Origin of the sequence: Nonomuraea jiangxiensis, from assembly GCF_900099965.1 — a bacterium.
GTDB lineage: Bacteria > Actinomycetota > Actinomycetes > Streptosporangiales > Streptosporangiaceae > Nonomuraea > Nonomuraea jiangxiensis.
This window is the reverse complement of record NZ_FNDJ01000049.1, coordinates 1-49,572: the sequence shown is the minus strand read 5'-3', so window position 1 is coordinate 49,572 and position 49,572 is coordinate 1. Positions and strand designations below refer to the sequence as shown.

58 protein-coding genes and 4 pseudogenes are annotated in these 49,572 nt (G+C 68.6%); 32 read left to right on the top strand and 30 right to left on the bottom strand.

Going from position 1 to position 49,572, the window contains the following annotated elements; all coding sequences use genetic code 11:
* Nucleotides 1-185 precede the first annotated feature (185 nt).
* The 5 genes and pseudogenes from BLS95_RS51960 to deoC all read right to left on the bottom strand — a co-directional run bounded on the left by BLS95_RS51960 (nt 186) and on the right by deoC (nt 3,150).
* Nucleotides 186-416 carry a hypothetical protein gene (locus tag BLS95_RS51960; protein WP_218136429.1) on the bottom strand — a complete coding sequence of 77 codons (231 nt, stop codon included), beginning with the start codon at nt 414-416 and terminating at the stop codon, nt 186-188.
* A gap of 475 nt (nt 417-891) precedes the next feature.
* Nucleotides 892-1,293, bottom strand: coding sequence for a zinc-binding dehydrogenase (locus BLS95_RS51955; RefSeq protein ID WP_281250145.1), 402 nt, complete (start codon nt 1,291-1,293; stop codon nt 892-894).
* 17 nt (nt 1,294-1,310) lie between these two features.
* Nucleotides 1,311-1,631, bottom strand: a pseudogene (locus tag BLS95_RS51950) (Tn3 family transposase); the annotation flags it as partial.
* Between the two features lie 88 nt (nt 1,632-1,719).
* Nucleotides 1,720-1,938, bottom strand: a complete 219-nt coding sequence (locus tag BLS95_RS51945; RefSeq protein WP_090947041.1) for a hypothetical protein — start codon at nt 1,936-1,938, stop codon at nt 1,720-1,722.
* Between the two features lie 453 nt (nt 1,939-2,391).
* A complete protein-coding gene (gene deoC, locus BLS95_RS51935; RefSeq protein ID WP_090947040.1) occupies nt 2,392-3,150 on the bottom strand; it encodes a deoxyribose-phosphate aldolase in 759 nt (252 codons plus the stop codon).
* Between the two features lie 122 nt (nt 3,151-3,272).
* On the opposite strand from deoC, the gene BLS95_RS51930 reads away from it, so the two are divergent.
* The 3 genes and pseudogenes from BLS95_RS51930 (at nt 3,273) to BLS95_RS51925 (ending at nt 5,176) form a co-directional block, all read left to right on the top strand.
* Nucleotides 3,273-4,046: a GntR family transcriptional regulator gene (locus BLS95_RS51930; RefSeq protein ID WP_090947039.1), complete on the top strand. Its 774-nt coding sequence runs from the start codon at nt 3,273-3,275 to the stop codon at nt 4,044-4,046.
* 549 nt (nt 4,047-4,595) lie between these two features.
* Nucleotides 4,596-4,745: pseudogene (locus BLS95_RS60145) on the top strand (hypothetical protein); the annotation flags it as partial.
* Nucleotides 4,720-5,176 (top strand): annotated as a pseudogene (locus BLS95_RS51925) (Tn3 family transposase). The pseudogenes BLS95_RS60145 and BLS95_RS51925, both read left to right, overlap by 26 nt.
* Nucleotides 5,177-5,255: 79 nt before the next feature.
* Here the strand turns inward: BLS95_RS51925 and BLS95_RS51920 are convergent.
* Nucleotides 5,256-5,849 (bottom strand): TetR/AcrR family transcriptional regulator, encoded by a 594-nt coding sequence (locus tag BLS95_RS51920; RefSeq protein ID WP_090947038.1) that lies wholly within the window; start codon nt 5,847-5,849, stop codon nt 5,256-5,258.
* A 99-nt stretch (nt 5,850-5,948) separates the two neighbouring features.
* On the opposite strand from BLS95_RS51920, the gene BLS95_RS56565 reads away from it, so the two are divergent.
* A complete protein-coding gene (locus tag BLS95_RS56565; protein WP_245765801.1) occupies nt 5,949-6,284 on the top strand; it encodes a nuclear transport factor 2 family protein in 336 nt (111 codons plus the stop codon).
* A gap of 360 nt (nt 6,285-6,644) precedes the next feature.
* Nucleotides 6,645-6,998 carry a recombinase family protein gene (locus BLS95_RS58780; RefSeq protein ID WP_245765799.1) on the top strand — a complete coding sequence of 118 codons (354 nt, stop codon included), beginning with the start codon at nt 6,645-6,647 and terminating at the stop codon, nt 6,996-6,998.
* Nucleotides 6,999-7,346: 348 nt separating this feature from the next.
* On the opposite strand, the gene BLS95_RS51905 is transcribed toward BLS95_RS58780, so the two are convergent.
* From BLS95_RS51905 to BLS95_RS56560, 3 genes are read right to left on the bottom strand one after another with little or no spacing between them, the layout of a single operon-like run.
* Nucleotides 7,347-8,627 (bottom strand): TolB-like translocation protein, encoded by a 1,281-nt coding sequence (locus BLS95_RS51905; protein ID WP_090947037.1) that lies wholly within the window; start codon nt 8,625-8,627, stop codon nt 7,347-7,349.
* Entirely contained in the window at nt 8,624-9,148 is a 525-nt protein-coding gene (locus BLS95_RS51900; RefSeq protein ID WP_245765798.1) for a SigE family RNA polymerase sigma factor, read from the bottom strand. Before BLS95_RS51900 ends, BLS95_RS51905 begins: the two co-directional genes overlap by 4 nt.
* Nucleotides 9,149-9,175: 27 nt before the next feature.
* Nucleotides 9,176-9,340 (bottom strand): hypothetical protein, encoded by a 165-nt coding sequence (locus BLS95_RS56560; RefSeq protein ID WP_176993883.1) that lies wholly within the window; start codon nt 9,338-9,340, stop codon nt 9,176-9,178.
* A 121-nt stretch (nt 9,341-9,461) separates the two neighbouring features.
* On the opposite strand from BLS95_RS56560, the gene BLS95_RS60140 reads away from it, so the two are divergent.
* Nucleotides 9,462-9,785, top strand: coding sequence for a WD40 repeat domain-containing protein (locus tag BLS95_RS60140; protein WP_090947036.1), 324 nt, complete (start codon nt 9,462-9,464; stop codon nt 9,783-9,785).
* Between the two features lie 49 nt (nt 9,786-9,834).
* On the opposite strand, the gene BLS95_RS51890 is transcribed toward BLS95_RS60140, so the two are convergent.
* Nucleotides 9,835-10,578 carry a helix-turn-helix domain-containing protein gene (locus BLS95_RS51890; protein WP_176993881.1) on the bottom strand — a complete coding sequence of 248 codons (744 nt, stop codon included), beginning with the start codon at nt 10,576-10,578 and terminating at the stop codon, nt 9,835-9,837.
* 80 nt (nt 10,579-10,658) lie between these two features.
* Between BLS95_RS51890 and BLS95_RS51885 the strand changes: the two genes are divergently transcribed.
* Nucleotides 10,659-11,078, top strand: a complete 420-nt coding sequence (locus BLS95_RS51885) for a VOC family protein (RefSeq protein WP_090947034.1) — start codon at nt 10,659-10,661, stop codon at nt 11,076-11,078.
* Nucleotides 11,079-11,081: 3 nt separating this feature from the next.
* On the opposite strand, the gene BLS95_RS60135 is transcribed toward BLS95_RS51885, so the two are convergent.
* Nucleotides 11,082-11,513 (bottom strand): hypothetical protein, encoded by a 432-nt coding sequence (locus BLS95_RS60135; RefSeq protein ID WP_425434805.1) that lies wholly within the window; start codon nt 11,511-11,513, stop codon nt 11,082-11,084.
* Between the two features lie 419 nt (nt 11,514-11,932).
* Between BLS95_RS60135 and BLS95_RS51875 the strand changes: the two genes are divergently transcribed.
* Both BLS95_RS51875 and BLS95_RS55215 read left to right on the top strand, forming a co-directional pair.
* A complete protein-coding gene (locus BLS95_RS51875) occupies nt 11,933-12,442 on the top strand; it encodes a hypothetical protein (protein ID WP_090947033.1) in 510 nt (169 codons plus the stop codon).
* Nucleotides 12,443-12,705: 263 nt separating this feature from the next.
* Nucleotides 12,706-12,891, top strand: a complete 186-nt coding sequence (locus BLS95_RS55215; RefSeq protein ID WP_143044286.1) for a hypothetical protein — start codon at nt 12,706-12,708, stop codon at nt 12,889-12,891.
* Between the two features lie 180 nt (nt 12,892-13,071).
* Here the strand turns inward: BLS95_RS55215 and BLS95_RS51865 are convergent, their stop codons facing one another.
* From BLS95_RS51865 to BLS95_RS51855, 3 genes are all read right to left on the bottom strand, one after another.
* Nucleotides 13,072-13,389, bottom strand: a complete 318-nt coding sequence (locus tag BLS95_RS51865) for a hypothetical protein (protein WP_143044285.1) — start codon at nt 13,387-13,389, stop codon at nt 13,072-13,074.
* Nucleotides 13,390-13,412: 23 nt separating this feature from the next.
* Complete coding sequence (locus BLS95_RS51860) at nt 13,413-14,051, bottom strand: RICIN domain-containing protein (protein ID WP_090947030.1); 639 nt, start codon at nt 14,049-14,051, stop codon at nt 13,413-13,415.
* Nucleotides 14,052-14,328: 277 nt separating this feature from the next.
* Entirely contained in the window at nt 14,329-14,508 is a 180-nt protein-coding gene (locus BLS95_RS51855; protein WP_090947029.1) for a hypothetical protein, read from the bottom strand.
* A 258-nt stretch (nt 14,509-14,766) separates the two neighbouring features.
* Between BLS95_RS51855 and BLS95_RS51850 the strand changes: the two genes are divergently transcribed.
* Nucleotides 14,767-15,357 carry a hypothetical protein gene (locus BLS95_RS51850; RefSeq protein WP_090947044.1) on the top strand — a complete coding sequence of 197 codons (591 nt, stop codon included), beginning with the start codon at nt 14,767-14,769 and terminating at the stop codon, nt 15,355-15,357.
* A gap of 215 nt (nt 15,358-15,572) precedes the next feature.
* Here BLS95_RS51850 and BLS95_RS51845 read toward each other — a convergent pair whose 3' ends face one another.
* The 7 genes from BLS95_RS51845 to BLS95_RS51815 form a co-directional block, all read right to left on the bottom strand.
* A complete protein-coding gene (locus BLS95_RS51845) occupies nt 15,573-15,863 on the bottom strand; it encodes a dihydrofolate reductase family protein (RefSeq protein WP_090947028.1) in 291 nt (96 codons plus the stop codon).
* 69 nt (nt 15,864-15,932) lie between these two features.
* Nucleotides 15,933-16,538: a response regulator transcription factor gene (locus tag BLS95_RS51840; RefSeq protein ID WP_090947027.1), complete on the bottom strand. Its 606-nt coding sequence runs from the start codon at nt 16,536-16,538 to the stop codon at nt 15,933-15,935.
* Nucleotides 16,535-17,680: a sensor histidine kinase gene (locus BLS95_RS51835; protein ID WP_090947026.1), complete on the bottom strand. Its 1,146-nt coding sequence runs from the start codon at nt 17,678-17,680 to the stop codon at nt 16,535-16,537. The genes BLS95_RS51840 and BLS95_RS51835 overlap by 4 nt, the downstream gene beginning before the upstream one ends.
* Nucleotides 17,677-18,696 (bottom strand): sensor histidine kinase, encoded by a 1,020-nt coding sequence (locus BLS95_RS51830; RefSeq protein ID WP_143044284.1) that lies wholly within the window; start codon nt 18,694-18,696, stop codon nt 17,677-17,679. The genes BLS95_RS51835 and BLS95_RS51830 overlap by 4 nt, the downstream gene beginning before the upstream one ends.
* 143 nt (nt 18,697-18,839) lie before the next feature.
* Nucleotides 18,840-19,325 (bottom strand): SRPBCC family protein, encoded by a 486-nt coding sequence (locus BLS95_RS51825; RefSeq protein ID WP_090947024.1) that lies wholly within the window; start codon nt 19,323-19,325, stop codon nt 18,840-18,842.
* A gap of 75 nt (nt 19,326-19,400) precedes the next feature.
* Nucleotides 19,401-19,796, bottom strand: coding sequence for a hypothetical protein (locus BLS95_RS51820; protein ID WP_218136428.1), 396 nt, complete (start codon nt 19,794-19,796; stop codon nt 19,401-19,403).
* 108 nt (nt 19,797-19,904) lie between these two features.
* Nucleotides 19,905-21,215 (bottom strand): helix-turn-helix domain-containing protein, encoded by a 1,311-nt coding sequence (locus tag BLS95_RS51815; RefSeq protein WP_090947023.1) that lies wholly within the window; start codon nt 21,213-21,215, stop codon nt 19,905-19,907.
* Nucleotides 21,216-21,328: 113 nt separating this feature from the next.
* Between BLS95_RS51815 and BLS95_RS51810 the strand changes: the two genes are divergently transcribed.
* Nucleotides 21,329-21,757, top strand: coding sequence for a nuclear transport factor 2 family protein (locus BLS95_RS51810; protein ID WP_090947022.1), 429 nt, complete (start codon nt 21,329-21,331; stop codon nt 21,755-21,757).
* 566 nt (nt 21,758-22,323) lie between these two features.
* On the top strand, nt 22,324-22,905 hold the full coding sequence (locus tag BLS95_RS51805) for a replication-relaxation family protein (protein WP_176993880.1): 582 nt from the start codon (nt 22,324-22,326) through the stop codon (nt 22,903-22,905).
* Here BLS95_RS51805 and BLS95_RS51800 read toward each other — a convergent pair.
* Nucleotides 22,861-23,457, bottom strand: a complete 597-nt coding sequence (locus BLS95_RS51800) for a TetR/AcrR family transcriptional regulator (RefSeq protein ID WP_090947020.1) — start codon at nt 23,455-23,457, stop codon at nt 22,861-22,863. The two genes, BLS95_RS51805 and BLS95_RS51800, sit on opposite strands and share 45 nt — an antisense overlap.
* A gap of 119 nt (nt 23,458-23,576) precedes the next feature.
* Between BLS95_RS51800 and BLS95_RS51795 the strand changes: the two genes are divergently transcribed.
* Genes BLS95_RS51795 through BLS95_RS51780 form a run of 4 tightly spaced genes read left to right on the top strand, consistent with a single transcriptional unit; the run spans nt 23,577 to nt 26,134 of the window.
* Nucleotides 23,577-24,503: a zinc-binding dehydrogenase gene (locus BLS95_RS51795; protein WP_245765796.1), complete on the top strand. Its 927-nt coding sequence runs from the start codon at nt 23,577-23,579 to the stop codon at nt 24,501-24,503.
* A gap of 11 nt (nt 24,504-24,514) precedes the next feature.
* Nucleotides 24,515-24,802: a hypothetical protein gene (locus BLS95_RS51790; RefSeq protein WP_245765795.1), complete on the top strand. Its 288-nt coding sequence runs from the start codon at nt 24,515-24,517 to the stop codon at nt 24,800-24,802.
* 40 nt (nt 24,803-24,842) lie between these two features.
* Entirely contained in the window at nt 24,843-25,403 is a 561-nt protein-coding gene (locus tag BLS95_RS51785) for a PadR family transcriptional regulator (RefSeq protein ID WP_090947018.1), read from the top strand.
* A gap of 11 nt (nt 25,404-25,414) precedes the next feature.
* Complete coding sequence (locus BLS95_RS51780) at nt 25,415-26,134, top strand: VOC family protein (RefSeq protein ID WP_090947017.1); 720 nt, start codon at nt 25,415-25,417, stop codon at nt 26,132-26,134.
* Nucleotides 26,135-26,695: 561 nt separating this feature from the next.
* Here BLS95_RS51780 and BLS95_RS51770 read toward each other — a convergent pair.
* A complete protein-coding gene (locus BLS95_RS51770) occupies nt 26,696-27,022 on the bottom strand; it encodes a hypothetical protein (RefSeq protein WP_090947016.1) in 327 nt (108 codons plus the stop codon).
* Nucleotides 27,023-27,242: 220 nt separating this feature from the next.
* On the opposite strand from BLS95_RS51770, the gene BLS95_RS51765 reads away from it, so the two are divergent.
* From BLS95_RS51765 to BLS95_RS51750, 4 genes are all read left to right on the top strand, one after another.
* Nucleotides 27,243-27,794 carry an RNA polymerase sigma factor gene (locus BLS95_RS51765; RefSeq protein WP_090947015.1) on the top strand — a complete coding sequence of 184 codons (552 nt, stop codon included), beginning with the start codon at nt 27,243-27,245 and terminating at the stop codon, nt 27,792-27,794.
* Nucleotides 27,791-28,954, top strand: a complete 1,164-nt coding sequence (locus tag BLS95_RS51760; protein WP_090947014.1) for a CU044_5270 family protein — start codon at nt 27,791-27,793, stop codon at nt 28,952-28,954. Before BLS95_RS51765 ends, BLS95_RS51760 begins: the two co-directional genes overlap by 4 nt.
* A 37-nt stretch (nt 28,955-28,991) precedes the next feature.
* On the top strand, nt 28,992-29,306 hold the full coding sequence (locus BLS95_RS51755) for a dihydrofolate reductase family protein (protein ID WP_245765794.1): 315 nt from the start codon (nt 28,992-28,994) through the stop codon (nt 29,304-29,306).
* A 133-nt stretch (nt 29,307-29,439) separates the two neighbouring features.
* Nucleotides 29,440-31,005 carry a Gfo/Idh/MocA family protein gene (locus BLS95_RS51750; RefSeq protein WP_090947043.1) on the top strand — a complete coding sequence of 522 codons (1,566 nt, stop codon included), beginning with the start codon at nt 29,440-29,442 and terminating at the stop codon, nt 31,003-31,005.
* Between the two features lie 58 nt (nt 31,006-31,063).
* Here BLS95_RS51750 and BLS95_RS51745 read toward each other — a convergent pair whose 3' ends face one another.
* Nucleotides 31,064-31,468 (bottom strand): hypothetical protein, encoded by a 405-nt coding sequence (locus BLS95_RS51745; protein WP_090947012.1) that lies wholly within the window; start codon nt 31,466-31,468, stop codon nt 31,064-31,066.
* A gap of 977 nt (nt 31,469-32,445) precedes the next feature.
* Nucleotides 32,446-33,462, bottom strand: coding sequence for a helix-turn-helix transcriptional regulator (locus BLS95_RS51735; RefSeq protein WP_090947010.1), 1,017 nt, complete (start codon nt 33,460-33,462; stop codon nt 32,446-32,448).
* A 64-nt stretch (nt 33,463-33,526) separates the two neighbouring features.
* On the opposite strand from BLS95_RS51735, the gene BLS95_RS51730 reads away from it, so the two are divergent.
* The gene (locus BLS95_RS51730) at nt 33,527-35,005 is read left to right on the top strand and encodes an MFS transporter (RefSeq protein WP_090947042.1); all 1,479 of its coding nucleotides are present in this window, start codon (nt 33,527-33,529) and stop codon (nt 35,003-35,005) included.
* A 554-nt stretch (nt 35,006-35,559) separates the two neighbouring features.
* A complete protein-coding gene (locus tag BLS95_RS51725) occupies nt 35,560-35,781 on the top strand; it encodes an arginase family protein (protein ID WP_090947009.1) in 222 nt (73 codons plus the stop codon).
* Nucleotides 35,782-35,857: 76 nt separating this feature from the next.
* Here BLS95_RS51725 and BLS95_RS56555 read toward each other — a convergent pair whose 3' ends face one another.
* Nucleotides 35,858-36,028, bottom strand: coding sequence for a hypothetical protein (locus tag BLS95_RS56555; protein WP_176993879.1), 171 nt, complete (start codon nt 36,026-36,028; stop codon nt 35,858-35,860).
* A 38-nt stretch (nt 36,029-36,066) separates the two neighbouring features.
* Nucleotides 36,067-37,050 carry a hypothetical protein gene (locus BLS95_RS51720; protein WP_090947008.1) on the bottom strand — a complete coding sequence of 328 codons (984 nt, stop codon included), beginning with the start codon at nt 37,048-37,050 and terminating at the stop codon, nt 36,067-36,069.
* A 277-nt stretch (nt 37,051-37,327) separates the two neighbouring features.
* Here BLS95_RS51720 and BLS95_RS51715 point away from each other — a divergent pair.
* From BLS95_RS51715 to BLS95_RS51705, 3 genes and pseudogenes are all read left to right on the top strand, one after another.
* Nucleotides 37,328-37,720, top strand: a pseudogene (locus BLS95_RS51715) (transposase); the annotation flags it as partial.
* A 224-nt stretch (nt 37,721-37,944) separates the two neighbouring features.
* The gene (locus BLS95_RS51710) at nt 37,945-38,361 is read left to right on the top strand and encodes a DUF6223 family protein (RefSeq protein WP_090947007.1); all 417 of its coding nucleotides are present in this window, start codon (nt 37,945-37,947) and stop codon (nt 38,359-38,361) included.
* A 127-nt stretch (nt 38,362-38,488) separates the two neighbouring features.
* Nucleotides 38,489-38,767 carry a PadR family transcriptional regulator gene (locus BLS95_RS51705; protein WP_245765793.1) on the top strand — a complete coding sequence of 93 codons (279 nt, stop codon included), beginning with the start codon at nt 38,489-38,491 and terminating at the stop codon, nt 38,765-38,767.
* Between the two features lie 427 nt (nt 38,768-39,194).
* Here the strand turns inward: BLS95_RS51705 and BLS95_RS51700 are convergent, their stop codons facing one another.
* Nucleotides 39,195-41,177 carry a hypothetical protein gene (locus BLS95_RS51700; RefSeq protein ID WP_090947006.1) on the bottom strand — a complete coding sequence of 661 codons (1,983 nt, stop codon included), beginning with the start codon at nt 41,175-41,177 and terminating at the stop codon, nt 39,195-39,197.
* Nucleotides 41,178-41,494: 317 nt separating this feature from the next.
* Between BLS95_RS51700 and BLS95_RS51695 the strand changes: the two genes are divergently transcribed.
* The 5 genes from BLS95_RS51695 (at nt 41,495) to BLS95_RS55210 (ending at nt 45,889) form a co-directional block, all read left to right on the top strand.
* A complete protein-coding gene (locus tag BLS95_RS51695; protein ID WP_090947005.1) occupies nt 41,495-41,986 on the top strand; it encodes a Chromate resistance protein ChrB in 492 nt (163 codons plus the stop codon).
* Nucleotides 41,983-42,414: a chromate resistance protein ChrB domain-containing protein gene (locus BLS95_RS51690; protein WP_090947004.1), complete on the top strand. Its 432-nt coding sequence runs from the start codon at nt 41,983-41,985 to the stop codon at nt 42,412-42,414. The genes BLS95_RS51695 and BLS95_RS51690 overlap by 4 nt, the downstream gene beginning before the upstream one ends.
* On the top strand, nt 42,411-43,586 hold the full coding sequence (locus tag BLS95_RS51685; protein ID WP_176993878.1) for an MFS transporter: 1,176 nt from the start codon (nt 42,411-42,413) through the stop codon (nt 43,584-43,586). The genes BLS95_RS51690 and BLS95_RS51685 overlap by 4 nt, the downstream gene beginning before the upstream one ends.
* The gene (chrA, locus tag BLS95_RS51680) at nt 43,583-44,938 is read left to right on the top strand and encodes a chromate efflux transporter (protein WP_090947002.1); all 1,356 of its coding nucleotides are present in this window, start codon (nt 43,583-43,585) and stop codon (nt 44,936-44,938) included. Before BLS95_RS51685 ends, chrA begins: the two co-directional genes overlap by 4 nt.
* A 495-nt stretch (nt 44,939-45,433) precedes the next feature.
* Nucleotides 45,434-45,889 (top strand): hypothetical protein, encoded by a 456-nt coding sequence (locus BLS95_RS55210; RefSeq protein ID WP_143044283.1) that lies wholly within the window; start codon nt 45,434-45,436, stop codon nt 45,887-45,889.
* A 364-nt stretch (nt 45,890-46,253) separates the two neighbouring features.
* Here BLS95_RS55210 and BLS95_RS51675 read toward each other — a convergent pair whose 3' ends face one another.
* Nucleotides 46,254-46,688, bottom strand: a complete 435-nt coding sequence (locus tag BLS95_RS51675; protein WP_090947001.1) for an Imm1 family immunity protein — start codon at nt 46,686-46,688, stop codon at nt 46,254-46,256.
* 805 nt (nt 46,689-47,493) lie between these two features.
* A complete protein-coding gene (locus BLS95_RS51665; RefSeq protein WP_090947000.1) occupies nt 47,494-47,988 on the bottom strand; it encodes a hypothetical protein in 495 nt (164 codons plus the stop codon).
* 994 nt (nt 47,989-48,982) lie between these two features.
* Between BLS95_RS51665 and BLS95_RS51660 the strand changes: the two genes are divergently transcribed.
* Complete coding sequence (locus BLS95_RS51660) at nt 48,983-49,417, top strand: SRPBCC domain-containing protein (protein WP_090946999.1); 435 nt, start codon at nt 48,983-48,985, stop codon at nt 49,415-49,417.
* On the top strand, nt 49,404-49,572 hold a 169-nt coding region (locus BLS95_RS51655; RefSeq protein ID WP_143044281.1), incomplete at its 3' end, for an ArsR/SmtB family transcription factor. The genes BLS95_RS51660 and BLS95_RS51655, both read left to right, overlap by 14 nt.

Genomic DNA, 49,572 nt, shown 5'->3' with positions numbered 1-49,572 from the left:
GGGCGGGGTCGTGTTCGGCCGTGATGCGGGGACCCCTCCAGGGGTCCCCATAGCAATGAAGAAATTTTCAACAAAGTAGCGTCTGACCTGCGATAACGCAGGAGCCTCCGACTGAGGTCCCGGTTTGATCACGGTGTTGGATCATGACGCCAAGGACAGTTCGCGGCTCGGGTACCGGCCAGGGTCTACGGCCGTTGCTTCGCATCGTCGGCTCGGGCGCCCAGCTCGGTGATGCTGGTGTCGTGGTCACCGAGCATGCGCATGACGGTGGCCGGGGAGGGGTGCCGGCCCCTTTTGGCGCCCTGGGTGATGACCAGGCGAGCGGCGATCTCGCGCAGGCTGAGGTCTTGGTCGCGCAGATGCAGGGCCATGGACAGCATGGCCTCATGGGTGACGGTGGCGCCGCCGATGGCCATGCCGTTCCTGCGGGCCGGGGTGCGCGGCGGCGGCCACCTTCGCGAACGCGGGCCGCTCCAGCGCCGGAACCTTCGAGGTGGTCGCCGGGTCTTCAGTCGGACGCCGTCGGCGGGCCGGAAGCCCTCGCCGACGCCTTCGGTGCGGACGAGGAGGCCGGCCTCGGTGAGGCTGTGCCGCTGGCGGAGTAGTGACTGGGTCGCGGTGGAGACGCGGAGTAGACGATCTGCACCGGGCTCTCCTCAAGATGGGTCGGTGCCCGATCTTCCTGTCGGGAAATCCTGTCGCCAACTTGAGCGCCGAATCGGCCGCCGGACGTCGTGATTCGTCACTGGGTGTCCGGTTTTCCGGTGGGGTGACGGAGTCTGTTCGGCGCCTGTCGGGAAACCACCTGATAACGACACCCAGTATCGGATGCAGGATCGGTCTCCGCGCCGCCGGGACCGGCCAGGGCGTGGTGTCCCGGCCGGGGGCTGGTCATGCCTGCGCGGCGAGGGCGAGGCGGCCGGCGACGTCGCGGTCTTCCATCCGCTGGTGGGCGTGGGCGGCGTGGCTGAGGGGCAAAGTCTCGACCGCGGTGTCGCCGAGGCCGGCGGCGATGGCGGTGCGGGCGGCGTGGAGGGCTGGCTGCATGAGGTCGGGGTGGGTGGGCAGGAAGGCGCCGGCGTTGAACCCGGCGATGGTGACGCTGCCGAGCCACAGCTGGGTGTCGTTGATGGTGTGGTCCCAGTCTCCGCTGGCGTTTCCGGCGGCGATCAGCCGTCCGCCCGGCGGCATGAGGGCGAGGCTCTGGGTGCGGATCTGGCCGCCGACCGGGTCGATGACCACGTCGAACTTCTCCTCGCCGAGGACGTCGGCCAGGCGGGTGGAGTCGACGATCTGGTCGTAGGGCAGGCGGGTGTCGCGGGCGGTGTCGAGCTTGCCGGGCAGGACGGGACGGTGTCGCCGACGTCGGCCTTCGCGAGCTTCTGGCGGGAGATGTTCTTCATCCGGGGAAGCAGCCGGAAGTTCAGCAGGTGCGCGAACGCGAACCCGACCAGGGACTGGCCGTGGGTGTCGGTGTACTGCCGGTCGATGGTCGCGTCCGTGCAGTGCCACAGCACGCCCCCCATCATCGCGGCGACCTCGGAGGCGTTACAAGATCGAAGCTGGGAGTAGACGCACACCGATTTCCGGTCGACGTGCCAGTAGATCATCACGCCGTGGCCGGAAGCGCGCGGGTTCGCCGATTCCTGGACAAGGATCGAGCGGAACCCGCTCGTGGTCCCGGCCCTGGCTGCCTGACGAGGTCGGGTTCGTCGAAACCTAGCGCGGCAGGGCGGATCGCCGCTCGGGGTGGACGGCGTAGACGTACTTCATGGCGGTCCTGGCGCCGATGCCGAACACGCGCATGAGGTGGACGGGGTCGGCGGTGTGCTTGGCCTCGTCGAGGATGCGGTCCTGCCGGAGTTTGGAGGCGCTGAGCCCGTGGGGCTTGAAGACGTCGTTCATCACCATGCTGGAGATCGGCGGACGGGTGTCCATGACGGCCGTCTGCCCGCTGGGGAGCAGGTGCGGGTTGGCGGTGCGGGGCAGCGGCGGCGGCGTTCGCGGAGCAACCGCCGCAGTCCCCCGACCAATGGGAACGGTGGTGGCTTCAGGTCGTCAAGCGCGCGATAGTCGCTGACTATCTCGTGCACCACGGCCGACCCGGCACATCGGACGATGACCAAACCCGCCTCGTCCACGCCTCCTGCCATCGCGGGCACCTCGCCCGCCAACGCAGAGGGACCAGCGCAGCAATCCAGAACCGCCCCTCGGGGCTTGCTTGAGCCGTGTGCCGCGACGAGTGGCACGCACGGTTCTGAGGGGCCCAGTGCAGCAATGCACCGGGGCTACCCGGCGAGCGGAGGGCCGACATGGACACCCGCCTCGACCTCGCAGGCGCATAACCACGCGGGTCGTGGAGGCGCTACGCCCTCCAACGAGGCTTCCCATTCAGTAGCGCGCCGTCAGTTCGGCGGCGCTCGCGGTGGGCGGGCGGCCGTTGCGGCGGCTGTCCAGGTCGTCGAGGATCGCCGCGGTGGCCGTGGCTCCGAAGCGGGTGGCGCCGAGCTGGTGCAGGTGCAGGAGCGCGTCCAGGGTGCGAACGCCTCCGGCGGCCTTGACCTGCACGTGGGGGGACACGGTGCGTCGCATCAGGGCGATGTCGGCGGCCGTTGCGCCGCCGGGGGCGAACCCGGTGCTGGTCTTGATGAAGGCTGCGCCCGCAGTCTCGGCAGCCTTGTATCCGGCGGTCTTGTCCTGGTCGGTCAGGTAAGCGTTCTCGAAGATCACTTTGACGGGGCGTCCCTCGGCGGCCTGGACTACGGCGGCGATCTCGTTCTGTATGAACGCGACGTCGCCGCCGCGCAGGCGGCCGATGTTGATCACCATGTCGATCTCTTCCGCTCCCAGTGAGATCAGTTCGGTGGTCTCGAAGACCTTCGCCTGCGTGGTGCTGCTGCCGTGCGGGAAGCCGACGACCGTACCGACGCGAACCTGGCTGCCGCGTAGCGCGGCGGCCGCAGCCGCCACGTCGGTGGGCCGCACGCACACCGACGCCGTGCGGTACTCCAGGGCAGTCGCCAGGCCGTCCTCGACCTCGGCCCGAGTCAGTTCGGGTCGCAGCAGCGAGTGGTCGATCATCTTCGCCACCTGCCCACGTGAGGGCAGGTGACCCTCCCAGCGCGGGACGTCGATCGAGGCCACGGACATGATGCTCTCCTTCGGTCGCCTGAGGTAAGCTGTATATACAGCCTATACAGATCTATGTGACGGTGTCGACCGGCGTCACACTGGGAGCCGACACCATCCGACTGAGGAGGAACGCATCCGCCATGGCCGCGTCGCAACCGCTGTACGAGCGCATCGAGAAACAACTGCGCCGGCGCCTCGAAGGCGCTGGCGACGGCGATCCGTTCCCCTCCGAATCGCGGCTGGCGCAGGAGTTCGGTGTCTCCCGGATGACGGCGCGCGCCGCTCTGGTCCGACTGGAGCGCGACGGCCTGCTGGAGCGGGTCCCCGGGCGGGGCAGCTTCGTGCGGCAGGCCGCCGCCGCCCGGCCGGTCGGCACCCTGCTGAGCTTCCATGACCAGGCCCGCGCCCTTGGCAAGACACCGCGTTCCCGGGTCCTGGAGGCCGCCGTGCGCCCTGCTTCCCGCCAGGAGGCGGCCGCCCTCTACCCGGCTCTCACCACGCAGCCCGCGTCCGTGGTCGCCATCAGCCGCGTCCGGCTCTTCAACGACCTGCCCGTGGCCATCGAACGCGCCACGTTCCCCGCCACCCTCGACGCGCTGCTCACCGCCGACCTGGAGACCGGCTCACTGCACCAGACCCTCCGCCGCGCAGGACTGCCCCCGACCCTCGGCTCCTCCATCCTCACAGCGCGCACAGCCGACGACGATGCGCGCGAACTCGACGTTGACCGCACCACGCCGATGCTCGTCGAAACGCGCTCCATCATCGACCAGCAGGGGAACCCTCTCGAATACACGATTAGCTCCTACGTGGCGCACCGCTACGCGCTCAAGGTCGACTTCTCCGTCTCCGCGCCCGGCAACCCCCCGCACCCAGCCGACGGCGGCGGCGACGCGGTCCGTCGCCCAGCCTGACGCCTCACCCGGCCTCCAAGGTTTCCCGACAGCCGCCGAAGTGGCGCTCGACGCCCGGAAGACCGAGCGGGACGAAATGCCCATGAGCCGACCAGTCAAAACAGGGCGTGCGACGTGGTTAATGCGAAGCGGCTCGCCGTCGATCCCGGTCACCACCTTCCGGCCGCGATCGATATGAGGTCTTGGAGGGAGCGTCTTGGAGGGAGCGGCCCAACCGATCCAGGAGGGCATCGCGAGCGTGTCGCCAGGGCGCAGGTAATCCAGGGCCTCCACGGGTGCCAATCTGGCAGAAACGAGCCGCGAGGATGAATAGTTGCTGGTCGGGGTGCAGGTGAGGAGCCCGGGTCGGTGCGGCTCAGTCCGAGGGCTGCCGTAGTGTGGCCGCTGGCCCGAAGAGGCGGTCGAGGTGGTACTCGATGATCGCGAAGGCAGCCTCGTGGCTGCGCTGTCGGCGCGTGTTCGGCATCTCCTCCCCCACCGCCATGAAGTACGTCTACGCCGCCCACCCCGGACGCCGGTCCACCCTGCCACGATAGATTCCAGCGAACCGTCCGCCACAGCCACATCGACTCGCTGTTCGGCGACCAGGCGGTGGACTGGAAGCTGATCGAGACGCACTGGAGCGATCTGCTGCGCACCGCGATCTCGGATCCGGGAGAACAAGCTGTCGTCGGTGACGCTGCTGCGCCGGCTGGTTAACCATTCGCGCAAGAACCGCCTGTACCGGGCCTTCCGCGAGCTCGGCCGCGCTGCTGCGTTACCTGTCCGAGCCGACGCTGCGTGAGCAGATCACCGCCATCACCAACCGCACCGAGGCCTTCCACGGGTTCGCTGACTGGCTGATGTTCGGCGGCAAGCTCATCGGCCACAACGACCCCGACCACCAGGAGAAGGTGGTGAAGTTCAACGAGCTGATCGCCAACTGCATCATCTACTCCAACGCCTGCGACATCACCAACGCCGCCAACGCCACCGTCTCGCCCTACATCACCCACACCATCCGCCGATTCGGCAACTGGACCCTCAACCTCACCCCATCCGACCAGACCGCCACCACCCAGCTCGATCTCGAACCACGGGTGCTGTTCGGCGCACCGCACATCGGAACCCGGGCCATAGCTGCTCCGTGAGGCCGCTCGGCCGCGCTGTCGCCTGCCGGAGCCGAGGCAGTCCTGCCGGTCGAGTTGGTGGTCAGCCTCTCCGAGGTTGCTACCCGCCGGTATCGGGCCGTGCCGGGGCGAGCGCAGGTCGCGGGAGGACGCCCTCCATCAGCAGTTCGAGGGCGCGGTCGGCGCACAGCGGGGCGGCTCGGGTGGCGGCGGTCAGGAACGTGAGCAACTCCGCGATCCCGATGTCGGGTCGCACCGCACCGGCGTCCTGGGCGCGGGCCAACAGCGGCGCGGCGGCCTCGAAGAGCGAATCGTGCCAGGCGGTCGCCTGCGGCGGCTCGACGTCAGCGGGGCTCGGGTGGTCGGCGAGGAACGCCTCCCTGAGTAGGCGGCTGTTGGTGACGTGCGCGGCGACAAACCGCAGCCACGCCGTTAGCGCCGCACCGGGGTCCGAGGCTGCCGCGAGGTCACGGGCACTGTCACACAGGTCCTGGATCCGCTGCTCGTACACGGCCTCGATCAGCCGCCCCCGGGTCGGGAAGTGCCGGTAGAGCGTGGCATTGCCGACCCCCGCGACTCTGGCGATCTCGTCCAGCGACGCAGCCGCGCCGTGGCTGTTCAACACGGTGTCGGCGGCCGCGAGCAGCCGCTTGCGGTTGCGTGCGGCGTCGACACGACGCGGCGGTGGCTGCATACCGGGCCTCCTTGTCAACCGGGGGGCAGTCCCCGTATTGTTCCATATCTAAAACGGGGATCGATCCCCGTTTCGTCGGAGGTGAGTCGATTGGACACAGTGAAGGGACCGGGCGACGTCGTCCGGGCGATCATCAGGGCTCGTGCCGAGGGTGACGTGGACGGCGCCATCGGGCTGATCGCTCCGGAGTCCCGTGACCAGGGACGGGTGGTCAGCCACGCGGACTGGCGGCGGAAATGGGAAGGTCTGCTGGCGTCCGGCCTGGAGGTCGTCACCGAGCGGACCGTGGAGGACGGCGAGTGGGTTGCCAACCTCTACCGACTACGCGGCGTCCCGGGCTCGGGCGGTGCCGAGACCCGCGGCATGGACATGGTCCGAGTCGTCGACGGCCGACTCGTCGAGCACTGGATCTTCGTCGAGCCGGACCCTGCCTGAACCGGGTGCTGTCCGGCACTACGGCGCTCGATATCAACGAATGGGACTCGTCGATATCACGCCGGCATCGAGGTCGTCGCGCCCCCGGAGAGACGACAGGCTGCAGATCGTGGACCTGCCGCCCCTCGAGCAGACAGCACTGGAATGCCCTCCCAACCGCGACGAGTGGGTGACCGACAGCGCGCGAAATCCGATGACAAGGGGTGAACGCGGACAGTAACCATGGTGTGGGTGTTCCGGTGGGGGATCCCCCACCCGGAACACCAGCCGCCCGGGAGAGCGCCCCAGGTCGAGGGTGTTTCGTATAGGTGTTCCGCGTTCTGTTCCGGTGATGGGGGGCTATCCGGAACGCTTGAGGGCGTGAACGGAACCCGGGTCGGCGGCCGGCTGTTCCTGCAAACCCTCGCCATGGTCGCCGAGTTCGAGGCCAACCTCGGGCACCTGCGCACCCGAGAGGGCATGGCCCTGGCCAAGAAGAACGGCAAGCTCAAGGGCAAGCAGCCCAAACTCCCCGAACCAGCCCGGCGCTCCATCCGCCGCCGCTACGCAGAGGGCGAGGCGTCCCTGGCCGACCTGGCCACCAAGTACAGCGTCGGACGCAGACGAGCGGACGGCCGGCGCCAGCCGGGACGATGCGGCGGCTCACCGGGAGAGCACCCTGCGTGCGCTGCAGTTGGCGGTGTCCGGACGCGGGAGTTACCACCCCTGGTATGACCGCCTGGACGCGCTGGTCAACGCGCCCGCGGTGCTGGGTGAGGCCTGGCCGTCCTTCCGGGCGGACCTCAAGCACCTGGTCGCCCTGGGGTGTGAGATCCGCAGTTTGCCCGCGGTCTCGAAGGCGTGCTGGGCGAGCTCGCCCACGGCGCGCTGTCGGTCGGGGGTGGAGCCTGGTGCGGGTTCGGCAATCACCAGGGGCTCCTATATGACAGGGAAGGGGCACTTCCCTGTCACATAGATGATGGCGTGTGGCTGACGTTCGGTCGTCGTCGCCCTGCTGAGACCTCGTTCTGGTTCCCATCGGAGCTGGATGAGGGCTCCTGGTTCGCGACAGAGCGGCATGTTCTATTCGGACGGGGCCACGGCGTCCAAGTTCAGCAGGTCGTATTCGGTGGCCTTGCCCACTTCTGTCATTGCGCATATCCGCGATGGTGAGTCGCCCTCAGCATCGGGGCAGACGCGCCGATAGTCGATCTTCCCCGCACGCCAGTACCAGATGGAAGTGGGTGATGAGGAGATGCCCCTAGCGCCGCTGACGCCCTGCGGGCCCACCGCTCCGACGTGTGCGGCGTGCCCGTTGGACATGTCGAGGATCTGGAACCCGGATACGAGGAACCTGCCGGAGATGTCGGTGGAGGTCATCCGGATGTCATCGGGGACGGTTCTGCGGCCGGTGCCGTCGAACCGTTGCACCACGTGCTGCTGGCCGAGGGTGCCTACACACCATTCGGGGCTGCAGGTCACGTCGTTGAGCCCGGACAGGCCCTGCGGGCTGCGCTGTTCTCCCGTCTCCAGGTTCACCATCAGGTTCGCCCGCCCGGTCGCCCACGGCCAGGAGTACAACTTGAGTCCGTCCGAGCCTGCGATCTTCTCGGGAGCCCCGCCCGCGATCGGTACCCGGTACACGCCGCCCGACCGAACTGACCAGACGATATGGTCGGCTGTCACGCCGATGCGCTCGATCCTCGCGACGTCGCCGGTCAGCACGGCAGCTTGGGTGGCCCGCCCGCCGTCCCTCGGCATCACCCACAGGTCGGCCCAGTCCCGATCGTCGTTCGGGGTTGTGCCGTACCAGGCGATGTGGCCGGGACCGGCTTCGACCTTCTGCGCGTAGTAGCCTTTCACATTCTCGGGTTCCGGCATCGTGCCGAGCACAGTGGTGTCGCGCTTGTCTGTGTCGTAGATCTCCAGACGGCCGGCCTTTTCGAACGATGACTCGGCGGTGAGCAGGACCTCGGTGGCGCTGAGGGCAGTGACCGGGCGGTAACGCCAGCCGTCGGCGGCCGCCGCCGCGGGGATGGTGGTGACGGCCTCGGGCCAGACATCTGCTGCGGCGGGAGGCATGGTGTCAAGGTCGGGTGGGACCAGCCCTGAGAGGTCGTCGGGAACGGGCGGCACGGCGACCACCGAGGTGTCCTCCGCAAACCCGCCCTGAAAAGTCAGCGCCGTGGCGGCCGATCCGGCGATCATTACGCTCGCCGCCACCGCCAGAGTCACACGCACCCGTCGTCTGGTACGGCGCCGCCGTACGGCGAGCTGAGCGACAAGGTCACCGGCTGGCTGCGGGGCCAAGTCGCCGGCCACGCTGAGCGTGCTGACCAGCCTCTCCTCGAAACGGTCGCTCATGGGGTCGTCCTTCCTGGCGACGGGTTGTTCCACGACGGTACGGCTGACTGCTCCGCATGCCGTGCGCGAAGTTTGGCCAGAGCGCGGGACGCCTGGCTGCGCACGGTTCCGGGCGAGATGCCGAGAGTGGCGGCGATCTCCTGGTCGGACATGTCCTCGTAATAGCGCAGGACCAGAACGGCGCGCTGCTTGCGCGGCAGAGTGCCCAGGTCTTCCCACAGGTCAGGATCGGCCCGCCGGTCGCGGTAGGAGCCCTCGGGCACCGCGTCCACCAGGTGCTCCCGGCGCCTGCGCCGCCACCAGCTGATGTGCTGCCTGGCCATGATCGTGCGCACGTACCCCTCGGGGTTGTCCTTGTTCCGTACCCGCTGCCAGGTATCGCCCAGCCGGATCAGCGCCTCCTGAACGAGGTCGGCGGCGTCGTCGGCGTTGCCGGTGAGCACAAACCCGTACCGGTGCAACGCGCCGCCACGGGCTCGTACGAAATCCTCAAACTCCACGCCCCAGGGACGCACGCGCACCCCCGATATGTTGCACCCAGAAGCGATCTATTGTCCTGTGCTGAGCAGGAACCGCTCGGCGACCTGGCCGCTACGTCCGCCTCGGAGAGGAGAACCTCCGCTCGCGTCACCGCCGAAGCCGACCTCGTCCAGCGCCGCCGCCGGTTTCGCCGGATCGGCCATCGTGCCCAGGCCCTCGCGCGGCACACCCATCGACCTCAGCCCTCCTCATCAGGGCCAACGTTCGGATCACGAAGCTCGCGCAGCCCGCCTCCCAGCTCAGGGCGATTGAACGGGTAGAACCCGTGGAAGTTGATGTGCTCGAACAGCAAAGGTGAGAGCCGGGCGCGGATCGATCTCGGAGGTGGCCTTCACCCCGGACGGACAATGGTTGGCCGGCAACGGCTCCGACACCGTCCGCTTCTGGCCGGTCTCCGGCGACACCGAACCCGTGATCTATCGCGGCTTCGACGCAGGCGTCGAGCGGATGGCGATCGGACCGAACGGCCGTGTGGCCACGGGCCACACCGACGGCACCGTCCGCATCTGGACCTGCCAGGTCTCTGTTCTCCACCCAGCCGTTCTTTCGGGCACGGCTGCCCGACCCGTGGGTGTGCGTCACCATCGGCGCCGACGAGATCGATCCCGAGCGCGATAGCGGTTCGTGAGTGGGCTCACTATCCCGCCCGGCCCTCTGAGGGAGGATGTCAGGCTGGGAGCTGCGTGAAGATGTAGACGCCTTCCTCGCCGACCGGCCGCAGCAGGCAGAATGTGAACCCGCCGGCAGTCACGGGGGCGAATTCCCGGACCGCCCGGCAGCTCCACCAGTGCCCGGCGTCGGGCCGCTCGCGCCGCAGGAGATCGACGACGGCTGCGGCGCGAGGGTCGTCCGGGATGTGGCCGGTGTTGGCCCGGAACTGCTCGTACAGGCCGCGCAGCAGCGGCTCCACGTCGGTCAGGTGGTGGCTCGCGGGGGTGGCGAGCATGATGAGGAGGTTGCGCCGCTCGATCGGCACGCTGTCCGGATCGCCCCAGAAGCGCCGGTAGGCGATGTTGCTGGCGAGCACGTCGAAACGCGCGTCCACGGCCGCGGCGGGCGTGGACGTCCAGCTATCCATCAGCGTCCGGGTCGGCTCGCCGAGCATGGCCTCGCCCGCGACCGGCGCGGCGGGCAGGAACCCGGCCAATGCCAGCGTATGGCGGTGCGCCGCCCCGTCCATGCCGAGCACCCGGCAGATCGCGTCCAGCACCTGGCGGGTGGTGCTCGCCCTGCCCTGCTCCAGCCAGGTGTACCAGGCGACGCTGACCCCGGCCAGCGCCGCGACCTCCTCGCGGCGCAGCCCAGGGGTACGCCGCCGCCCGCCACCGGCGAGACCCACGTCCGCCGGGTCGACGACCTCGCGGGCCGCGCGCAGGTGGGCGCCGAGCTCGCGGCGCAGGGCCTCGTCCATGACCGTCATCCTATGAGCGCCACTCATCCCATGAACTCTCCCCTGCCTGTCGGCACGAGCCCGGCGCCACTCTGGATGCCATGAGCGATGACATGTGGCGACTCCGCAACGACTCCTCCGGGCTGGCCGAACCCCGCGTGCTGATCCGGGTGTTCGTGCCGCCGGGGGAACTGGACAAGAGCATCGACTTCTACGAGCGGTTGCAGGGGACGGCGGCCGACGCGCGGTTCGCCTTCGCGGCGGCGGGGCTGGAGTTGGCCACGGTGGGGGCGTTTCTGATCATCGCTGGTGACGACGCGGCCATACGCCCATTCCGGGCCACGGTGGGCACCCTACTGGTGGACGACGTGCGGCCGTACTACGAGCGGCTGGTGGCCGAGGGCGCGGAGATCGTGTTCCCTCTTCAGGATGTGCCGACCGGCGCCGGTTTCAACGCCCGGCACCCCGACGGGACGGTGGTGGAGTACGTCCACCACCGTCCCAGCCCGGACGGCCGCTGACCGTTATGAATCGGACCGAGCCACCTGGCTGCCTACGATCTGACCGGCAGCTACCGCAAAGCCGCTGAACTCGTCGGCTCCGGGCCGCTGTTCCGCGCCTCCATCAACGGCACCGGCGGGCCGCTGAGCTACGACGCCGCCCACCACCGCTGGCAGGGCTACTGCGCCGCCGCTGGCGTCGACCTCGACATCCACCAGCTGCGCCACGCCCACGCCACCGAACTCATCAACGCCGGCGTCTCCATCGAGGCCGTCCGCCGCTGCCTCGGCCACGTCTCCACGGAGACGACGCAGCTGTACGCGCTGCTGGACGGCAAGGTCGCCGACGCCGAGATCCGCGCCGTCCGCCGCCGCCGCGACCGGGCGACGCGCTGAAAGCCCTTCACGACCGAGAGAGACTTCACTCGCTGCGGCCAAGATCCTCTCAGCGTCCACGGCTGTCTGCCGGTTCCGCGCCCCCGGACGCGGCCGGCGGCGCGGGCGGCATCCAGGCCCTCCAGGGTGCGCTCGGAGATGTGAGGTCGTCCCCTTCCCGCAGCCGATCTCGTTCTCTCTCCGCGGTTCAGCGGTGTTGTCGATGCAGCCGACAGGGTGGTCCGGTGAACCGCCTGTAGAGGTCTCAACAAGATCGACGGACAGGGCAGCGGCGTCCGTGGTCAGTGCGGCCGGCGTTGCGCGGTGAGCCCGATGAGGTGCGCGGCGAGGCCTGTGTGAAGGTTTTGGGGTAGGTCTGGGCCGTGGAGGGGTAGCCGAGGTGCTGGGTGGCGGTGGCGATGATCGTGGTGGGGTTCGCATAGGGCCATAGGCCGCTCGGGCCCGGACAGGCCGCTCATCCGGCGCTGCCCGCGGCAAGGATGGCCGCTACCGCGCAGGGGCGGAACGTCATCGGTGGCCTCAGCGGCCGGCCGGAGGTCGGCCAACTGGAACACCTCCGCGAAGAAGCACGGCAGGAGCGGCACCGCCCTGAGGCCGAACGCGACGCGATGCGCCAGGAACGCGACCAGGAGCGCCAGGCCCGGACCAAGGCCGAGACCACGGCAGCCACACAGGTCACCGCCGCCGAGACCCGCCTGCAGGTCACCCGCAAGAACCTGCAACAGGCGCGCCACCAGCTCGTCGCCGCCCAGGCCGCCACCGGGCTGGCGCTGCCCGAACTGATCGACCTGAGCCGCGACCTCGGTGACGGCGTGCGCGGCGTGGCGCTGCCCGGCGCCGGCATCGAGGTCGTCGCCCGGCACCCGGACGGCACCGTGGTGCTGTATCACCAGAACACCCGGATGGGGCTCGGCGACCCGGAGCACGCCCCCGCTCACGGGCGGGCCCTGGCCGCCGCGATCCTGGCCGTCTCCCCCGCACGCCCCTGATCGCCTCAGCGGGGAACCGCCAGTCCCCTCCCCCGGGCCACCCCGTACTCCTCGTCAACGAAAGGACCTCCCCCGATGAGCACCGACAAGCGGCCCGAGGCACCCGGCAGCGATGACCCGCAGGAAAGGCCAGGGCAGCCGGACTGGGCACGACGGCTGGCCGAGCGTGCCGTCCTCGCCGACGCCGCGCTCGCAACGCAGGGCAGGATCCCGGTCACCGTGGTGCACGGCGACCCCGATTCCGAGGAGGACGTGCGGATCATTTGCGAGGTCCTGCCTGCGCTGGCCGAGCCGGCCGGCCCCCGGCTTTCCGCCAAGGCGGCGGCGACTACATCACCTACGTCTTCGCGCCGCCCGACGCCGCCACTGCGGCGGCCGCGTTCGAGGCCAAGGTCCGGGCCATCGCCCCATCGTGGTGGCACATCGTGCCGTCGCTGCACGCGCGCTGAAGGCACCCGATCGGCGCCGACCCCGGGCCGGTGGCAGAAGCAACAGAGCATGCCCCCTCCGCGCGGCCGTACGTCATCGAACGAAATCCCCCGCCCCGCCCTTCATCGGGTTGGAGAGCTTGCCAATGCCACTAATCGCCAACTATGACCTGGTGAACGAGGAGTCCTTCTGGCCCGGTACTAGGCCGGGTGCTGACCGCCGGCCTTGGGCTGCACGGGCCTGAGGAACCGCCCGTTGCGTGCGCCGCCGACTTGGGCGGACTGGACCGACCGGCCCTGGCGGCTGGACCTGTGCCGCGACGGCACCTTGTCGATCCGCCGCCACGGCGAGCGGCCGTTCAACCGCGTGGCCCGCCCGGTGAGATCCGCGAGGAGGACATCGCCCGGCTTTCCCCGCTCAAGCACCGCAATTTGAACCTGCTCGGCGATGACTGCATCACATGCGGCAAGCCCATCGGAGATCGGCGCCAGGGTGCGGGAGGCGCTGTCGCAACTCACCTACCGAACCACGATGACCGAGTTCAGATCCAGCGGAACGCCTGGTTCCATGCTGAACTGCAGCTCCACATCTGCAGAGGCGTACCGAGTTTGTGCTGCTTACCCGTGGCGTCGAGGCAGAAGTTGTTAAGACGGCTTCGAAGCATGCGATATCCGGCGCGGGTGTATTTCGAGTTGCTCCAGTACCACTGCTGGTTCGACGCGCCGCTGCAGCTCCACATCTGCACGATCGCACCATTCTTGGCGTTGAATTCGCGCACGTCGAGGCACTTGCCGTTGAGCGCGCTGCGAATGGTGCCGTCTTTGTACATCCTCCAGCGCTGGTTGGCGTTCCCGTTGCAGCTCCACAACTGGACCCTGGCCCCGTCCTTGGTGCTGAACTCCTTGACGTCGAGACAGAGGTTGAACTCGATTATCTTGATCCGATCGCCCGCCGCCGCAGATGCGGCAGATGGCATCGCGGTAAGCCCAAATGCCATGACGGCGGCACCCACTACACCTTTCAGGAGCCGATTCCTGCCCACTTCACCATCCTGTTCCCGACGTCCCGCCTCGCGTGTCCGGCCCGGAATTCCGGGGAGAACGCGGGCACCTGCTTGGAGCACAGGCTCCCACAACGCGGAGACGGCTCCGTTGTCGATGCGTGCCAACTCCTTGACCATCAGCGCCAACTAGAATGTCGCTCTGGTCGGGGCGCCGTCGGGCAGGGTTTCGCCGGATCGGCGATGGGAGCCCGGGGCGACGGCATGCGTCGCGTCAAGCGATATAGGTGGGCTGGCGTGGCCGGATACGGGCGGACTGTTACCGAGGATGAGCCGGTGCTGGAAAAGGTGTTCGACAGTGAGGCCTTGCCGCTGGGCGACCGGTTTCTCGAACGGCTTGAAGGTGGCGTACGTGACGAGGTCGTACCCGCCGAGAGTCGTCTGCCGACCGGCCTGCTCAATGCACTGCCGCCCATAGGCCGCCGGTCTCCTCTACCAGCCACGTCGGGCTCACGGGATTGGCGGGCACCATCACCGCCACCTGACGAGCCGCGATCTCGACGAGCTGCGCACCGCCCTGACCGGCGCCGCCCACACCGCCGACCGTGATAACGCTCGCCCACAGGAACGAGCTCAACAGCGCTAAGGTCCGATGCGGATCGTGGCCACACCTTGGGCATCGATGACTTCAGGTCGCTGATCAGGCCGGTCAGCGTGAACTGGGCTTCCATCCGGGCGAGATAACGATCGGCGCAGGGCCGTGACCTCCCGCTCGTCCCCGGCCGGACGAGCGCGTCCTGGAGGGGACCACTGGAAGTTCTGCGCCGGCTCATGATCCCCACCGAGAGCCTCCGTGTCCTGCTCCCGGAGGCTCTCGGCGTGTTCTCATATGCAGGTGATAGATCATTATCGGGACGTCCTGCGCCGCGTCGCCTGGCTGGACGCCCTCTGCTGGATCGTCGTGCAGCCCCTCGGCGAGCACCTCGGCCTCGACGACGTCTTATGGCGCGTGAACGGCGGTCGCGACCCCGAACAGCGCGTCATGGCCTACCCGCCCGAGGAGGCGCTGGAGGCGGAGGAGCCCGTGCTCTTCGCCTTCGAAGGGGACGGCGCCTGGGGCCTGCTGGAGTTCACCTACGGTTACGGGCTCTCCGACCAGGTTCTCGCCACGGTCAGTGAGGGCGCCCGGGTGTGGATGGCGTCCTGGCGCGTCACGGGCGGCCACACGGTCGTCTACGCGGCCGACGGGCGGATCAGGGCGCGGATGTGGGAGTTCGTCTTCGGCGACCGCCGGGAGGAGGATGGCGACCCGTCCGCCCTGGCCGGTCTGCGCACCCTGCTCGACGGCTTGGCCCGCGACGACTTCGACGGCAAGCGCGCCGCCGTGTTCGCCTTCACCGAGCAGACCACCGGGGTAGGCTTCGACGCTGATCAGCTGCTCGCGGAGAACGCGCCCGTCATCGTTCTCGACGTGCCGCGCCCCTGACTCCCGCCACTCCCGGGTCATCATGAGGGCTGCGATACCGCGAACCGAGGCACCAGCACCTTGAACCATCCAGGTGCGATTCGCCCGCGCGGAGGAGTCCTCGGTGTACGCGGTCCAGGTCGCGGCCGAACTCGGTTTGCACTGCTACGCCCCTCAGCTGGACCGCCTTCGGGTCTCGTAACCACTGTCAAGCCGACCACATCGAGGCGGGCGCCTCACCCGACCTGGGAAAGGATCACGCGGAACTCTGGAAGCGATCTTTCATGCCTCCAGCCGTTGGTGAGGTCGAACAGCCGCCGCCCGATCACCGCCGCGCCGATCCGGGACCAGGTCTCCTCCAGGTGGGCCGCACTGGCCGTCGAGACATGGAAGACCCGCTCGGGGTCACCGCCGTTGAAGGCGACCTCCCCGTTGCCGTACCAGTCGAACAGCGGCCTCACCTGATCCGACTCGTCGGCGATGAGCCCGTCCAGCGACACCGTCGCGTTCGCGATCACCTTGCCCATGGCCTGCGGCTCCCCTCTCGATGGCTGAATCCACCCGGGACGTCGGAGCCGCCGCCGCGGTTTTGCCCGCTACAGCCAGCCCGCGTCGCGCGAGATGCGGATCGCGTCGATGCGGTTGCGCCCGCCGACCTTGCCGATGGCGTTGGACAGGTAGTTGCGCACGGTGGTCTGCGACAGCGAGAGCTGGGTGGCGATCTGGGCGACGCGGATGCCGCTCGCCGCCGCGCGCAGTACCTCCGTCTCGCGAGCGGTCAGCGGACTGCTGCCCGTCTCGAGCGCGGCGGCGACCAGCTCGGGGTCGATCACCCGCTCCCCTGCCGCTATACGCCTGATCCCGTCGGTGAGAGTCTGCGCCGGGGCGTCCTTCACGATGAAGCCCTTCACGTGCACCTTCAGCGCGCGCAGCAGGTTGCCCGGCTGGCTGAGCCCGGTGAGGACGAGCGTGCGGCAGCCGGGAAGCCGCGCGGACAGTTGCTCGGCCGCTGACAGCCCGTCCAGCCCCGGCATGTCGATGTCCAGCACCGCGACGTCGGGCTGGACGCGCAGGGCGGTGGCGAGGACTTCGTCGCCGCGTTCGATCTCGGCGACGACCTCTATGTCATCCTCCAGCGACAGCAGGGCGACCAGGGCTGAGCGGATCATGTGCATGTCCTCGGCGATCAGTACGCGGATCATGCGACCTCCTCGGGGACTTCGACCGACAGCAGGAACAGGCCGTCGTGAGCGGTGGTGAGCCAGGTGCCGGAGGCGGCGCGGGCCCGCTCGGCCAGCCCGGAGAGCCCGGTGCCGGGCGAGGGCGTCGAGGGCGGCTGGGCGCCGTCGTTGACGATGTCCAGCCGTACCGCGCCCCGGTCGCGGGTCACGGTGATGGTGCAGGTGCGGGCGTCGCTGTGCCGTAGCAGGTTGGTGGTGCCCTCGCGGATCGCCCAGGCCAGCGCGTTCTGGGCGGGACCGGACAGCGGCGGCAGGTCGGCCACGTCCAGGCGGATGTCGACGCCGGCGGCGCCGAGCAGGGCGGCGGCGCCGTCGATCTCGGTGCGCAGCGACACCGAGTGCTCGTCGCGGGTGATCGCGCGTATGTCCCTGAGCGCGTCCCTGGCGACCTCGGTCAGGCTCTCGATCTCGGCGCGGGTGGCGGCGGTGTCCTTCGCGAGCAGGCGCAGGGCCAGGTCGCCCTTGAGGGAGATGGCCGACAGGCTCTGGCCGAGCAGGTCGTGCAGGTCGCGGGAGACGCGGATGCGTTCCTCGCCGACGGCGGTGGCGGCCAGTTCGGTGCGGGTGGCCTCCAGTTCGTTCAGCAGCCGGACCAGGCGGGCGCCGCCGACCAGCGTGCTGGCGTACAGGATGAGGACGAACAGGGCATACGCGCCCAGGAAGAGGGCCTGAGGGGTGGTGTAGGTGCCGTCGCCCAGCATGGCGATCACCTCCTTCACCGGGTTGAGCAGGAGCTGCAACGTGGCTGCGACCAGCATCAGCCGGCCGCGCAGCAGCATCACGATGGAGGCGAGGGCGAAGGCGGTGACGGCCTGCCAGTTCGAACCGACCCACCACAGCGGGACGTCGGCCAGCACGACGAGCGCGGCCAGGGTCCAGGGCCAGCCCGCGGGGCGTTCGCCCCTGGCGGCGGCCAGGCTGTGTCGCAGGCTCAGGAAGAGCACCAGGGCCATGGCGACGGTGGCCGCGACGGGGTTCCCCGCCGGGCCGTCCATGCCGAGGGTCGTGTAGATGGGCACCTGTACGGCCAGCACGACCTGCAGGGCGATCAGCGGCCAGAGGGGATGCCGCACCACCCACCGTGGCGCGATCGGCGGGATCATGGGCGTCCCTCGGTCTGCACGTCGATGGTTTCCGTAACGCCGTCGGCGCGCACCTCCAGGCGTACACCGTCCGTCGAGACCGCGGCCGTGATCGTGCAGGCGCTCACTCCTTCGGAGCCGAGCAGGCGGGTGACCGTCGCGCGCAGCGCCGCCCGGGGCTCCGGCGCGATCGTGTCGGGGATGCCCGTGCGGGGCAGCCGCAGCCGGGTCTCGATCCCGGCCGCGGACAGCAGCGTGGCGGCCGTGTCGAGCTCGGCCCGCAGGGACGGCCTGCGGTACCCGCGCACCCGCTGCCTGGCCTCGGCGAGCGTACGCCGTGAATCGTCGGCCAGCCCGGACAGCTCCGCCACCAGCTCGGCCCGCCTGCCGGGCGGGGTCTGCAGCAGGTCGGCGGCGCGGGCGCCGCGCGCCGCGAGGGACTCCAGAGCGTTGCCGAGCGTCCTGCGCAGGTCGTCGTCGATGCGGCGCCGTTCCTGGGCGACCGCCCGCTGGGCGAGCACCTGCCTGGCCGACTGCAGGCGGACGAGGGCGGCGGAGAGCCAGACGAGCAGGAGTACGGCTCCGCTGCCGGACAGCACAGAAAGGGTGAGCCACGGCGCGGCGTTCCACGGCAGGCCGAGCAGCAGGGACGCGGGCGCGGCCGCGATCACCAGCGACAGATAGACCACGAATGACCACGGGCCGGGAAGGACCAGGACCGCCGACGCGGCCAGGCCCGCATAGGCGCGCGGCCACATGTTCCCCGCCAGCGGGGTGGCGGCGAGGATGACGACGGCCATCGCCGCGAACGTCCACCCGCCTGCCGGCAGGCGTACGCCGCGGGCCGCGTACCAGACGTGGCGCAGGTGCAGGGGCAGGTACACCACGGTCACCGCGAGACTCCACAGTCCGGTGCGGACGTCGTTGCCCGGGTAGCTGAAGGCCAGCGCCACCTGCAGCAGGGGCAGCAGGCCCGCGCACGCGACCGCGCCGACCGGCGCGAGCCGGACGGCGCGATCGGATCGCCACAGTGCCACCACCCGGATCCCCCGTCCACATTCCCTGGCCGACCAGGGTAGGTGACCCGGCCGCGTGGCGACCACCAGCGGGGGCCGTGCCGGAGAGAGAAGCTCACGGCCGGTCAGCGCGACCGTCGGGAGGCATGATGGCGCGGCCACTTCTACGAGTCGGCGTCGATCACGCGCCCGAGGTTGTCGAGCTCGTTGGCGCGGCCCGCGGCCAGCCGCTGGGTCCACTCCTCGTCGTGCATCGCGTCCGCGGTCATCGTGACGCGAACGCCTTCCTCGACGGCTTCGAGCTCTACCACGGTGAGGAAGTCGTAGGGGTCCACGCCGGGGATGAAGTCGGCGAGCGAGGTGTAGGAGAGCCTGCCCGGCTCCGCCACCTCGACGAACTTCTTGCGTGACCGGGTACTCAGCGGCATCCCGTGACTCTCCATGAACGCGATCTGCTCCGGCGCGGTGGCGGTCATCGTGTAGATGAGCTCGCCGCCGGGCCGCAGGTCGAGCTTGTCGACCTCGACGGTGAACCCGTCCGGCGACCACCACCGGGCGATCCCCTCGCCGGTGGTCCACAACTGCCAGACGCGCTCGGGGGTGGTCGGGTAGGTACGCGTGATCCGCACGCTCTCTTGGGCCAGTGTCATGATGTGCTCCCTGACAAGCGGGGGTGATGAGCCCCAACCCTCCCTTCCCACACCCGCCGCAAACAGATGCGGATGTCACACAGCCTTCCGTGAATTTCGCCCGGACCAGCGAGAACACCAGGTGATGTGGGGCGACAGGGCGACCAGGCAGTCCGGGGCGTCGAAGATCGCTCCCGCGGAGGCGACCCCGGTTGTTCTGGTCCTGCCGGTGAGGATCCGGGCGACGGCCTCGACGGCGAGCGGCGCGGTGACGGCGTAGATGTCCTGGCCGGCGGCCGCGGCACGCCGTTGCGAGGACCCGGAGCAGACGACGACGTCGACGACGAACGACTGCCCGGAGCGGCCCTGCTCCTCGACCGCCACCGGCTCAGGCGTGTCGGGCGAGATGACGTCTCTGGCCGCCTCGACGCTCATGTACGAGCGCACCTCGGGGATCGCCAGGTGGCTGGGGATGGCCACGACGTCGGCCACGCCAACCACGCCCTGTTCGCCAAGACCGTCGCCACGCTGGACCAGCTCGCCGGGCCCGGCCGCCTGCAGCTGAGACTCGCCCCGGGAGTCCGGCAGGACGACTTCGAGCTAGACGCGTGTCAATGGGTGTGACGGCCGCCGGTAGCCGGCCGCCGTCATGGCTTGGCGGTAGGCGCGCAGGGCCGCCGTGGTATCACCGCGTTCCTCGTGCAGATCGGCCAGCCGGTTCCATAGGCTGACGACGGCGCGCCCCGGAGTCGCGCGTTCCAGCACGCGTTCTCCTTCGGCCAAGGCGGCGGCGGCCTGTCGCGCATCGTCTGCCGCAAGGTGAACCATGCCGAGGGCGATCGCAGCTTCGGCTTCGGCTGTAGGGGCCGCGTCAGCGGTGAGCCTCGAGCGGGCGGCCTGCGCCCAGCGCAACGCCTCATCAAGGTCGCCGAGTCGTACCGCGGCGCGAGCCAGGTACGTCTCACACTCGCTGATCTCCGCCGGGCTGGCCATCTGCGTGAGGCGCTCGTGCGCATCGAGGAGGAACTCGCGGGCTTGTCCCGGGTCGGCGGGTTCGCCGTCCAAGAGCAGTTCGCCGTAGAAGGTGCGCAGCACGGCAAGGTTCCGCTGATGGTCGGTTTCGCCGAACAGGGCCAGGGCGCGGTCGGCGAAGGCTTTGGCGTCGGCGCCCCGGCCCTGGTAGTGAGCGGTGACGGCAGCGTTCCAGTAGGCCGAGCCTCTGGCCAGCGGGCTGCCCGTGCTGTCGGAGATCTCGATGAGGCGTCGCAGCAGCCTGGCGGCACGCACCAGGTCGCCCCGGTGGATGTAGACACCTGCCAGGGTGACGCCCAGCCGAACCGAGCTGTCGCTCCATTCCACGCCCAGGTCCTCGAACGTGGTCATCGCCCGTTCCCCGAGGTCGGCGGCGTAGCCGTAGTCGCCCAGGTCTCGGCTGCAGCGCAGCAGGTCGGTGGCCCGTTCGGCCCACAGCGCGGTGCCCGGCTCGGCGGCCTTCCACAGGGCTTCGTAGGCGGCGAAGGCCTGCTCGGTGCGGCCCAGCAACTCCAGCGCCCGGGCCTGGCCGAGCTCTGCGCGCGGGTGGTACGGGGGCGGCCCGGACCGCGAGATCTCCTCGAACTCGCTCAGAGCGGCTTCGGCGGTGGCGTGCTCAAGCGCCAGTTCGGCAAAGGAGAGCCGGCGCTCGGTCTCCTGCCACAGATCGGGCTGCCGTCCGGTGGCGAGGTGGTCGGGAGTGGTGCCGAGCCGTTCGGCCAGGTACCGCAGTACGTCGGGCGACGGACGCCGCCGACCCGACTCGATCAAGGACAAATAGCCGGCCGACAGCAGGCCGGGCTTGACCAGTTCCGCCTGCAAGAGCCCCTGCTCCTGGCGCAGTTCCCGGATGCGCTTCCCGACCGCCTCGTCCGTCATGGCCAGCAGCCTACCAGGTGTAATTCAGCAATTTTCTTTTGATAACAGAGTGCATTACAGTTGCCTCGCCCCCGCACCGGGAGGCTGCACATCCAACGAAAGGCACCCTGGCCATGACGATTCAAGACACCAAGATCGAAGCCATCGGCAGGTTCTTCGCCGCGTACGCCGCCAACGACCTGGCGGGCATCCGCGAGGTGCTGGCCGACGACATCGAGTGGACGATCCCTGGACACCACCCTCTGTCGGGCGTCAAGCGCGGAGCGGAGGAGGTCGTCGCGTTCTTCACCCAGCTGGGTAAGGCCGGCTTCCAGGCCGATCCGTTGTTCCTGGAGGCCAACGAGGAGTACGTCGTGGACATCCACCGCGGCTGGACCACCGAGGGCATCGGCAAGGTCGACACCCTGTGGGCACTCGTGTGGCACTTCAACGCCGACGGAGAGGTCGACCGGGTGGTCAACCTCTCCGCCAACCAGCACCAGATGGACGCCTTCATCTGGGACAACTTCCAGCTGGCCCCGCTCCCCGACCGCCTGGCCTGAGTCAGTGCCGGGCCTCCGGAGGCCCGGCCGATGGGGAGCAGGGCCACGCTCTGCGTTGTCATGGTGATCTCCCGGTTCTGGGCTGTCTCTGGCGGGCGATCCCACGGCGCCGATGCACCCCCGCCTGCGGTGGTCACATTGGAAGTGTTCGGGCCAGAATGCATAGGCCCCAGGCGTCCCCTTGAGGGGGCGACATCCCGCCGAACGCGGGAATGCACTGCCTCCAGAAGCAGGATGATCTCGTTTGCCGCCGCCAGGAGTCGCCGGGGCCGCATTCGATGATCACCTGGGGTTGTGGGGTGTTGAGCATCGTCCATAGCGCTCATCGTGCTCGGGTGTCCGCTCCCCCGGCCGACCCGGGGAAGCCCATGGTGCCGCGAGGTCTGTACTTCGTCGCCGCGGGATTGGCCGCCCTGCTCAATGGATGGGCGTTCGCGGTCGTTCTCGAGGCGGGCGCTCCCAAGGTGCTGTGGCCAAGACCAAGACCCTGGTCAAGGACAAGCTGATCAAGGCCGTCAATGCCCTGGAGTCAGGCGTCACCGCATCGGAGACCTACACCGTGCACGATGCCGTCAACGACTAGCTCAGCAAGGGCCTCAAGGGCCGGTCCGAGCTCCTCACCAGCAGCGGTACGGCGTCGCAGCGCACAAGCGTCTCACCACCTGGTGGCCCGAACACCGCTGCGCCGCCGAATGGGCTCCATGCCCCGCCCGGACGCCTATGCCCGCTGGACCGAAGGCAGCCACAGCATCGAGTTCTTCCTCGAATACGACACCCGCACCGAACCCCTCGACCGCGTCGCCCACAAACTCGATGGCTACGCCAAGCTCACCGAGTCCAGCCGCACCGTCACCCCCGTACTGTTCTGGGTCCAGGGCGAAACGCCGCGAGGCCAACCCCGCAAGAAGCTCAGGCACCACCCCGGCAACATGTTCGTCCCGACCGCCACCGGCCACGCCGCCGCCATCGACGGCACCGTGGAAGACGGCCCAGTCGGCGCCCGCCGGCTGCCCACCGACCTCGACACTCCGTGGTGCAGGCTGGCCGAACTCGCCCTTACTGAACGCCTGCACGCGACATTCCTGCCGCCACGCAGGAAACGATCACATCGTCACCGGCCCTTTTCGTGGGCGTGTGCCGCTGTGTGATTGAAGGAGAGCGGTCGCAGCTGTGCGAGCATCGCGAGCTGCGCCACCGGTGTTGTCGACCAGGCCGCGGGCCTTGACGCCGTCGTAGAGCACCAGGAGTTGCCGGGCCAGATCGGCCGGCTTTGCGGCGCCCGCCTTGGCGGCCAGGCGTTCGAAGAGCGTTGACATGCGCTCATCATGGGTGACCAGAGCGTGATGGGCCGGGTGGTCGGCGGAAAGGAAGGCAGCGGCGCTGTTCACCAGGATGCAACCGTGGTAGGCGGGGTCGGGCAGGCTCGCTGCCAACAGGTCGAACGGCGCCAGCAGCTGTGCCAGCGGGTCGCCGTCGCGCCGTTCCAGTTCGGCGTTCAACTCGGTGAACCATTCCTCGCACGCCAGGGTGAGCATGGTGCCGATGAGCTCATCTTTGGACTTGAAGTGCGCATACACAGTCGGCTTGGCGACGTGCGCACGCTCGGTGACGGCGTCGATCGAAACACCATAGCCATCGGCGTAGAACAGCTCACGAGCGGCTTTCAGCAGTCGGTCACGAGCGGGTGACGTAGGCGACATGCGCCCATTCTAACCGGTTAGTTCAGTCTGTTATGCTCCCGACTAAACTAGTCGGTTAGTTCAGATGGAGAGAACTCCGGATGCGAGCCCTGATCTACGATCCCGACACCGCCCACGGCGTGCGCTTCGGTGAGGTCGACGAACCCCAACCACACCCCTCCCAGGCGCTGATCAAGGTAGAAGCGGCCTCATTGAACTTCGGCGAGCTCGCCTTCGCCGCCCGGCAACTCCGTCCCGGCGACGTCTTCGGCAAGGACGCGGCGGGCACCATAGTCCAGGCCGCCGCCGACGGCTCGGGACCACCGCAGGGTGCGCGCGTCACCTCGTTCGCAGGAACCGGCGGATGGGCCGAACGACGAGCCGTCGATACGACGAACCTGACCGTCGTGCCCCCCGCCGTGGACCTGGCCGCCGCAAGCGCCCTTCCGGCGGCCGGCGTCACCGCCCTGCAGGCGGTGCGCCGGCTGGGACCGGTGCTCGGCCGCCGGGTGCTGGTCACCGGCGCATCGGGCGGCGTCGGACGATTCGCCGTACAACTGGCCGCGCGGGCAGGCGCGCACGTGATCGCCTCCGTGGGCAGTCCCGAACGTGCCGAGGGGCTGCAGGCCCTGGGCGCCCGCGAAATCCTCGCCGGTACGGCCAAGCCCGCCGAACCCGTCTTCGGCGTACTCGACAACGTAGGCGGCAACCTGCTGGCCGAGGGGTTCGGGGCCCTGGAAGACGGCGGCATTGCCCTGTCCATCGGATGGGCATCCCGCGAACCGACCATCATCGACTTCGAGGAAGAACGGATGAAAGGCGCTCTCAAGCGTCTCGAACCCTTCACCGTAGCCGCTCCCTTCGGACCGGATCTCGCCTACCTGATCCACCTGCTGGAGAAAGGGAACCTCGATCCGCAGATCGGCTGGCGCGGCCCCTGGGAACGGGTGGATGAGGCGATAGATGCCCTCCTCGGTCGCCGTGTTCCAGGCAAGGCCGTACTCGACCTCATTCTCCGGGACCGGCCCGCGACTACGAGACCCGATCGGCCGGCTCCGAGTCGATGATCTATTGGTCGATGACCGACGACCTGACCCGCCGCTTGACCGGGACGGCCACCCCGACCTGGCGCGATCCCGCACCAGGCGGTCACTTCGGAGCGTCACCCGTAGGGCGGATCGAGCGCCTGATGGCCGGCCGGACGGTGGTGATGGTGGCCTACCGGATGGAGACGGTCCAGCGCGCCGACCGCATCGCCTTCCTGGACGGTGGCCGGGTTGTCGAGGAGGGCGATCACGAGGAGCTGGTACGCCGCTTTGGCCGCTACGCCGATTTCCTCCACGTTGGTGCGGTAAGCTCCCGGTAGCAGCTAGCCAAATTTGGCTAGTGAAGTTCGGGAGGGTTCGATGAAGCCGGTACGGCTGCTGGTCCTGGGCGCGCTGCGCAGGCGCGGGCGCGCCCACGGCTACCAGGTCCGCGCGGATCTGGAGTCGTGGGGCGCGCACGAGTGGTCGACCGCCACCTCGGGCTCGGTCTATCACGCGCTCAAGAGCATGGCCGGTCAGGGCCTGCTGGTGACGCACGAGACGGTCGCTTCCGAGGCCGGAGGGCCGCCGCGGATCGAGTACGAGCTGACCCAGGAGGGCGAGCGGGAGTACCTCGACCTGCTGGGTCAGGCGCTGGCCGACCGCGAGCCGAGCCTGGACGTGCTGGGCGCCGCTGTCGGCCTCATTGAGGACCTTCCCCGGGAGCGGGCCCTGGAGTTGCTGCGCGAGCGGGCCCGCGCCATGCGCGAGTGGCGCGCGAGCATCACCGCGTACCTGCCCGAAGGCACGGATCTGGCGACCTGGGGCCCGGTGGGCGAGGTGCTGTCCCTGTGGCTGAGCACCGCCGACGCCGGCGCCCAGTGGACCGACCGGATGATCCGCCGCCTGGAAGAGGGCGCGTTCACCATGGCCGGCGAATAGGAGTTCCCCCGATGGCCAACGAGATCGCCATACCGCTGCTTCCCTGCCGCTCCATCGACGAGATGGTCGACTTCTACACGATGCTCGGTTTCCGCCGGATCTACTACCAGGTACGGCCGAACCCGTACGTGTTGCTCAAGCGCGAGGATCTCCAACTGGGCTTCTTCGGCATGCCGGAGGCGTTCAAGCCCGAAGACTCCTACGGGACCTGCGTGATCGTCGTGCCGGACACCGGAGAACTGTTCGAGGCGTTCGCCGCGGGCATGCGCGCGGCGAACGGCAAGCTCCTGGTCTCCGGCATCCCCCGGATGACCCGGCCGCGCAGGCGGAAGAACGACGGCAACCACTCCGGCTTCGCTGTCATCGACCCCGGCGGCAACTGGATCCGCTTCATGGCCGCCCGCCCCCTGCCGGAGAAGGAAGAGGCCACGAGCAGGCTCACCGCCTCGCTGAACCGGGCGGTCGTGATGGGCGACTCCCACGGCAAGCACGAGCGGGCGGCCGAGATCCTGGACGGCGCCCTGGAGCGGGACAAGGACACCGCGTCGGCGGCCGAGCTGCTGGAGGCGCTGGTCTACCGGGCCGAGCTCGCCGTCCGCGCCAAGGACCACGCCGCCGCCGGGCACGCCCTGGCCCGGGCGCGCGCCCTCACCCTGACCGAGGCAGAACGCGAGCAGCTCGCCCAGCCCCTGGCGGCCATCGACGACCTCGAGGCCGTGCTAGGTCTCTGACCGGGTACGGCGCTCGCGCGGGACCGCCGAGCGGGGCGGCTGCGCGCGCATGTGGTCGCGCACGCGGGTCATGATGTCGCCGAGGTAGCGCACGTCATCCTTGAGGACTGCGCCGTAGGTCGGGGTCTGTGCTCAGCTCGGCCGGCCCGTGTTGGGCAGGCCGTGTTTCACAGGTGGCCACCTGTGAAACAACGCCTCCGATCGGACGTGTCCAGGGCGAACGCCGTTTATAGGTCGATGCAAACGAGTAGCCGGTTGAAACGCTCCTACGCAAAGACCTGGCGGTGAGCGACGACGACTACCTCCGCGCGGAGGCCCACGCCTGTCCAATGACCTCCTGCGCGGCCCCGGCCGGCTCGCCCCGCCGCCTCGAACAGGCCCTGGCGGCTCCTATCACTCCGAGGTGGCAGTTATCCGGGCTCGCTTTGCCTGGATATGGCGAAGGCTCTCCTCCAGCGCGGATACTTCTCCGAGCCAACGGCGCTGGCGTGCTTCGGCAAGGCGGGCCTGGACGTTGTCGGAGCGCGCTCGATGAGGAGGACGAGAACTCGTACCAGCGAATCACCGGGTGGGGATGAAATGTAGGTCGTTAGCGTGTTCGTGGACGTACGGCGTGCCGTATGGACGGAAGCAGTCCCCGAGGGCCACCCGGCGCAACTGGAAGTGCTGTTCGAACTCGGCCCACTCGGCGGGGGTGGGATCGCGGTAGTCAGCGGCCTGGTCGAGTGCTCGGGGGCGGGCGACGGCGAGCAGGCGCGTGAGGCTCTCGGCGTAGCCGGCGCGGGTCGTGGCTGCGGTGATGGAGTCGAGGAAGCGGTCGACCGCTATCGCGGTCGTCGGGCCGATCGGGGCCGGGTCGGGCTGGCCGGGGAACGAGACGACGGACAAGCCAAGCGCCTCCTACGCCGATGTGACACATAACGTTACCGAGTCGCACCGGCGCGGCGGATGCCGAACTGGGCGGACACGATCGACAGTGACGCCGCCGGTTCGCGAGGCCGCTCCGATCGGTTCAGTCGTTCCTGCCTGTCCTGAAATTCTGCCGTCGGCCACGGACACGTAGGAAGTGAAAGCCCGCAGCGTTCGGAAGGTCTGACGAGGATGACGCGTGAGTGAACAAGACGACCGGTCCCGGTTTGAGGCGGTGTACCGGCGAACCTATGAGCAGATCCTCGGATATGCCGTACGGCGGTGTTCCTCTCCCGAGGACGCCGCCGACGTGGTGGCCGAGACCTATGTGGTCGCCTGGCGGCGGATGGCCGAGCTCCCCGATGGCGAGACCGGCAAGCTCTGGCTGTACGGCGTGGCCCGTCGGGTCCTGGCCAATCACCGTCGTAGCGAGCGGCGCAGGCTCACCCGGCACACCGAGCTCACCGACGAGATCGAACACCTTTACGCCGCCCCCTCCCACCACAGTGAACGGGACGGCGTTGAGGGAGCCATGGGCATGCTCGCCGACAGCGATCGTGAACTGCTGGCCCTGGCTCTCTGGGAAGGGCTCGACCCCGGCGAGATCGCCACTGTGCTGGGCTGTTCCCGTAATGCCGCCCGGATCCGCCTGCACCGGGCCCGCAAGCGCTTCGCCAAGGCCCTGGAGAAGACCCGCCCGTCGGCCGCTGGTTTCGCGTCACGGCCGCTCATCGAGAAGGAGTCAGGGTGAACAACGACCAGATCTTCAAGGACCGGGCGCGAGTGCTGGATGAGGACCTGGCCGGCCGGGCGTCCACCACGGGGGCGGACGCGCTGCTGGCGGAGATCGTCTCGCTGGAGTGCGTTCCGGCCCGGCGGCGGCTCCTGCTCTTTCCTGGCCGCGCTCTGCTCGGCCTGGCCGCGGCCGCCACCGCGGTAGCGGTCACCGCCCCCACGATGCTGTCTGACAGCACAATCTCCGTCGGGCCTCAGCCCAGTACGTCGGTGTCCGCGACGGCCGAACCGACCGCCCGGCAAATCCTGCTCGCTGCTGCCGTCGCCGTGGAGAAGGCCCCTGCGAGCGGCGACTACTGGCGCACCGCGACCGTCAACAAGTGGATGTTGACCGACCCCACCCGCAGCTATGTGCTCGAGGGCAGCCGGTCCCTTGAGACGTGGCTGGCGAAGCGGCCAGATCTGCAGTACTGGCGCATCCGGCAAGATCTCGGCGTCAAGCCCGCGACCCCGCAAGACGAGGCGGCCTGGCGGGCCGCGGGGGCACCTACCAGCTGGCGATACCCCAAGAACATGAAGACGGAAAACCTGTTTTCCGTCCCGTCCAGGCCGCTGGAGGCGGCGGCAGGTGAGCGAACCGCCGAACGGCTTTATGGCAAGTGGAAGGGTTCGGCCGGTGACCTGGCAGGGAAGTCGATGACCTGGAAGGAGGTGCGCGCGATCCCGAGCGAGCCCGAGACGCTCCGGAGCTACCTGGAAGAGCGCATCGGCCGGCTGGAGCTGGCCGGATCCGGGATGGACGTGGAGGAGGCGAGGGCGTACATCCTTCTGCGAAACTGTGTGGACATCCTCAGTGGCCTGCCGGCCTCGCCCGAGGTTCGGGCATCCGCGTACCGGATCCTTGCGGCTCTGCCCGGCATACGGGCCGAGGGGGAGATGACCGATCCGCTGGGCCGGCGCGGGCCGACGCTCAGCTATCAGGAGGAGATAGAGCCGGGCCTGTTCTCCAAGGTTCAGCTCGTGATCGATCCCAGCACCGGCCTGCTTCTTGCCGAGGTGAGGACGAACACCACCAAGCTTGCGAACGGGCGGCAGGCGGAGCTGCGTCTCTCCACCGCGTACCAGGCGATCGGCTGGACCAACGACCGCCCAGAACTGCCCACGCATCGGAACTGAGCCGCTCACCCATCCGCGCGCGAGGTGCCCAGCTGTCGTGACCACCCACCACCCCAGGGAGGACCTGCTCGGCGACAACGGCGGGACGTTCGCCTTCGACGGCCTGGAGGCCGCCGTCCGTCGCGCCAGGCAGGCCGCGGGCGACAAGCACGTGCTGGTCATGGGCGCGAACGTCGCCCGGCAACTGCTGCGGGCGGGCCTGCTCGACGAGATCTGGCTGCACATCGCGCCGCTGCTGCTGGGCGGCGGCACGCGGCTGTTCGACGGGGAGCAGGTGGAGCTCGTCCCGGTGGAGGCGGTCGCGGGTGGAGCGTTCGTGCCCCACCTGCGTTACCGCGTCCGCAACCCCTGACGCCACACCCGGGCGCCCCCGCTCCCGTGCCGCGGCGCCTCTCTTGCCCCCCGGGAGCGGACGATCGATACTGCCCACTACCGGGGGGAAAGCGCCATGCACCATCACCGTCCACGAGCAGGGAGTGATCGCTGTGGCCCCTCCGCACCGCTACGTCCCCTCACGCCGTGATCTGCTGAGGTCCGGCATCTCACTCGGCGCCGCCACGGGTGTCGCCGGCGTCGGCACCGCCGACGCCTCGATCGCCTGGGAACCGCCGCGCGCCCAGGGCGAACGCAGCATGGTGAACGTGCCGTTCGAGGGTTTCGAGAACGTCCGGGTCGGGCTCATCGGCCTCGGCAACCGGGGCGGGAGCCAGGACGTGCGCTGGGGCGCCGTCTCCACCGTCACCGCCGTGTGCGACATCCGTCCGGAACGGGTCAGCCGCACCATCGCCCGCATCATGCAGCAGGGTTTCCAGGACGTCGAGCCGGTCGGCTACTCCGCGGGCGAACAGGACTTCCTCAAGCTCGTCCAGCGCGACGACATCGACCTGATCTACATCGCCACCCCGTGGGAATGGCACTACCCGCAGGCTAGGGCGGCCATGGAGCACGGCAAGCACGTCGCCGTCGAGCTGCCGATCTCCCCGCACCTGGACGAGATCTGGAGCCTGGTACGCACGTCCGAGCGGACCCGCAAGCACTGCATGCTCCTGGAGAACGTCAACTACTTCCGTCCCGAGCTGCAGATGTTCAACATGGTCCAGGCGGGGCTCTTCGGCGACCTGCAGCACGGCTCCGGCGGTTACATCCACGACCTGCGCTGGCCGTACCTGTTCGGCGGCGCCTACCACCCCGAGTACTGGCGGCGGCGCTGGCAGACCCGGATGAACGCCCTGCACTACCCGATGCACGGCCTGGGGCCCGTCTCGGCCGCTATGGGCGTCAACCGCGGAGACCGCTTCGACGAGCTGGTCGCCGTGGCCTCCCTGCCCAAAGCGCTGGCCCTGTTCCGCGAGGAGGACCCGCGGGTGACGCCGGACCACTCGTCCTGGCAGGACAGGCCGTACATCTCGGGCGACCGGCACACCTGCTTCGTCACCACCGTCCACGGCCGGTTCATCCGGGTCGAGCACGACGTGAACTCCCCCCACCCGTACACCAGGGAGACCACGCTCACCGGCACGCGGGGATCGATCGAGCTCGACAACGCCCGGGTCTACCTCGAATCGCTCGGCCACAACGACCACACGTGGCGGACCGGCAGCGCCTACACCGCCATCCGCCAGCAGTACGACCACTGGTTATGGCCGTTGCTGGAAAGGCTGGCCGACCAATACGGCGGGCACGGCGGCGGCGACTTCGTCTCCATCTTCCGCCTCGTCCAGTTGATGCGGCTCGGCATGACGCCCGACATCGACGTCTACGACTCGGCGGCGTGGTGCTCGGTGATCCCGCTCAGCCACGAGTCGCTGAGGTCCGGCCGCCTGCGCCCGGTCAAGGTGCCCGACTTCACCCGCGGCCACTGGAAGGAGGCCCGCCCCACCTTCGACCGCCCGCAACCGGAGGACCCACAGCTCAGGGCCGGTTCGACCACCGGCCGCCGCGCCACCGGGATCATCGAGCCGGGCAGCAGCGAAGCGAACGGGGACGCCGACCCCGCACCGGGCGCCCGCAGCGGCCAGGAAGGCGGCCGACCGGCCCCGGACGGCCAGTGACCGCCGGTGCGGGAACGAGCGCGGCGCTACCCTCACACTTTCGTGGCGGCGGACCACGTCACCTGAGGACCACCTCGAACCGCCCAGATGGCGCATACCTGCCTATTGTTGCGATCTTCCCCGACGCGGGCATGCGAATTACGGGCGTCATGAGGACCTGGCCGTGACAGGCCATGGCGGTGAGCCGTCCGGACGCCCCCGGGCCGCAGCGTTCTCGGCGGCATCGGCCCGCTCGACGGCCGCCCTCGCGCGTCCCTCCGCCGTTCTCGCACCCTCCTGGGCGGCCTTGGCCTGCTGCTCGGCCTTGGGTGGCGGCCGCGCGCTCGCCCTCGGCCTGCTCTTCGAGGTCGGCGATGGGCTCCAGCAGCTCGGTCTCGATGCGGTGCAGCAGCGCGGTCTCGGTGCCCACCTGGGTGCTGACCGCCTCGGTCAGGGCGTGCAGCGTGGGGCGGTGCTCGGCCACCGTGGCAGCGAAGGTGGTCTGCAGCTGGGTGCGGCGCTGGTCGTGCGAGCGCTTCTTGGCGTTGCTGATGGCGTCCTTGCAGCTCCGGGAGCAGTGCTTCTTCTTGCGTCCGACTGGGGAGTGCTCCAGCGGCCGGGGCAGGCCGTCGGGTGCAAATTGTCATGAAGTTGGCAGCCCTAATATGCCACGACATGTCACTTAGCTGGTCAGCTGGTCAGCTGGTCGTGGGCGGTGGAGCGGCCGATCTTGAGAGTGCGGGCAGTCTCGGTCACCGCAACAACCGCACCCCTCGCCCCGGCGAAGAACTGCTCAAGCCGATCCGCCGGCTCATCGAATCCGCCGGCTCATCGAATCCGTCAACGACACCCTCAAGGGGTCTGTCCAGTGACTGGAAGACCACACAGTCCCCGTGGATGCGGAGTTCGAGATTTCGCGCGCCTACACCCGAAGGTGCCAGACGCACGAGATCTCGTGGGGTCAAGCGTTCCCGCGTCCCGACGCGAGAATCAGCACCGCTTGCCCCCGCGGACCAGGACCCCGGCCCCGACAGGACTCATGGTGCTGAACTTCCTGGTGGTGCCGTAAGCCATGTAGGCGCATGGCGGGTCGGGGGCGTAAGCGAAGTCGACAGTGAACTGGCCATTCCCGTAGCAGTTATGGATCACAGCCGAGGCCTTGGCGCCCCCCTCATCTTTGGAGTGGATGTGGACGTTCAAGACGTATGGGGTGCATGTGGGTGTAACCGTCGCGTGGGCCACGCTGACGGGCACGCCCAAGAGGGCGAGTGTGGTCACGGAGGTGACCGCCGTGCGGAGGAGGTTCCTGGGGTTCATGGCCTCGCTTTTCGACTGTTGGGATACGGTATGCAGTATGTGTATACGTTTACAATTGGTGTGTACACCCCTATGGGTGCCGAGAACTTCGTCCATTTCGGTGCACGCCACACGCGGGCGCCGGTAGCCCAAGGGGTGCCGTCATCAGCCGCACTCGTGGGCGACATCGGTCGGAACCTCGACCGCCAGCTCCGGCTCCACCTGTACTCCCCTGCTGATTCGGGTGCGCAGAGAGTGCAGGGCTTGCCTGAGTTCGGCCGGTTCGATGTCGGTGATGTCGGCGTCGAAAGTGAGGAGCAGTCCTGCCAGTCCTGGCCATGACCATGCGCCGAGGGTGAGCCGGCACGTGGTTTCGGTGTCGTACTCGACTGTTGATCCGCCGGGGGCGAACCTGGCGACGGTGGAGGCGGGCAGGGCGAGGATGGCTGAGCCGCGGCATTGCCATTCGGCGGCGGCGTCTCCGCGGTCGTGTGCGGTCATGACGAAGGCGACGGGATCGCCGTGCGGGATGTCGCGTCGGTCGAAGGGGGTGTGCGTGGGCTGGTGCGCCTGGATGCGGTCCACGCGCATCGCGCGCCATCGGTCCGCATCCGGGTCGAAGGCGACCAGATACCAGCGTGCGGCCCAGACCACGAGGTCGTGCGGCTCCAGCGTGAGCGTGACAGATTCGCCGTCACCGGTGTAGCCGACGCGTACGAGGTGCTGCCGGTTGATCGCGCTGCCGACGGCGCGGACGGTCTCGGCGTCGATCGGTGGGGCGGGGAACTCCCAGTAGTTGCGGGCTGAGGAGACGGTGAACGCTTCGGCGTGCCGGCGGCTGCGCGCGGGCATCGCCTGGTGCAGCGTGGCGAGAGCACGGGCCGCGTTCTCGCGGATGCCGGACAGGACCGCCGGGACGGTTTGCAGCGCGACGGCCGCGGCGACGGCCTGGTCCTCGTCGAACACGACCGGCGGCAGGCGGGCGGCGTGACCGAGCCGATAACCGCCACCCGCGCCGCGGACGGCCTCGATCTCGTACCCGAGGTCCCGGAGCGTGTCGATGTCGCGCCGTACGGTTCGCACCGACGTGCCGAGCCGGGTGGCGAGTTCCCCGGCGGTCAGGGTCGCGCCGATCCCGAAGATGGACAGCAGTTTGAGCGTCCGCGCGGAGGTGGCAGCCATGATGCTCCGATTCTCTCGCCATAGCGGTCACTCGATGGCAACTATGCCCGACAGGGTGACCGGCATGACCGCTTCACCGAGCCCTCGAAAGGGCACCCTCAGCACTGAGGTTCCTCCCGCACCCATCGCCGGCGCCGGCGCGACCGCGGCGCTGCTGGTGGTGCTCTTCGGGTCCTTCATGGACCTTCTCGACGCGACGATCGTGACCGTCGCGGCCCCGGCGATAGCCCGCGACCTGGGCGCCGGCGACGCTCAGATCCAGTGGACGATCGCCGCCTACACCCTCGCCCTGGGCGCGGGCCTGATCACCGGTGGACGGCTCGGCGATCAGTACGGCCGCAAGCGGCTGTTCATGATCGGGCTGGCCGGGTTCATGGTCACCTCGGCGCTGTGCGCGCTGGCCGTCGATCCTGGGATGCTCATCGGCATGCGGGCCGCGCAGGGACTGACCGCCGGGATCATGGTCCCGCAGGTGTTCGGGATCATCCGGGCATCTTTCGCTCCGGGTGAGCGTGCCAAGGCGTTCGGCGCGTACGGAGCGGTCCAGGGCCTCGCCTCGGTCGCCGGCCCGCTGCTGGGCGGGCTGCTCGTCGAGGCCGACCTGTTCGGCCTGGGCTGGCGTACGATCTTCTGGATCAACGTGCCCGTCTCGGTCCTGGCCCTCGTCATCGGCGCGAAGGTGTTGCCGGAGTCCCGCTCCGCCTCGACCGCGCGACTGGACCTCCCCGGCGCGCTCCTCGCGGCCACGGGCATCCTTCTCCTGCTACTGCCGATCATCCAGGCCGAAACCTGGGGATGGACCTGGGGCAGCTACGCCCTCCTGGCGACCGGGATCGTCGTGCTCGCGATCTTCCTCGCCCACGAGCGCCGCCTCACCGGACGCGGGAACGAGCCCGTCTTCGACCCCGCTCTGCTGCAAATCCGGGCCTTCACCGTCGGCCTGGCCGCTTCGGTGCTGTTCTTCGGCGGCCTCGGGTCGTACTTCCTCACCCTCTCGATCTACCTGCAGAACGGGACCGGCCGGACCGCGTGGGAGGCCGGCCTGGTGATCCTCCCGTACGCACTCGGCTCGATCATCACCTCCGGCCTCGGCGTCGCTCTCGCCGCCAAGGCGGGCAGAACGCTCCTGATCGCCGGCTCGCTCACCATCGCGGCATCGCACCTCGTCCTGTGGTACGTCGTCAAGGACGGCGACGATCCCGGATACTGGCTGCTCGCCCTGGCGCTGTTCATCGGCGGCCTCGGGCTCGGTCTCGCCGCGCCGATCCTCGTCAACGTCGTCCTGGCGGGCGTCCCCGGGCGCAACGCGGGCGCCGCGGGCGGGGTGCTGTCCACCGTCAACCAGATCGGCGGCGCCGCCGGCATCGCCGTGCTCGGCACGGTCTTCTTCACCTCCGTCATCGGTTCAGCCGCCGGGGCGCCGACGCTGCCCAGCTACAGTCACGCGCTCAGCATCGTCCTGATCGCCTCCGCCGCGCTCTACCTGCTCACGGCACTCGTGATGCTCGCGCTCCCGAAGGCCGCGGCCGAGCACGCCGAGTAGAGAAGCATGCCGCTTGTCAACCGGCATGCTTGAGCGCGCCGCCTGTCACTAGGGCAACGGCGCAGGCGAAGGGGGCGCCCTGCCCGCACATCAGGACAGGCTGACCAGGAAGGGGTGCGGCCTAGAAAGGGCTGGGCTCGCGGGGGCACCGGCCCCGCGGGCCCGTCAGGTCCGATCGTTATCTTGGGCTCTTGGCCCATTCTCGCAGGTCAGATCGCTATGATCTTGTTAGGTGTGTAAGGCCCGGTGCCGAGCCGGGCAGCCATAAGCGATCGCCGCCGCCCGCGACCAGCTCGCCGCACTACTCGCTGTACGCCAACGGGTCCTGGGCGCCGGGCACCCCGACATCCTGACCACCCGGCAGGAACTCGCCCGCTGGACAGAGCAAGCGGAAGAAGCGAAAGGCTAGGGCGGCCTTAATCGACGGTCTGGTGTCGTTCAGGTCGCTGCATCCCCCCAGTGGCGACCATTTGTCGAGCCGAGGCATTGAAGTGCTGTGGGAGTCAGGACGCGCACGCTCCTTGCCGCTGCCACCGCCTACAGCTGACGACTTCGTGGTTTATCTGCATATCGACTTCGATGTGCTCGACCCGCGGTTCTTCGAGAGCGTGGGATATCCGACGCCTGACGAGCTCATCTCGCTGATCACGGCGGTGGGTGAGCGGTTCGAGGTCGTGGGGATCGGGCCCATGGAGTACGAACCGGGGAGGGCGGAAGATCAGGAGCTGATGGGGACGATGGTGGCTGGAATTATGGAGGGATGCGGCCGGGGGTGAGGCCACGGCCGACGCCCATCCCCCGGCGACAGGGAATGGGTGTGAGGGTGCCTGGGCCGCCCGGATATCGGATCAGCTAATCATCCGAATTGTCTTTGGCCCAGATATAATTCCCGTCAGAGTCGGTCTTGTCAGGATAAACCCACTCATATCCCGACACCTTCTGGAAAGGAATTGGAGGTTCGGGCTTGTCCCAGTAAGGGTTGTAAATCCACGGGAAATCATCATCATGGGTGACCACTGTCACGGCATGCTCCTGCCGCCACCATGACGGGATGTCTCCTCTCAGTGCTGCAGCGCGACCTGCAAGACTCCAGCGGCGGTCTCCGGTGACGGCGACCCAATGATCACTCCCGCCTTTCTGTTGCGATCGCCCTCGAGCTGGTCCTGATCTAAGAATCGCCCGACACCTCGCAGGTTCCACTGCCATTGGTGCTTCGTGCCCGCACTGCGCTCCAGCAACAGCGCGGAATCTTCGTAATCCTCGAAGACGATGGCCGATGGCCCGGGGAATCGAACGCACAGGGCATAAAAATCGCCCGTTCGCTCGCCGATGTCCTCTACCCCATCTCTCCGATCCACCCGGGACTGAAGGTCGCGGGGGGCACGGGAGAGAGTGTCCCGCATCTTCTGGCGCGGGTCGTCGGTGACCAGGTCCGACCCCCGGCCGTAAGCGTTCACGTGCGCGGCCACTGCCGCTCGGGCGAGCGGTCCAGCGCTGTCGCGGGAAGGGTCGAGCGGGTCCAAGAAGTCGTCAGCGCTGAGGCCAAAGGATTCACCGACGGCCCACAACATGTCCAGCATCTGCGCGGCGGCGAACTTGGCGCTCTCGGTGTACACCACGAAAGGGGGATCCCGTTCGTCGTCGTAAAGGGAGTCAAGGGGCGAGGATGCCGTGGCCTGGGCGATCACATCGCGCGCCTTGTCGCTGGCCGGGGCGGCGCTCTCATCGGTATACGCCGGCATCGCCCCAAGGTTCGGGGCACAAGGGCGTCCTGCCATGGAGGTGTTGACCTGCCCATTGAATATGGCGGTGACGAGAGGGCGTGGCCGTCCCGACATGCCCCTGATCTCCGAAGTATCGAAGTCGTCGGCGACGAGCCCACGCGCCTGACCGGCAGCCCACATCGCTTTCAGCAGCTTTACGGCCGTGTCCTGCTGTGCTTTGACGATATTGTCGAGCTCCAGCGCCTTGTTTTGGTACGGCGTCACATCACCGCCGTACCAGTGCGTTTCATGCTCGACCATGTCCGCTGCCGCGTCGCTCATGACGGTCCCCTACCTCCCGCAGTTCGGCGAGCAAGCCGGGAAGATCCCCGGACTTCATGCATACCGCGCGAATACCACCTGCGGAAGTCGTTGCCGGCCGCACCTCGGCGCGCTCGATCTGGCCGCGTCGCGGTGACCAAGGACGGATGCGCACGCCGTTGACTTAACGGCAATTGCGTTCAATCCACATCGCAGGCCGCATCCCTACCCCATCGGCATGACTGAACCCGCTTCCGTCCTCCTTGACCTGACCCCGCCATGATCGAGTCGCTCGACCGACGCCACCGGCATCCCCCTCGCCGTCATCCTCACCGGCGCCAACCGCAACCCAGCTCATCCCGCTCCTGCAGGCCATCCCGAAGGTTCGCGGCAAGCGCGGCCGCCGCCCTCGCCGGCGTCCTGACGTCGTGCTCGCCGATCGAGGCTACGACCACGACAAGTACCGACGCATGGTGCGCGAGCTGCAGATCCGCCCGCTGATCGCCCGCCGCGGCACCGAACACGGCTCCGCCCTGGGCAAACACCGCTACGTCGTCGAGCAGACCTTCGCCCTGCTGCACGCCTTCCGACGCCTGCGCATCCGCTGGAGGTTCGCGCGGACATCCACGAGGCCTTCCTCAGCCTGGCCTGCGGGCTCATTTGCCGGCGGCGACTTGCCTCATTGCGTTAGGACCTCTAAGCGCACCATAACCGGGATCTCCGCGCGAGCGAATCCTGCGCGCGGATGACCGGCCGACTACCGCGGACGCGGTACGTTCGCGGCCCCTGCGGCGTCCGCGGCAACCGGTTACGGCATCGGCGGCAGGGCGGATTGCCCACCTAAGGCGGACGATCGGCGGCGGGTCCGGGGGCACGATCGGGCATGTCCAGTCGCAGGAGGAGAAGGAGCACCTCATGTCGGTCCGTCACCTGTTCACATCCCTGCTCGTGGGGCTCGGGCCCGCCGCCCCGGCGGTCGTGAACGCCCTGGCTCAGCCCGACCCCACTGTCTACGGCTGGACCACCGGACGTGTCTGGGCCTCGGCGGCCGCGCTGGTGGGGCTGGCCGGCGCGGTCATCGGCGGGCTCGCGCTGGCCCGCTCCGCCGGTCGCGTCGGCACCGGCACCGGCAGGCGCGGGGCCGTCGTGGCCCTGGCGGCGGGGCTGGCCGGCACGATCGTCGGCGGAGTGGTCGTGGCCGTCGCCGACGGGGGTCCCGGCGCCGGCTACGGCATCGTCGGCGGCTACGTGGCCCTGGTGGTGGGGCCGATCGCCGTGCTCCTCGGCGGGCTCGCCCTGAACCGCTCCCGCCGCTCCCACCGCGTCGGCTGACTCGGGACGGCTCGACCTCGGGGGCGGATATCGGGTTCGTCATATGCTGGGGGACGTGCCGAGTCGGGACGGTGGGCGGGGATGAGGGAGTTCCAGCGCGGGGCGGTGCGGCTGCACATCCTGCACCATGCCGCCGAGCAGGACGTTCACGGGGCGTGGTGACCGAGGAGCTCAAGCGGCACGCTATGCGATCAGTCCCGGCACGCTCTATCCGACGCTGCACCGGCTGGAGGCCGACGGGTTGCTGTCCTCGCGGCAGGAGGTGGTCGAGGGCCGAGTGCGGCGGATCTACCGGGCCACGAAGGCGGGCATGGCGGACAACTGGCGGATCGCAGGGCGCTGCTGGAGCTGGCACGCGAGGTGCTCCCCCAGGCGGACCGCCCACCGGGGACCGCTTGACCCCTGAACGTTACTTGAGCTCTACGTTGGCTGCTGCCCCCGGTGAGTCGGTCGTCTCAGAGCGCTCGGTCACGATGAGCCTCTCGTGAGCGCACGGCGCAGGGCGTATGCGGCGGCGCCGATGGCCAGCACCGCGGGTCCGGCGATCACCGAGGAGAGCGGCAGGGCGAAGGCGAGGATCAGGCGGCCGGCAGGCCGACGGCCGGTATCAGCCGTAGCCGGCGGCCCTCGCCATGGGGGCCGCTAAAGGCATCCGGGGAGGATCGGACCGGATTTTGGCGCCAGAGAGTCGATCTTGACGACGATTCGGGGGCAAAGTAACCCTGGGTGACGACGGAGACGGGGGTGCTGTGCTGACCGTGGCCCCAGCTTCTAGGTAGATCACCCTGTCAGTGGCTGCTGAGAGGGCGTCAAGGTGGCCGCTTCTGGTCGCGTTATTGGCGCGAGAGTGCGCGAGTGAGGCCTGCCAGGATGGTCGTTGCGAGGATCCACCCTGCAGTGATCATCGCCGCGGCGAGCCACTGTTGTGCGCCGCGCGGGCCGAAGAAGCTCTCCTGTCCGAAGCTGATGATCGGGAGGAGCAGGTCCAGGGTGTAGAGGAAGGCGTTGAAGGGGGGAGCCTCGCCTGGCTTGAAGGGCGGTGGCTGATGGACGGTGAAAACGACCGTGCCGACAAGGAGAAGGGCTGCGAGCCAGAGCGCAGCGCGGAAGGGTCGGTAGCCGTACCCGACGGTACAGTCCTGCACATATCCCCACAGCCGCGCCCCGAGCCGCTGCCCCGAGCGGCGGCGACGCTGTTTGGCCAGCAGCACGTCGCGAGCAGCCTCATCGTGACCCTGCCGGCGGTAGACGGCGGCCAACTGCTCATAGGGTTGAGGTTGGTACGCCTCCCTGGCCAGCCAGTCAAGTCGCTCCCGGACAGGCAGGGGAGCCTCCAGGCTGTCATAGGTGAAGCCGTTCATCAGGACGTGAGCAGGCCACCGGCTTGGAGCGTCATCGAGCACGCCGACCCGACTGTGGCGAAGGTCGACGGCCCGCAGCAGTTCCGTCTGGGGCCCGATCTTCAGCGAAGCCGCATCTACACCACGAAGGTGAAGGTCACCGTCGATGGTGGTCTCCTCAAAGCACAGTGTGGCGGCGATCCGGGAGTTCCTGATCGAGACGTCTCCCGTGGCCGCGAAGCCTTCGCAGCAGTCGATGCCCCCGCCCGCGATCACCTCCCATAGGGACAGAACCCGCCCGCCGGGATTACTGAGGGCGGCACCGTGAAACTCCACGCTGCCCTCGATTCGGGCGTTGATGAGCACGATCTCCCCGTCGGCACGGAACCCTTCGCTGCAGCTGAGCCTGCCCGTGACCCCCAGCCGACGCAGGGAAAGCGCCGTCGCACCCGGGTTGGACAACGTCCCGCCGTCGAGGTTGACCGATCCGCGAACCTGGGTGGAGTCCAGAAAGATCTCTCCGTTCGCCACAAAACCTGGTGTGAGCCGCAGTCCGCTGCCGATCTCCATCAGCGGCGCGTTCAGCGTGCGTCCTCCCGGATTAGCGAGGCGCGCCTGGGCGAAACGGAGCGAACCGGCCACACGGGCTCCGCGCAGAAGGATTTCACCTTCGGCCGAGAAGCCGTCATCGATGCGCAGCCCGCCCTCGACACTGAGTCTCTCCGCGTTCAGGGCGATGCCGTCCGGGTTGGACAGCTGGGCTCCGCTGAAGACGCACCGGCGCCCTATCCGGGCGTCCTGCACGCTCAGCTCCCCCAAGGAGCGGAAACCGCGGGCACAGGACAACCCGCCGTCGATGGCGACCCCCTCGGCGGTGAGGCTGAAGCCGCCTGACCGCCCGACCCGTGCGCCATCGAGGGTCATCGTCCCGCCTATCCTGGCGCCGACAACGCGTAACTCTCCGTCGATGACGGCGTTCGCGCACAGAAGATCACGGTCGACAATCAGGCCGTCGGCCTGGACAGCCTGAAGTGCGTGGATCCCTGCGCCGCTGAGATTCAGTGTCCCGGACACATGGGCCCCGGCAAGCTGGATCGGGCCGGCCATCTGACAGCCTTCCAGGCGCAGTCCCCCGCCGATCACAGCGTCTACAGCCTGGAGTCCGGGCGCCCGGGAGGCCGCGAGGTCCACCAGGCCGGTGCGGGCTCCGGTGAAGACCGGCGCTTCCTCGAACTCGCACTTGGTCAAGATCAGAGGGTGCTGTACCTCGGCGTACGACAGGTCCAATCGGCCCGCGATCCGGGCGCCGGACAGGTGCATGCCGGGCGTCTGCCCTGCAAGGCGTTCCTGGGCGCCGAGCAACATCCTTGCGATGATCGCAGCCCGAACGGGAGCGCCAGGAAGATCCACAGGATGCGCTGTGGGAAACGCCTCCCAAAGGGCGAGTTCCGCCTCGGACAGATCCTCGATGATCACAGGGCACTCCTGGAAGGTCGCACGCGTCGGTATGGAGAGCCTCCAAGGTCACCACCTGTCTTGGCAACCTTCATGCCCGGCCCGTCCCTTGGATCGCAAAGTGCGCGATTCGCAGAAATGACCATTTCTGCGAACACGGTCTGTGATCGCAACTACTCACAGCTGCATGGTGTTTGCTGTGCCGACCAGGGCAGCGCGCCGGCCCGCTGGGCGGGCGCCCCAGGACGCCACCCTCCCCGATTGCCGGTTGGGCGCAACCATGGTTACAGTAACTGTGGTTACTCGCTGAGGTGGGACATGGTGCGGAGGGTACGGCGATGAGCACGGCCGGGCAATGGGTACTGCTGGCGTATCGCATCCCGCGCCAGCCGTCGACGCTGCGGATCACGGTCTGGCGCAAGCTGGATCGGCTCGGGGTGGCGCGGCTGGGTGACGGGCTGGTCGCGCTGCCCGCCGATGCCCGGACCCGGGAGCAGATCGACTGGATCGCCGAGGAGATCGGCGAGATGGGTGGCAGCTCCACCGTGTGGCTGGCCGCCGCCGGCAGCGCCGCGCAGGAGAGGGCGATCGCCGCCGAGATGCGCGCCGCGCGGGCGGCCGAGTACCGGGCGGTGCTGGAGCAGGCAGAGGCGGCGGCCCGGGCGCGGCCGGGCGAGCGCAGCCGCGCGTGGAAGCGGCTGCAGGCCGAGCTGCGCAGGATCGGCCGGCGCGACTACTTCCCGCCCGCCGAGCGTGAGGCCGCGCAGCGCGCGGTGCGGACGCTGGCCGGCACCGGCACCGGTGCTGGGGCGGGCGAGGTCGCGCGATGAGGTGGGCCACCCGCCCCGGAGTGCACATCGACCGGGCCGCGTGCGCCTGGCTGATCCGCCGCCACCTCGACCCCGAACCGGAGTTCGTGTTCGTCGACGACCCCGCGTCGGTGCCGGCGGACGCGACGCCGTTCGACATGCGCGGGGCCGAGCTGTCGCATCACGGCGGTGACTGCAGCTTCGAGACGATCCTGCGCCGCTACGACCTGGACGATCCGGTGTTGTGGAAGTTGGCCGAGATCGTGCATGAGGCCGACATCGACGACGAGCGCTTCGACGCGCCCGAGGCGCCCGGAGTGGATGTGATCCTGCGCGGGCTGTCCATGATCTGCGACGACGAGCGCGTACTGGAGATCACCGGGCCCCTCTTCGACGGCCTGTACGAGTTTCACCGGCGGGCCCTGCTGCTGGGACGGGAACCGGCGTGAGGGGCACGGTCGGCCTGCTGCTGACCTCCCAGGCACTGCGCGGCCTCGGCTACGGCATCGCCGCCGTTCAGCTCGGCGCGATCTGGCGCCTCGGCGGCCTGACGCCGGCCGAGGTCGGGCTGATGCTGGCGGCCATCCTGGCCGGCACGCTGATCTCCAGCCTCGCCCTGGCCCGCTGGGCCGATCGGGCCGGCCGCCGCCGCGTGTACGGCGCCCTCTACGGAGCCCTGCTCTGCTCGGGAGTCGTCATCGCGGTCGGGGCGCCGCTGTGGCTGCTGGCGGTGGTGGCGATGAGCGGCGCGCTGTCGGTCGAGGTGATGGAGTCCGGGCCGTTCACCACGCTGGAGCAGGTCATGCTGGCCAGCACCGGAGGGCCGCAGCGCGAGGTGGTGCGCGGCTTCGGGCTGTACAACGCGGTCGCCGCCGTCGCCGGGACGGCAGGGGCGCTGCTCGGCGCGCTGCCGCCAGACCGTCGGCGGCTCGGCGGCGTCCTGGTCGTCGTAGGCGCGGCCGGCATGATGCTGGCGTTCCGGCTGCCCGCCAGTGTCGAGGCGCCTGCCGTCTCGCCGGGGTCACAGCGGCCCCGGATGCTGGCCCGCTCCCGCGGCCCGGTGGCGCGGCTGGCCGCGCTGTTCGCCGTGGACAGTCTGGCCGGCGGCTTCGTGGTGCAGGCCTACCTCGGCTACTGGCTGAGCCTACGCTACGGCGCCACCACGCAGACCATCGGCATCACCTTCGCCGTGCTCGGCGTGCTGCAGACCGCCTCCCTGCTGGCCGCCCCGGTGGTGGCGGCCCGGGTCGGGCTGTTGCGCACGATGGTGTTCACCCACATCCCGTCCAACCTGCTGCTGGCCGCCGTGCCGTTCGCGCCCGGCCTGGCGGGGGCGGTCGCGCTGCTGATGGCGCGGGCCTGCCTGTCGCAGATGGACGTGCCCACCCGGCAGGCGTACGTGATGGCTCTGGTCCCCGAACAGGAGCGGACCGCGGCCGCCGCCGTCACCAACACCGCCCGCTACCTCACCCGACCGGCCGGACCCGCCCTGGCCGGAGTCCTCCTGCCCCTTGGCCTGGCGCTGCCGTTCGTCATCGCCGGAGTCGCCAAGACCGCCTACGACCTCACCCTCTGGCGGATCTTCCGATCCGTCCGCCTGCCCTCTGAAAGGCCGTCATGACCATCGAAGCGACCCGTGATGTGATCCCGTTCCGCCAAGCCGTACGGGCCTGGTTCGGCATCTCACTGCAGACCTTCGGCGGCCCGGCCGGCCAGATCGCCGTCATGCAGCGCACCCTGGTGGAGGAGAAACGCTGGATCGGCCAGCAGCGTTTCAACCACGCGCTCAACTACTGCATGCTGCTGCCCGGCCCGGAAGCACAGCAACTGGCCATCTACGTCGGCTGGCTGCTCAACGGCACCCGCGGCGGCCTGGTCGCCGGCACCCTGTTCGTGCTGCCGGGCGTGCTCGCGCTGCTGATCCTCTCAGCCGTCTACATCCTGTGGCAGGACACCACGGTGGTGACCGCGCTGTTCGCCGGCATCGCCCCGGCCGTGCTCGCGATCGTCGCCCAGGCCGTCATCCGGGTCGCCAAACGCTCGCTCACCCACCCCATCTTCGTCGCCCTGGCCGCGGCCGCCTTCGCCGCGCTCGCGCTGTTCGCCGTGCCGTTCCCGCTCGTGGTCGCTGCCGCAGCGCTCGCCGGCTGGCTGGTCCACCGGCGGGCTCCGCACGTCTTCACGGCGGGCAACGGGCACGGCGGCGACGGCGGGCCGACGCCGCTGATCCCGGACGACGCCCTGCACCACGCCCAGCCGAGCTGGCGCTCGGCGAGCAAGATCCTGGCGGTCGGGCTGGTCGCCTGGTGGCTGCCCGTGGCCGCGGTGGCGCTCTTCCTCGGCACCGACAGCGTGTTCACCACCCAAGGGCTGTTCTTCTCCGGCACCGCGCTGGTCACCTTCGGCGGCGCCTACGCCGTGCTGGCCTTCGTCGCCCAGCAGGCCGTGCAGGTCTACGGCTGGCTGACCCCCGGCGAGATGGTCCGCGGCCTGGCCATGGCCGAGACCACCCCAGGACCGCTCATCATGGTGGTGCAGTTCGTGGCGTTCCTCGGCGCCTACCGCGACCCCGGCGCGCTGACCCCGTGGGCCGGCGCGCTGCTCGGGGCGCTGCTGACGACCTGGGTGACGTTCGTACCGTGCTTCCTGTTCATCTTCCTCGGCGCCCCCTACGTCGAGAAGCTGCGGCACAACACCGCCATCAGTGCCGCGCTCACCGGCATCACCGCCTCCGTGGTGGGCGTCATCGCCAACCTGGCGCTCTACTTCGCCGAGCACACCCTGTTCGGCAAGACCTTCACCTGGGCCTGGGGGCCGTTCACCGTGCAGGTCCCCGAACTCGGCACGGTCAACTCGGTCGCGCTGCTCATCACGGCATCGGCGCTGGTCATGACGTTCGTGCTGAAGTGGCCGATGCTGCGCATCCTCGGCCTCTGCGCCCTGCTCGGCATCGGCACCGTGCTCCTGCCCTGATAGCCGCCAAGAGCGCCACGGGGTCCCACCGAGCCCCACCCCGGGCTGCTGACACGGCCGGAAACCTCACATGGCTGACATGCCTGACGACCCCTATATATCTGTACGGCAAGGGATCGCCATGGATTACTGCAAGGAGTCACCCCAGATAAGGAGTGCTTCCCCACTTCTGGATGGACTTCCGGATGGTGGGGAGGCCGTGCTCCTTGGGATTCCGGATCGCGCGGGCGATCTCGGGGAGGGGCGTGTACTCGATACGGCGCATATCGGTCCTCGCTAGGGTGCCGGGGTGGACGAACTGCTGGCGGTGCACGCCGAGATCGACAGCGGCGGGCGACTCTGCTGCTGACCCCGGATGGCCCAGGGTCAGGCGCCGAGATGATCGAATACGTGGTCGCCGGATCAATATCATCGCAGAAGGGAGGGGCTCTGGCCGGGACGCGCCAAAGGATTCTGGGATGATCGTAGCGCAGGACGTATCGTGGGAGGTGTTTCTTGAGCAAGCGCCTGGCAGCGCTTCTGGTCGGCATGGTCACGGTTTGCTCTTCCGGTTGCCAAGCCTCCAATGAAACCAAATTTTCACTTGAGGAGTGCTACGAAAAAGACCGTCGCGAGAGTGAGCAACTCGCGAGAGAAGTAGGAACTCTCTTAACCCCACCTGTGCGATCAACACTAGCGAACGGTAGCGCCTGTGACTCAGCCCCAGAGGGAGGTGCATCGATAACCTATATCATAGGAGCGGACATTCCCCTCAAGCCGGTATTGGACAAATTCTACTCTGCTGGATGGAGCAATCTGCCGCCATCTTCACAGACTTGCCTCTGCTACCAAACGTGCATTGCCGGAATAGGCAAAACGATGGATGACGGACGATACATTACGGCGACGGTGCAAAATGCCAGCATTGGCAGATATATGCTGGAAGCTTTATTCAGCAAAAGCGCAGTGTGAATTTATGGAGTCGAGTATCAACTTGCCGGAGTATCGATGGCAAGCCCGACACTCCATTCTGGATGGATTGCATGCCAAGGTCACGGCAGGTGTGCAGAGACTTGTCTACTCCACGGATGACGTTTGGTCCCTCAGTACGTGTTTGAGAAGATCATTCATATTCGACGTGGCGGCGTGACGACTGGCGCGTACGCCGTCAATCTCGATGACTCACGGGGCGACCGTCCGTTCTGATCATTTCAGCTGACGGAGGTTTGCACCTGATCGTCCCGTTCGCTACGGGCGGGGGGCACGGCCGTCTGCCCGAGCCGCTCGGGCAGACGGGGTTACTCCTCTCGGGATCGGCCGGATACGTTCCCACTGGTCAAGCGGGTGCCGGCAGCTGTAGTACTTCGTCGAGATCGGGCTCCGGAGCCCACTCGACGCAGGTGGGGCGCTTGCCGGTGGCGACATACTCCAGCACCGCGCGGCGCGCGGTCGCGGTGCTCACCCGCGCCAGCTCTCCGGGGACCGTGACAAAGGGCGCGTCGATCGACCACATGACGGTGATGGGCGGGCCCGGTTCCAGCTCGATGCCGATGGTGTCGTCGGCCAGCCAGTTCAGCGCAGCCCGGCCGACCTCGATGTCGATGTCGACACGCAACTCGCCCTCGCCACCCTCCGGGCCGAACCAGAGCGACTGGCCGGACCCGCCGTGCGCCAAAATTTTGCATACGGCCACGTCGAAACCCTCGCCGGCCCGCTCCGGATCGGAGTATGTCCGGAGGTGCAGCAGGTGATCCGTCATCACGTAGCTCATGGCGGATCAGGCTACTGGTCCCGGTGACGATGTTATGGAAGAACGTCCCTTCCCGCCGTCGGTGGTCGTCCAGCCGCTCATCTGCGAACCGTTCGGCGATCACGTGCGGCAGCAAGTGCCCGGTCAGCCATGATCGAGTCTTGTACAAACAGCGCAACAGGGCCGAACGGTGTATCAATCGGATCAAGGAGTGGCCTGGGTTGGCCTTCCGCTTCGACAAGACCCCCAGAAACTATCTGGCGGGCCTTCATCTCCGTGGAGCCATCTTGTGGATCCTGAGCCTTCGACCGGTTTAAAGATCAGAAGATTGATCGCAAGGTCGCTGACGACCTCATTGATCGTCGGCAGCCGATCGCCCGGCATGAGCACACCGAGCCGCAAGGCGTGTTTTGACCTGATGCATCAGCCGCAGATAGGTCGCCACTCCAGAGCTCGGCTCGAGTGTCGTGGTTCTGGGCCGAGATCGTCACAGCGAACTCCTCCGCCCTGACCTCCTCGACAGCCACAGCTCCGACATGAGCATGAAGGGGAGAGAGCGTCAAAGCCACACGAGCCGAGATCCGGATGACACTCCGCCTGTTGCGTTGGCGGACCCCAGCAGGGAGAGGGCCGCCGCGGCTGTGGCGACGACGATCGTCCACTACGCGAGCCCCACCTAGCTGGACCTGTCCACTTGAGTCAGGCACCTTTTGACGCGCCGTTTCCGACAGATGAGCAGCACTGCTTTCGCCTGGACGACGATCCGCTCGCAGGTGACACACGCCGCCCTGAACCGGCCGCGCGTCACGGCCGGCCCTCCGGGCGATCAGCCGAACGACTGGTTGTCCAGCGTGTTCACCTTCACGGCAGTGATCTTCACTTGCCTCATCACCACCTGGGGCGTGCCCACCGGCTTACTGCAGGCGAAAGTGAGCGGCCCGGTGACAGGATAGTGATGCACGACGTTGAGGAAGATGCTGTGCCGGCTCTGCGGCGCCAGCGTCACCTCGGTGATGTCGCCGTCCGAGTTGGGGCCCGTACCGACCGTGCAGAGGTACCCGATCGCCGAGAAACCGGTGTTCTCGGCGTAGAGCTTCGCGGTGATCGTGTACGAGCCCGCGCCCAGGAACCCGCTGAAGCCGGGGCTGAGAGAACCGGAATGGACGATCTCGTTGTCCCACCGGCTGATCACCTCCGGTGGCACCGCTGCGGCGGGGCCGGCGTTCCCCGCCAGCAGCGCGCCTGCGGCCACGACGACGGCCAGCGCGGATAGGCGCAGACCGCGGCCGCGGTGTGACGGGAGGGTTGAGGGCATGCTCATGTGAGCTTCTCCTTGGGTGAGTGGTATCCCCGCGCGGGACGCGTGAGGCTGCCGCACGCCTGTCGCCAGTCCGAGGCGGCGTACACCGGCTCATGCGTACCCCGCAACCTTGCCCTCTCAGGTGTCAGGTGACCGCGGAAAAGTACCCACGCCGGCCGTGCCGGTCGTCATCGCGCCTTCGGTCGGGAGCCGTCGTGTGATTCTCCGCCCGCGTCGGTCCGGCCAGGGGCCGACGGCGAGCACGAGGCAGACGGAAGCTCCCGTGGTCATAGGCGGGAGTCGCCAGCGTGCTCCCGCACCCAATTCGCGAACGTCCGGCAGGCCTCCCGGTAAGCTGCTCGGCGATCATCAACGGGGCTGGGCGGCCTTGGTGCCCGCCTCCCCTACCGCCTCGGGGACGCCGTCCAGGACATCGGATATCCGGGGTGGCGGCCTCCGCGAGCGCCAGGGCGCGACCGTGTGGACGCGCCAGTCGGGCTCGCCGGCCTCCCGCGCCTCAGGGACGTGTGCGTCCAGGCAGTAGGGTGCACCCGTTGATCTGCTGACCTTGCAGTCGCAGCAGGTTGAGCGTGGCGGTAACGCTTGTGGGCCGTCACCGCGCGGGCTGGAAGGGGTTGGGGGCGACACCCGCTCCGATACGACCGTGAGCTTCGAGGGAGCCAAGCTGCCGTCGGGTGAAACGCAGTGGTCGACGGGCAGCGGTGTCATTAAAAGATGTCGACGATAAGCAGGAGATCGCTGAACCGCACTCCACTGGTGGTCGCATCCTTGCGTTTAAGGTCACTGTCCCCTGACAGCGAGCTTTGAGTTGGCGCAGAGGGATGCCCCGATCAGGTCGCCGGTCCGGTTGTGCAGGTGGCGGTCCAAGCTGGTGAGGGATGCCGCATTTGCAAGTGCGTAGTACGTCGCCCTCCGTGCCGGGGCTTGCAGGGCGCCGATCGCAACCTGTAGGTTGCCATGTATTGGCAACCTACAGGTTGCGAAGGGAGTGAGCATGGTTTCGGATGCGATCGAACGTGTGGTGATACTGCAGCACCCCATCGAGCGGGTGTGGGCCGCGCTGACCACCGCGGAAGGGCTCTCGCGGTGGTTCGGCTCGGTGGCGGAGATAGATCTTCGGCCCGGTGGGCGCGCATGCTTCCGTTGGGACCACCTCGACGAGGAATCCGTCGCCACCATCGCGGTGGTCGACCCACCACACCGTTTCGCGTTCAGGTGGGCAATCGAGGGCTTGGCGGAGGATGACGCACCCCAGACGCTTGTGGACTTCACCCTGGAACCGGTGCCGAACGGCACTCGGCTGCGCCTGGTGGAGAGCGGTTTCGCCCAGGTCGCCGACGACGTGGCCCGGTCTGCCCACAAGGCCAACAGTCAGGGATGGGACACGGAGCTCGTCGACCTGGAGACCTACCTCGATGCGACCGCCTGATGGGGAAAGGCAGGCCGTTGCGGTGTTCGCGGCGCTCACCGATCCAACGCGGCGGGCGCTGCTGGAGGAGCTCGCCCGCGCCGGGCCCGCAACCGTCACTGATCTGGCGCGACGGTTGCCCATCAGCCGCCAGGCGATCGCCAAGCACCTGGGCC

Coding starts and splice junctions, on each gene's coding strand:
- BLS95_RS51735 (WP_090947010.1), bottom strand. CDS start 33,462: ATGGCTGCCACCTCCGCGCGGACGCTCAAACTGCTGTCCATCTTCGGG.
- BLS95_RS51690 (WP_090947004.1), top strand. CDS start 41,983: ATGAGGTGGGCCACCCGCCCCGGAGTGCACATCGACCGGGCCGCGTGC.
- BLS95_RS51840 (WP_090947027.1), bottom strand. CDS start 16,538: ATGATCCGCGTACTGATCGCCGAGGACATGCACATGATCCGCTCAGCC.
- BLS95_RS51920 (WP_090947038.1), bottom strand. CDS start 5,849: ATGCAGCCACCGCCGCGTCGTGTCGACGCCGCACGCAACCGCAAGCGG.
- BLS95_RS56560 (WP_176993883.1), bottom strand. CDS start 9,340: ATGGGTGTGCCGCGCGAGGGCCTGGGCACGATGGCCGATCCGGCGAAA.
- BLS95_RS51720 (WP_090947008.1), bottom strand. CDS start 37,050: ATGAGCGACGCGGCAGCGGACATGGTCGAGCATGAAACGCACTGGTAC.
- BLS95_RS51815 (WP_090947023.1), bottom strand. CDS start 21,215: ATGACGGACGAGGCGGTCGGGAAGCGCATCCGGGAACTGCGCCAGGAG.
- BLS95_RS51960 (WP_218136429.1), bottom strand. CDS start 416: ATGGCCATCGGCGGCGCCACCGTCACCCATGAGGCCATGCTGTCCATG.
- BLS95_RS51675 (WP_090947001.1), bottom strand. CDS start 46,688: ATGAGCTACGTGATGACGGATCACCTGCTGCACCTCCGGACATACTCC.
- BLS95_RS51885 (WP_090947034.1), top strand. CDS start 10,659: ATGAGCGATGACATGTGGCGACTCCGCAACGACTCCTCCGGGCTGGCC.
- BLS95_RS51875 (WP_090947033.1), top strand. CDS start 11,933: ATGGCCGCTACCGCGCAGGGGCGGAACGTCATCGGTGGCCTCAGCGGC.
- BLS95_RS51845 (WP_090947028.1), bottom strand. CDS start 15,863: ATGGGCAAGGTGATCGCGAACGCGACGGTGTCGCTGGACGGGCTCATC.
- BLS95_RS51705 (WP_245765793.1), top strand. CDS start 38,489: ATGCCGCCGAGCAGGACGTTCACGGGGCGTGGTGACCGAGGAGCTCAA.
- BLS95_RS51790 (WP_245765795.1), top strand. CDS start 24,515: ATGACCGACGACCTGACCCGCCGCTTGACCGGGACGGCCACCCCGACC.
- BLS95_RS51710 (WP_090947007.1), top strand. CDS start 37,945: ATGTCGGTCCGTCACCTGTTCACATCCCTGCTCGTGGGGCTCGGGCCC.
- chrA (WP_090947002.1), top strand. CDS start 43,583: ATGACCATCGAAGCGACCCGTGATGTGATCCCGTTCCGCCAAGCCGTA.
- deoC (WP_090947040.1), bottom strand. CDS start 3,150: ATGTCCGTGGCCTCGATCGACGTCCCGCGCTGGGAGGGTCACCTGCCC.
- BLS95_RS51660 (WP_090946999.1), top strand. CDS start 48,983: ATGGTTTCGGATGCGATCGAACGTGTGGTGATACTGCAGCACCCCATC.
- BLS95_RS51665 (WP_090947000.1), bottom strand. CDS start 47,988: ATGAGCATGCCCTCAACCCTCCCGTCACACCGCGGCCGCGGTCTGCGC.
- BLS95_RS51805 (WP_176993880.1), top strand. CDS start 22,324: ATGCCGTCAACGACTAGCTCAGCAAGGGCCTCAAGGGCCGGTCCGAGC.
- BLS95_RS51785 (WP_090947018.1), top strand. CDS start 24,843: ATGAAGCCGGTACGGCTGCTGGTCCTGGGCGCGCTGCGCAGGCGCGGG.
- BLS95_RS51860 (WP_090947030.1), bottom strand. CDS start 14,051: ATGGTCAAGGAGTTGGCACGCATCGACAACGGAGCCGTCTCCGCGTTG.
- BLS95_RS51835 (WP_090947026.1), bottom strand. CDS start 17,680: ATGATCCCGCCGATCGCGCCACGGTGGGTGGTGCGGCATCCCCTCTGG.
- BLS95_RS51905 (WP_090947037.1), bottom strand. CDS start 8,627: ATGAGCGACCGTTTCGAGGAGAGGCTGGTCAGCACGCTCAGCGTGGCC.
- BLS95_RS51930 (WP_090947039.1), top strand. CDS start 3,273: ATGGCCGCGTCGCAACCGCTGTACGAGCGCATCGAGAAACAACTGCGC.
- BLS95_RS51810 (WP_090947022.1), top strand. CDS start 21,329: ATGACGATTCAAGACACCAAGATCGAAGCCATCGGCAGGTTCTTCGCC.
- BLS95_RS51800 (WP_090947020.1), bottom strand. CDS start 23,457: ATGTCGCCTACGTCACCCGCTCGTGACCGACTGCTGAAAGCCGCTCGT.
- BLS95_RS51945 (WP_090947041.1), bottom strand. CDS start 1,938: ATGGACACCCGTCCGCCGATCTCCAGCATGGTGATGAACGACGTCTTC.
- BLS95_RS51730 (WP_090947042.1), top strand. CDS start 33,527: ATGACCGCTTCACCGAGCCCTCGAAAGGGCACCCTCAGCACTGAGGTT.
- BLS95_RS51890 (WP_176993881.1), bottom strand. CDS start 10,578: ATGGACGAGGCCCTGCGCCGCGAGCTCGGCGCCCACCTGCGCGCGGCC.
- BLS95_RS51825 (WP_090947024.1), bottom strand. CDS start 19,325: ATGACACTGGCCCAAGAGAGCGTGCGGATCACGCGTACCTACCCGACC.
- BLS95_RS51780 (WP_090947017.1), top strand. CDS start 25,415: ATGGCCAACGAGATCGCCATACCGCTGCTTCCCTGCCGCTCCATCGAC.
- BLS95_RS51695 (WP_090947005.1), top strand. CDS start 41,495: ATGAGCACGGCCGGGCAATGGGTACTGCTGGCGTATCGCATCCCGCGC.